The organism is Streptomyces sp. NPDC014764 (assembly GCF_043082785.1).
Lineage (GTDB): Bacteria > Actinomycetota > Actinomycetes > Streptomycetales > Streptomycetaceae > Streptomyces > Streptomyces althioticus.
Window position 1 is genome coordinate 1 of record NZ_JBIBXY010000029.1, and the last position, 51,527, is coordinate 51,527.

Sequence of the window (51,527 nt, forward strand, 5' to 3'; positions counted from 1 at the left end):
ACCCGCTCCACCAGCCGCCGCAGATGCTCCGGCGTGGTACCGCAGCAGCCACCCACCAGCGACAGCCCGTACTCCCGCACGAACGTCTCCTGCGCGTCAGCGAGTCCTTCGGGGCCGAGAGGGAAGTGGGCGCCGTGCCTGGTGAGTTCGGGCAGGCCGGCGTTCGGCATGCACAGCAGCGGGATGCGCGCGTGGCGGGCGAGGTGGCGCAGATGCTCCGTCATCTCGGCCGGTCCGGTGGAGCAGTTCAGGCCGATCATGTCGATGCCCAGCGGCTCCAGCGCGGTCAGCGCCGCGCCGATCTCCGAGCCGAGCAGCATGGTGCCGGTGGTCTCGAAGGCCATGGAGGCCAGCAGGGGCACTTCGGTGCCGGTCGCCGCCATCGCCCTTCGGGCGCCCACGATCGACGCCTTGGTCTGCAGCAGGTCCTGCGTCGTCTCCACCAGCAGGGCGTCGGCTCCGCCGGCGAGCAGTCCCTCGGCGTTGGCCTGGTAACCGTCGCGGATGACGCCGTAGCCGATGTGGCCCAGGGTGGGCAGTTTGGTGCCGGGGCCGATGGAGCCCAGCACCCAGCGGGTGCGACCGTCGCGGGAGGCGTGCTCGTCGGCCGCTTCGCGGGCGATACGGGCGCCCGCCTCGGACAGCTCGTGCACCCGGCCGGTAATCTCGTACTCGCTCGCGGCGGTGTGATTGGCGCCGAACGTGTTCGTCTCGACGCAGTCCACGCCCGCGGCGAAGTACTCCTCGTGCACCGAGCGCACGATGTCGGGACGGGTGACGTTCAGGATCTCGTTGCAGCCCTCCAGCTGCTGGAAGTCCTCGAGGGTCGGGTCCTGGGCCTGGAGCATCGTGCCCATCGCTCCGTCGGCGACCACCACACGGGTGGCCAGGGCCTCCCTCAGTGCGGCGATCCGGTCGGCGGCGGTCATCGGACACCCTCCAGGTACGGGGCGAGCTCACGGGCCGCCTCGGCGCCGTAGGCGCGGGCGAGGTGGTCCAGCAGGATCCGCCGGCCGGGTTCGTAGGTCTGCGGGCCGACCGCCGCCAGGGACAGCGCGGCGAGCGCGCAGCCCAGGCGGGCGGCCGTGATCAGCGGCAGGCCCCACTCGGCGGATGCGAGGAAGCCCGCGCGGAAGGCGTCGCCCACACCCGTGGGGTCGGTCACGGGGACGGCGGGGATCGCGGGCACGGTCACGTCCAGGCCGTCGGCGGCGCGGCGGATGCGTACGCCGTCCGCCCCGAGAGTGGTGACCCAGGCTCCGACCCGGCGCAGCACCTCGGCGTCGTCCCACCCGGTGCGCTCCTGGAGGAGCGCGGCCTCGTACTCGTTGCTGAACAGCCAGCGGGCGCCGTCGAGCAGTGCGCGGGTGTCCGCGCCGTCGAGGCGTGCCAGTTGCTGGGACGGGTCGGCGGCGAACGGGATGCCCCGCTCACGGCACTGGCGGGTGTGACGCACCATCGCCGCCGGGTCGTTGGCGCCGACGACGACCAGACCCAGTTCGTCCGGGCGGAGGGGCAGCCGGGTGAGGTCGATGCCGGCGGCCTCGGACATGGCGCCCGCGTGGAAGGCGGCGATCTGGTTGCCGTCGGCGTCCGTGGTGCACATGAAGCGAGCGGTGTGGCGCTCGGCGGACACGAGGACTCCGGCGGTGTCCACGCCGTGCTCCTTGAGCCACACCTCGTACTCGGCGAAGTCGCCGCCGACCGCGCCGACCAGCAGGGGACGCAGACCGAGACGGCCCAGGCCGTAGGCGATGTTGGCGGCCACCCCTCCCCTGCGTATGTCGAGCCGGTCCACGAGGAAGGACAGGGAGACGTGGGCCAGTTGGCCGGGGATCAGCTGATCCGCGAACCGGCCGGGGAAGACCGTCAGATGGTCGGTGGCGACGGATCCGGTCACCGCGATGCGCACGTGGGCACTCCCGTCGAGCTCGGCGGTCCGGCTCAGAGTCCGGCCGCGGCCTTGAGCTGGGCGGCGCGGTCGGTGCGCTCCCAGGTGAAGTCCGGCAGTTCGCGGCCGAAGTGGCCGTAGGCGGCGGTCTGGGCGTAGACCGGCCGCAGCAGGTCGAGATCCCGGACGATGGCGGCCGGGCGCAGGTCGAAGACCTCGTCGATGGCCTGCTCGATGCGCTCCTGGGCGACCTTGGCGGTGCCGAAGGTCTCCACGAACAGGCCCACCGGTTCGGCCTTGCCGATCGCGTAGGCGACCTGCACCTCGCAGCGGGAGGCAAGACCCGCGGCGACGACGTTCTTGGCGACCCAGCGCATCGCGTACGCGGCGGAACGGTCCACCTTGGAGGGGTCCTTGCCGGAGAAGGCGCCGCCGCCGTGGCGGGCCATGCCGCCGTAGGTGTCGATGATGATCTTCCGGCCGGTGAGGCCGGCGTCGCCCATGGGGCCGCCGATCTCGAACCGTCCGGTGGGGTTGACCAGCAGCCGGTAGTCGTCCGTCTCCAGCTTGATGCCGTCGTCGGCGAGGCGGACGAGGACCTCCTCGACGACGTGCTCGCGGATGTCGGGCGTCAGGAGACCCTCGAGGTCGATGTCGCTCGCGTGCTGCGTGGAGACGACGACCGTGTCCAGACGGACGGGACGGCTGCCCAGGTACTCGACGGTGACCTGGGTCTTCCCGTCGGGCCGCAGGTACGGCACGGTGCCGTCCTTGCGTACCTCGGTGAGGCGCCGCGACAGGCGGTGCGCCAGGTCGATCGGCAGCGGCATCAGCGTCGGCGTCTCGTCGGTCGCGTAGCCGAACATGATGCCCTGGTCGCCGGCGCCCTGCCGGTCCAGTTCGTCGTCGTCGCCCTCGACCCGCGCCTCGTACGCCGTGTCGACGCCCTGGGCGATGTCCGGGGACTGCGCGCCGATGGACACCGACACGCCGCAGGAGGCGCCGTCGAAGCCCTTGGCGGAGGAGTCGTAGCCGATCTCCAGGATCGTCTCGCGCACCAGCGTCGCGATGTCCGCGTACGCCGTGGTGGTGACCTCCCCGGCCACGTGCACCTGGCCGGTGGTGATCAGGGTCTCGACGGCGACGCGGGAGGCGGGGTCCTCGCGCAGCAGCGCGTCGAGAATGTTGTCGCTGATCCGGTCGGCGATCTTGTCGGGGTGGCCCTCGGTGACGGACTCCGAGGTGAACAGGCGACGGGACATGACTCTCCAGGGGCTGGGGCCCGGGGCCGGGGCTCGGGGCCGGGCGGTCAGGCTGCGGCGGTGCGGGCGTGGCGGCTCGCCGGGCGGGCCAGGCCGAGCCGGGCGCGCAGGGTGGCGCCCTCGGCGGCGGCGCGGCCGGAGACGCCCAGGTCACGGAGCAGCGCCGGCGAGGCGTCGTCGGGGGCGGTGATGTCCACGACGAGGCCGTCGGCCCCGCTGTCGGCGAGCAGGGCGTGCGGGTCGGCGCCGGGCGGCAGCGTGCACAGCGCCTTGACGCCGGGGGTTCGGCGCCGCAGGTCTCGTACGGTGCCGGCGTCGTGGCCGGCGCCCAGCAGGACCAGGTCGGCGTGGCCGGCCAGCGCGGGGTCGGTGACGGCCACGACCGGGTGGCCCTGGGGCGGGCGGGCGACGTTCAGCGGGCCCGCCACGTCGAAGTGGCGGCCCTTGTGGTCGAGGCGGTGGATGCCGTCCGGCCGCCAGTACAGGCCGTCGGCACGGTCGTGCACGAAGGCGTCGTCGTCGAAGCTGTCCCACAGGCCGCGGGCGACCTCGATCAGTTCGGCGGTGCGGCCGTCCGCGTCGGCGGGTCCAGCCAGCCAGCCGGTGCGCCCGCGGGCGAGGTGGTCCAGGGAGGCGGTGATGCGGGCCACGTGGTACGGGGCCTGGTCGGCGGGGAGCGGGGCGACGATCAGGCCGATCCGGTCGGTGGCAGCGGCGACCGCGGCGGCCAGGGTGCTCGCCTCGAAACGGGCCCGGGTGCCGTCGGCGGCGGCCCCGTCGTCGAGGACGACGGCGTCGAACCCGGCGGTCTCCGCGGCCCGTACGAGTCGCAGCACGTCCCCGAGCGTGGGCGGAGCGGTGCGGCTGTGGGCGGCCGTCCGGCCGATCAGGAGCGGGGCGGTCATGCGGCGGCACCTGCCTCGGTGGTCGTCGTGGACGGTTCGGTGCCGAGGTTCTCGCGCAGCGTGCCGCCCTCGTAGGAGGTGCGGTACAGGCCCCGGCGCTGCAGCTCGGGGATCACGTGGTCGACGAAGTCGTCGGCGGAGCCCGGCAGATAGGGGAAGTCGATGTTGAAGCCGTCCGCGCCGCGCCCGGTGAACCAGCTCTCCATGTGGTCGGCGATCTGCTCCGGCGTGCCGGCGACGATGTCGCCCATCAGGCGCAGGGCCAGCTGCCGGATGCTCAGGTTCTCGCGCCGGGCCAGGCCGACGAGGCGTTCGGTCGTCGACTGGGACTGGTTGGTGTACGGGATGTCGGGGACGGGCCCGTCGATCGGGTACGCGCTCAGGTCGACGTCGCCGAGGAAGTCCTGCAGGGTGCGCAGGGCCACGTGGTCGTGGGTGAGGTCCTGCAGTTCCGCCAGACGCTGCCGGGCCTCGGTCTCGGTGGCCGCGACGATGGGCGCCAGGGTCGGCCAGACCAGGATCTTCTCCGGGTCCCGGCCGTGCCCGGCGGCGCGCTTCTTGAGGTCGGCGTAGAAGTCCTGTGCGTCGGACAGCGTGTTGTGCCGCGTGAAGATCACCTCGGCGTGGCGGGCCGCGAACTCGCGTCCCACAGGGGAGGAACCGGCCTGGATGATCACCGGACGGCCCTGCGGCGGGCGTTCCAGCCCCAGCGGGCGGGAGACGTCGAAGTGCTCACCGCGGTGGCCGGTGAAGCGCTCCCCGCAGTCCCACAGCCGCTGGACGACGTCGATGAACTCCTCGGCGCGGGCGTAGCGCAGGCCGTGCTCCAGGTGCTCCGGGAAGCCGAAGTTGACGGACTCCCAGGGTGCGGCCGAGGTGACGACGTTCCAGCCGGCCCGGCCGCCGCTGAGGTGGTCCAGGGAGGCGAACCGGCGGGCGACGTGGGCGGGTTCGTTGTAGGTGGTGGTGGCCGTGGCGCACAGTCCGATGTGCTCGGTGGCGGCGGCGTACGCGGCGAGCAGGGTCAGCGGCTCGAAGTGCTCGGTGCGTGAGGTGCGGCACAGGGAGTCCAGGCGGGTGCCCCACACGGCGACGATGTCGGCGATGAACACCGCGTCGAACAGCCCGCGTTCCAGGGTCCGGGCGTTGCGGCGGTGGAAGGCGAGGTCGAGCTGGGCGTCCGCCTGGGTGGCCGGATGACGCCAGGCCGCCACATGGCCGCCCGGCCCGTCGATGATGCCGGCCAGGGTGATGCGGCGCCGGCGCGGGGTGGTCATGGTGGGTGTCTCCTCGGGTCAGTTCGTGAGCGCGGACGCCAGGATCCGGGCGAGACCGCGGACGTTGTCGCCGGTCAGCATGGTCACGTGGTTGCCGGGGACGACGCGGATGACGAGGTCGTCGACGTGGTCCTCCCAGCCGAGGCCGGGGCGGTGGTGGAAGCGGTCGCTCTCGTCGTAGGAGGCGCCCTTGCCGAAGCCGGTGTCGCCGGCCCGGAGCACCACGACCGGACCCGCGCAGGGGCGGGGACGGTAGCGCTGGACGGCCTCGACGCTGATGCGCATCAGCTCCACCGGGTCGCCGCCGCCGTCGTCGCGCATCCAGTCGGCGATCTGCGCGAGTTCGGCGAGGTAGCCGGCGGCGCCCTCGGGTTCGGCGGCGGGGACGCCGGACCGGGAGGTCTCCCCCGCCTCCGGGTCCCCGGAGGCTCCGGGGGTTTCCGGGCCGGCGGGACCCGCTGCCCGTCCCTCGGCGACCTCCCTGAGCTGCCGGGCGAAGGATCCCTCGGCGTCGGCGTCGGTGAGGTCGCCGTCGGGGGCGCCCGCGTCGACCATCACCACCAGCGGCGGTCTGCCGCCGGCGGCGCCGATCAGGCGGGCCATCTCGTAGGCGAGGACGCCGCCGCCCGAGAAGCCGCCCAGCACGATGGGCTCCTCCCGCTCCAGGGCGGGGCGCAGCGCCTCCACGTACCGTTCGGCGAGCTGTTCCACGGACAGGTACTCCGGTTCGGGGTCCTCGGTCCGGGGGTCGCGGATGCCGACGAGGGCGTGCGGGCCGGTGTACTCGCGGGCGAGCTGCGCGTAGCAGGCGACCTGGCCGCCGGGCGGGTGGACGAGGTGGAGCGTGCCGGCGCCGGGGTGGCCGGCCGGCCGCAGCGGGACGAGGACGGAGGCGGCCCCGTCCGTGCCGTCCTCAGGGGCCGGCCGGGCCAGCAGCGCGGCCAGCTGGGCGGCGCGGGGGTGGGCGAGCAGGTCGTCCAGGCGCAGGGTCCGTCCGGTGCGCCGGGCCAGCTCGCGCAGCAGGCGCACGGCGAGCAGGGAGTGCCCGCCCGCGTCGAAGAAGTGGGTGCCGGGGGCGACGTCGGCGGTGCCGAACACCGTCTGCCAGGCCTCCTTGACCAGGTCGGCCTCGGGGCCGTCGGGCCAGGCCGGGGCGTCGCCGCCGGCGCCGTCGGGCCGGGGCGCGTCGGCCATCCGCACCGGCGGGTCGTCGTCGAGTGCGGCCAGCACCTCGGTCACGGTCGCCGCGCCGCCGGCCAGGCCGGGCAGTTCGCGCAGCAGCCGGGCGCACTGGCCGACCAGCCGTGCCGCCTCCTCGTCGGCGAGCCGGGCGCGGTCGTGGACCGCGGCCAGGACCAGACTGCCGTCGACGTCCCGGTAGGCGAGCAGCGTGACCGGGAACGCGGTCTGCGAGCCGGCCGCGTCGGGCAGTTCGACCTCGATGCCCTGCGCGGCCAGGGCGGCGCGCAGGTCGTCGGAGCCTCGGGGGTAGTTCTCGAAGACGATGAGGCTCTCGACGAGCTTCTCGTCGGGGCGGCGTCCGCTCCACTGGTGGATCTGCCCGGTGGACACCCACTCGTAGGCGGCCATGTCGAGGGCGTGGTCGCGCAGTTCGGTCAGCAGCCGGGTCACGGCCGCGTCCGGGTCGACCCGGACGGTCATGGGCAGCGAGTTCATCAGCAGCCCGGGCAGCCGCTCCACCGAGTCCAGGGGGATGCCGCGGCCCGAGACGGTGACGCCGAAGCCGACCGGGGCGGACCCGGAGGTGACGCCCGCCCGGTACAGCAGCAGCGCCCACACCGCCTGGAGCGCGGTGGACTCGGTGACCGCGGAGGACGCCGCCCAGGACCGCAGCCGGTCGGCCTGTGCGGCGGCGATCCGCACCTCCGCGCGGCCGGACCCCGCCAGACCGGTCGGCGGGCCGGGAACGGCGGGGCGCACCAGCGGGGTGGCGTCGGGGACGGCGGAGGACCAGAACTCCCGGGCCGGCGCGGTGTCCTGCCCGGCCAGCCAGCGCGCGTAGTCACGGATGTCGGGGCGCCGTTCGCCGCCCGGCAGCAGACCGCCGGCGAGGTAGGCGCGGTAGAACTCCTGGAGCAGCACGGACACGCTCCAGCCATCCAGCAGCACGTGGTGGAAGGTGAGGAGGATCCGCGCGCGCTCCGCGCCGCCGTCCCCGGGGTCCGGCTCGTCGAGCACGTTGACCCGCAGCAGGCCGGGGCCGCGCAGGTCGAAGCCGCGCAGCCGGTCCCGTTCCCGCAGTTCCTCGAAGTCCACCGAGCCGGCCGGATGCCGCTCCACCTCGGCGCGGACGTGCTCGTGCAGCACCAGGCAGGGCTCGGCCTCCCAGTCGAAGGCCGCGCGCAGCACGGTCTCCCGGTCGAAGACCGACTGCCAGGCGGCCGTAAACCGGTCGGTGTCCAGGGGCCCGTGCCACCGCCAGAACAGCTGCTCCACGTACCGGCCGGTGCCGCGGTGGGCGAGCGCGTCGAGGAGCAGGCCGTGCTGTTGCGGGGTGACCGGCACGGTGACCGGCCGCCCGTCCTCGGCTCCGGGCCGCGCCGGGGCGGGGAGGGCGGCGGGGCGGGGCCGGGAGCCGGTGCCCGGCGCCCCGATCTCGGCGGGGACGACGGTCGCCGGGTCGGCGCCGGCGAGCGTGGCCAGCACCCAGGCCATCTGGGCCACGAGCGCGTCCACCCCGGCTTCGTCCACGCCGTCGGCCGGGCTCGGCACCCAGGTCAGGCCCATGCGCAGCCGGCCGCCGTGGACGATCCCGTACACCTCCACGCCGTACACCCGCTCGCAGCGGGCGGAGTGTTCGCGCGGGATCGGGCGCGGGGACATGGTGAAGCCGCCCGACGGGCTCAGCTGGTCGGCCTGCCCGTAGTAGTTGAAGCAGACGAGGGCCGGCGGCAGCTCACGCAGCAGGGTGCGCAGGGAGGCGTCCGGGGAGAACTCGCGGCAGGCGCCGAAGCCGGCCCCGCCGTCGGGCACCGCCGTCAGGTCGCCGCCCACCGCGGCCAGGTAGCGGTCGGGCGGCAGTGCACGGTCGGCGCCGAGCACCAGCGGGTGGATGGAGGTGAACCAGCCGACGGTGCGGAACAGGTCGTCGCGGCCGTGCCGGCCGTGGGTCTCCACGTCGAAGGTCACCGTGCGGGTGCCCCGCCAGCGGGCCAGGGCCTGCGCGAAGGCGCCGGTCATGACCTGGTGCACCTCCAGCCCCAGGCGGGCGGGCAGGGGGCCGATCAGACGGGCGGTCGCCTCGGGGTCGAGGGAGAACTCGACGCGGCGGATGTGCTCCTCGTCCGGTGCGGGCGCGGTGAGCAGCAGGGTGTGCGCCGCTTCCCGGGCGGCGGCGACACCGCGCCAGTGGTCCGCCTCGCCCTGACGGGTCGCGACGGCGGGCAGCGAGGCCACCCAGTCCTCGTACCGGCAGGCCTCGGGGGGCAGCGCGGGCAGGACGCCGCCGGCCAGGGCGGTCAGGGCGTGCTCCAGGTCCTCGAGCAGGATGCGCCAGGAGACGCCGTCGACGACCAGGTGGTGCACGGCGATCAGCAGGTGGCCGGGCGCGGACGGCGCACGCCGGTCGCGCACCAGCACGGCGCGCACATGGACGCCTTCGAGCGGGTCGAGGCTGCGTTCGGCGTCCTCCAGGGCGCGGTCGAAGTCGGCCTCCTCGGCGATGTCCCGCTCCCACAGGACCTCCTGCGGCGGGTACGCCGCGAAGGGTTCGGCGGCGGTCATCAGGCGCGCGGAGGGGTCGGAGGCGTCGCCGTCGGGGTCGGGATCGAAGCGCGCGGACAGCGCCGGGTGCGCGGCGACCACGGCCTGCAGGGCCAGGCGCAGGGTCGTGGGGTCGACGGAGCGGCTCAGCTCCAGCAGCACCGACTGGTTCCACTGGTGACGGTCGGTCCTGATGTGCCGGAAGAACCAGGCCTGGACCGGGGCGAGCGGGGCGGCCCGTCCGGCGGGCGGGGGCGGCGCCGGGCGGCCGGGAGCGGCGTCGTCGTCCTGCCCTGTCCGTTCCGTGCCGCCGCCGAGGCGGGCGGCGAGGCCGGCGAGGACGGGGTGGCGGTAGATGTCGCGCAGGGCGAGGGAGAAGCCCTCGCGGCGCAGCCGCGACACCATCTGCATGGCGAGGATGGAGTCGCCGCCCGCCTCGAAGAACTGGGCGTCGTCGGCTGCCTCGCCCAGGAGGTCGGCCCACACGGTGCGCACGGCCCGCAGGGCGTCGGCTGAGGGCGTGGCGGGGGCGGCGGGCTCGTTCGTGGAGGCGGGGGCGGCGGGCTCGTTCGCGGAGGCGGGGGCGGCGGGCTCCTTCGCGGGGGCGGAGTCGTCGCGGTCGTGCGCGGACGTGTCCGCCGGGACGGTCGCGTCGTGCTGTTCGCCGGAGGTGAGCGCCGCCAGGGCGCGGCGGTCGGTCTTGCCGTTGGGCAGCACGGGGATGTGCGGCACCGGGTGGAAGTGCGCCGGGATCATGTGGGAGGGCAGCCGGGACGCCAGAGCGGCGCGCAGGGCGGCGGCCGGGGCGCCGGTCACCACGTGGGCGACGATCTGGAGGCTGCCGCGCGCGTGCCGGACCGCCTGGACGGCGGCGTCGCGCACGTCGGGCAGCGCCACGAGGGCGGCCCTGACCTCGCCGAGTTCGACGCGGTTGCCGTTGACCTTCACCTGGTCGTCGAGGCGGCCCAGGTGGGTGAGCGTGCCGCCGGGCAGCAGCCGCACGAGGTCGCCGGTGCGGTAGACGGTGTCCGTGCGGTCGCCGAGCCGGAGCGTGCGGTAGCGCTCCGCGGTGCGCCCGGGGTCCCCGACGTATCCGTCGGAGACCGTGCCGCCGCCGATCCACAGCTCGCCGGGGGCGCCCGGGGGCAGCGGCCGCAGCTCGTCGTCGAGGACGTAGCAGCGGATGTTGTCGAAGGGCACGCCGATCGGCACCTCGGCCCGCCGGGTCCAGAAGGCCTGGTCGCCGCGGCTCCAGGAGAACACCGTCGAGTACGACGTCTCGGTCGGTCCGTAGGCGTTGTGCAGCCGTGCCGGGTGCGCGGCCTCGAAGGCGGCGCGCAGCTCGTTGGGCAGCGACTCCCCGGTCGACACCACGGTGCGCAGGGTGCGGTTGGCGCCGAACGCCTCGGCCTCCAGCAGCAGCCGCAGCTGGGACGGCACGGCGTGCAGCAGGGTCACCCCGTGCCGCTCCAGGGTCTCGGCGAGCAGGTCGGGATCGCGCTCGGCGTCCGGCGGGGCGACGACGAGGCGGGCGCCGGCCACCAGGGCGACGAGCATCTCGTGGGCGCTGACGTCGAAGGTGAAGGGCGCCTTGAGCAGCACGGCGTCCTCGGGTCCGAGGCCGAAGTGCCGGATCGCGGCCAGGACGTCGGTGACCAGGGCGCGGTGGCTGAGCTGGACGCCCTTGGGCAGGCCGGTGGAACCGGAGGTGTACAGCACGTGCAGCGCGTCGGCGCCGGACGGTCCGGGCAGTGCGGCGCGGCCGCCGGGCACCGCGAGGCCGGCGAGGAGGACCCGGCGGGGGCCGGGCGGGCAGGCGTCGGCCGTGGCGGGGTCGACCAGGGCGAGCCGCATGCCGCTGCTGTCGGCGATGTGGCGGCGGCGCGCCTCGGGATGGGCGGCGTCCAGCGGGACGTAGGCGGCCCCGGTGCGCAGCACCGCGAGCATCGCGGCGACCGCGTCGGCGCTGCGCGGCAGCAGGACGCCCACCCGGTCGCCGGGCCGTACGCCCGCCTGTTCCAGGCCGGCGGCGAACGCGTCGATGCGGGCGTCCAGTTCGCGGTAGCTCCAGCGCAGGCCGTCGGCCTCGACCGCGGTGGCGTCACCGCGGTCGGCGGCGCGCTCGCGCAGCAGGGTGTCGATGTCGGTGTCGGGCAGCGGGTGGTCGGTCGCGTTGAGGAAGTCCAGCGTGGCGCGGGCGCGCGGGCCGATGCCGTCCAGCAGGCCGACGGGCCGCTCGGGTTCGGCGACGAGCTGGGCGGCGAGCGTGGCGACGTGCTCGGTGAACGCCTCGGCCGTCGCCGCCTCCAGGCGGGTCGCGTCGTACTTGAGCCGGCCGTGCAGCCGCCCCTCCCCCTCGTACAGCTCCAGGGTGAGCAGACCGAGGCCGGGGGTGTGCACGTCCTGGCGCCAGTGGGCGCGCAGGCCGTCGCGCAGGGCGACGCCGTCGGTGGCGGCGGCGCCGGCCTCGGCCCAGCTGTGCAGCACGAAGGTGCAGTTGAACACCGACGGTCCGGCGCCGTCCGGCGCGAGTCCCGCGATCCTCGGGAACGGCAGCCCGGAGTGGTCGACGGCACGGGCGAGTTCCCGCTGCACGGCGGTGACGTAGCCGGCCGACGTCAGCTCGGGGGCGGGCTCCGGGGCGCGGACCAGCAGGGTGCGGACGAAGTAGCCGACGGTGCGGTCGAAGCGCGGGTCGGTGCGGGCGCCGAGCGGCACGCCTACGGTGGGGGCGTCCTGACGGCCGTAGGTGGTCAGGGCCTTGAGGTAGGCGGCGAGCAGGACGGCGGCGGCGCCCGCCCGGTGGGCGCGGGAGAAGGCGCGGATCCGGTCCCAGGCGCCGGTGCCCAGTTCCAGGGGGACGGCCGCCTCGCGCGGGGCGTCGTCGCCGTCGCCGCCGGGGACGTCGAGCGGGAAGTCGACGGTGAGGTCCGCTCCGTCGAGCCGCTCCCGCCAGTACGCCTCGGCGGTCCCGGTGGCGGCGGCGGCCTCGGCGGCGCGGCCGGCGACATAGGCGTCGAAGCCCGCCTCGGGGGCGGGGCCCGGCACCTCGCCCCGGTCGTAGGCGGCGAGCAGGTCGGCGAGGAGGATGCCGGTGGACTCGCCGTCGACGACGAGGTGGTGCACGACGAGCAGGAGGGTGTGGTGGCCGGGGCCGTGCGCGACCAGCACGGCGCGCAGGACGCCGTCGTGCTCCAGGTCCAGCTCCCGGCGGGCCTCGGCGGTGACGGCCCCGGCGGGCCAGACTCCGTCCGGGCCGGTGCCCGCGGTGCGCCGCTCCAGCCGGGGGACGCGTCCGGGGTCGAGGTCGAGGGCGGGCAGGCCGTCGCCGTACGCGTCGTCGACGACCCGCGCGGACAGCAGGGGGTGGCGGGCGACGAGCCGGGCGAGGGCGGCCTCCAGGGCGGTCGCGTCGAGCGGGCCGGTGAGGTCGACGGCGAGCGGCACGTTGTAGGGCGAGGCTCCGGGGTCGGCGCGGTGCTGCAGCAGCAGTCCCAGCTGATCCTCGGTCAGCGGCAGCAGCCGTGCCCGGTCCGTCCCGCGTCCGGCGGTGGCGGAGGGCTGCTCGCCCGGCGGGTGGAGCTTGGTCATCGGGGGTCTCCTGGGTCGGATCCGAGGCCTCTGCCCGGGTGTGCGCATCCGGTGGCGAGCGTGCCGGGATGCTCTGGCGCGGTGCTGACGGGGAGCTGACGTGCGGTTTCCTGTGTCGCGGCTACGGGGTGCGGGCGGCGACGAAGGCCCGGAGACGGTCGAGTCCCTCCGCGATGTCGGCCTCCGTCAGGACGCTGAAGGAGAGCCGGATCTGGTTCAGGCCGCCGGAGCCGGCGTAGAAGTGGTACATGGGCGTCCACAGCACGCCGAACCGCTCGGCCGACTCCTCCAGGGCGGCCTCGTCCGCGGTGAACGGCACGGTGACCACCGCGAACAGCCCTCCCTCGGGCGCGTTCCAGGCGACCGGGCCGCCGCGCGGGAAGCGAGCCGCCAGCCCGTCGAGCACGGCGCGCAGATTGCGGCGGTAGACCGCGGCCTCGCGGACGCAGGCGCGCTCCATGCTGCACCCGTTCTCCAGCAGGAGTCCGCCGATCGCGGCCTGCGCGACGCTGGAGGTGTTGAGGGTGAGCATGCTCTTGAGCTTGGCGAGCTGGTCGGTGAGCGTGCCGCCCTCGGCCACCGGCTGGCCGGCGACGACGTAGCCGATCCGCGCGCCCGGGTAGGCGGTCTTGGCGAAGGAGCCGATGTAGACCACGCGGCCGGAGCGGTCCAGGGACTTCAGAGTGGGCGGCCGGCCCGAGCCGTCGTGGAACATCGAGTACGGGTTGTCCTCGACGACCAGCAGGTCGTGCGTGTCGGCGACGCGCAGCAGCTCCCGGCGGGCCGCCTCGGGCATCCGGGCCCCGCCGGGGTTGGAGAAGTCGGGCACGACGTACAGGGCGCGGGGGCGCAGCCCGGCGGCGCGTGCCTCCTCCGCGGCGCGGCCCACGGCGGCGGGGTCGAGCCCCGCGGGGCCCTCGGGGACCGGCAGCACCCGGGTCTCGGTGAGGCGGGCGGCGCCGGTGAAGCCGACGTAGGTGGGTGCGGCGGCCAGGACGACGTCGCGTTCGTCGCGTCGCAAGGCGCGCAGTACCAGGACCATGGCCTCCTGGCAGCCGGTGGTGACGAGGACGTCGGCCTCGTCGGCGGTGATGCCCTCGTCGAGCAGGAGGTGGCGGACGATCAGGTCGCCCACGATCCCCTTGGTCGCCCCGTACTGGAACAGGGTGCGCCGCACCTGACGCCGGTCCATGCCCCGTTCGGTCTCGAGGTGGCGGGTGAACAGGCGCAGGTGGCGGTGGAGGGCCTCGCTGTCGAAGTACTCCTCGTAGGGCCTGCCCGCGGCGAAGGACACGGCGTCCGGATAGTTGCCGGTGATCTCGTTGAGCAGGGTCATCGAGGTGAGCGCGGGGTCGGTGAGGCTGGCGTGCAGGCCGGCCGCGGACAGTGTGGGCGCGGCCCGGCCCGGCGTGTCCAGCAGGCCCGCGGCCGGGGTCATGCCGCCGTGCCCTTCATGGCGTCGATCAGGCTCGCCGGCCGCATGTCCGTCCAGTGCTCGGTGATGTGGGCGAGCGCCGCGTCCCGGCCGGTGGCCGGCAGTGCCACGGTCCACCCGGCCGGCACCTCGGCGAAGGACGGCCACAGCGAGTGCTGGCCCTCGTCGTTGACCAGGACGAGGTAGGTGCCTTCGGGGTCCTCGAAGGGGTTGGTCATGTCGGTCTCCCGGAGTTCGGCGACGGGGCGGAACGGTCCCGGACCACTGTGGCCACCGGTGCTGCCGGAGAGCTGACGCGGCGCTGACGGCCGTCCGCGGCGAGGTCGGCGACGAGGTCCAGCAGCACCGGCGCCGGGTCGTCCAGGAGATGGAAGTGACCGCCGGGGAAGGTCTGTTCGCGTACCGGCCCGTCGGTGACGGCGGCCCAGGCGGACGCCTCCCCGGCGGTGAGTTCCGGGTCGGAGACGGCGCGGTGCACGGTCACCGGCACGGTCAGGCGGGGTCCTCGCCGCTGCCGGTAGGTCTCCCCGAGGGCGTAGTCCGCACGGGCCGTGCGCAGGGCCAGGTCGAGGAGGTCGGGATGGGCCAGGACCTCGTCGGGCAGGCCGCCGAGGCGTCGCAGTTCGGCGAGCAGGCCCGCGTCGTCGGCGCGGTGGACAAAGCCGGGGCGGACGCGGTGCGGCGGCGGCATTCCGGAGACGACGAGACGGACGGGAGCGCGTCCTGCCGCCTGGAGTCTGAGCGCCACCTCGTGGGCGACGAGTGCGCCGAGGCTGTGGCCGTAGAGGGCGAACGGGCCGCCGGTGAGGGGCGCCGCCTTTGCGGCTGCGGCGTCGGCCAGCGCGTGCAGGTCGGTGCAGAGGGGTTCGGCGATGCGGTCGGCGTGCCCGGGGTACTGCGCGGCGTGCACCTCGATGCTGCCGGGCAGCAGGGCGGGCCAGTCGCGGTAGGCGCTCGCGGAGCCGCCGCCGTAGGGGAAGCACAGCAGCCGGACGGCGGCCCGGGGGCGGGGGGCGAAACAGCGGTACCAGGGGCCGTTCATGCCGCGGCCGTCCGGCGGGCCGGCCACTCCAGCCGGCCGACCGCGTCCAGGATCCGCGCGACGCCGGGCAGGTAGTGGCCCTCGACGAGCGGGGGCGGGTAGGGCACGTCGTACCCGGTGACCCGCAGGACCGGCGCCTCCAGGTGGTAGAAGCAGCGCTCGGTGACCGTCGCGGCGACCTCGGCGCCGGGGCCGGCGAAACCGTGCGCCTCGTGCACGACGACGGCGCGGCCGGTGCGGCGGACGCTGGCGCAGACCGTCTCCTCGTCGAAGGGGGCCAGCGTGCGCAGGTCGACGACCTCCAGGCTGAGACCGTCGGCGGCGGCGGCCTCGGCCGCCTGGAGCGCGACGGGCACCGCCGGGCCGTGCGCGATCAGTGTGGCGTCGGTGCCGCTCCGGCGTACCGCGGCCCAGCCCAGGGGGCCGGTGTCCACCGGCAGCCCGATGGGCTCCTTGTGCCAGTAGAGGCGTTTGGGTTCGAGGAAGATCACCGGGTCGTCCGACTCGATGCTGCGGCGGAGCATCGAGTAGGCGTCGGCGACGGTGGCCGGGGCGACGACGGTCAGGCCGGGAGTGGCCATGTAGTACACCTCGGAGGAGTCGCTGTGGTGCTCCACTCCCCCGATGCCGCCGCCGTAGGGGATGCGCACGGTCAGCGGCAGGGGCAGGGCGCCGCGTGTGCGGGCCCGGAACTTCGCGACGTGGCTGACGAGTTGCTCGAACGCCGGGTAGGCGAACGCGTCGAACTGCATCTCGATCACGGGGCGCCGGCCGTACATCGCCATGCCGATCGCGGTGCCGACGATGGCGGACTCGGCGAGCGGGGTGTCGAAGCAGCGCTCGTCGCCGAACTCCCGGGACAGACCGTCGGTGACGCGGAACACCCCGCCGAGGACGGCGACGTCCTCGCCGAAGACGACGACGTCGTCGTCGGCGCGCATGGCGTCGCGCAGCGCCGAGTTCAGTGCCCCGGCCAGGGTGACGGCCGCACCTCGGGGTGCGGCGGACGCGGTGCCCGCGGTCATGACCGGCCCTCCTGCTCCCCGTCCGCGGCACCGGCGAGCTCGCCGGCCAGGGCGGCGGCCTGGGCGCGCAGCCGGTGCGGCGGGTGACGGTAGACGTGCCGGAACATCTCCGCGGGATCGCACGTCGGCGGGGTTTCGAAGTCGCGGCGCAGTGTGCGGCTGAGGCCGTCGGCCTCGTCCGCCACGGCGGCGACCGCCGCCTCGTCGAGCGTGCCGTCGGCGAGCAGCAGGCGCTCCAGGCGGGCGACCGGGTCCTTCCGGGCCCAGGAGGCGATCTCCTCCCGCCGGCGGTAGCGGCTGTCGTCGTCCGCGTTGGTGTGGGCCTCCATGCGGTAGGTGACGGCCTCCACCAGAGTGGGGCCGCCGCCGGCGCGGGCCCGTTCGGCGGCCTCGGCGACGGCCCGGTGCACGGCGGGGGCGTCGTTGCCGTCGACGCGCACCCCGGCCGCGCCGTATCCGTCCGCCTTGTCGGCGAGCGTGCGGGCCGCGGTCTGTTTCGCCAGCGGCACACTGATGGCGTACTGGTTGTTCTGCACGAGGAACACGACGGGCGCCCGGCGCACCGCGGCGTAGTTGACCGCCTCGTGGAAGTCCCCTTCGCTGGTGGCCCCGTCGCCGACGAACGCGAGGGCGACCAGGTCGTCGCCGGCGGTGCGGGCGGCGTCGGCGAGGCCGGCGGCGTGCAGGCACTGGGTGGCCAGCGGGGTGCACTGCGGGGCGGTGCGGTGGGCGCGCGGGTCGTAGCCGCAGTGCCGGTCGCCGCGGAACAGGGTGAGCACCTCGACGGGGGCGATGCCGCGGGTGAGCAGGGCGACGCTCTCGCGGTAGGTGGGGAAGACCCAGTCGGTGGGGCGCAGGGCGAGGACGGGCGCCACCTGGCAGGCCTCCTGGCCCCGGGAGGACGGGTAGACGGCGAGCCGGCCCTGCCGGGTGAAGGTGGTGGCGGTGGTGTCGAAGGCACGCCCGAGGACCATGGCCCGGTACAGGGCGAGCGCCGTCTCGCGCGGGAGGCCGGCGGGTGCCGGGGCGGTCACGGGGGTGTCGAGCACCGCGGTCATGCTGCCTTCTCCCTCCGCCGGTCGATCCAGGTGCGCTCCAGGGTGTCGATCAGCGCCCGGCTGTGCAGCAGCCGCGCCTGCTCGTAGGCGTAGCGGGCCAGGTAGCGCCGGAAGAGGTCGGCGGGTTCCTCGGCGAGGGCGAGCATGCGCCGGTTGGCTCCGACGGCCGGGTGGTCGAGGTGCTGGGCGGCGCGTTCCACGGCCGTGTCCATCGCGTCGGCGGGTGCGGTCTCGTCGACGACCAGGGACGCCTCGGGGTCGGTGGCGCGCAGCTTGCGGCCCCACAGGATCAGGCGGCGGGAGAACCGGGAGCCGGTCAGGTGCAGCAGGCGCAGATTGGCCAGGCCCGGCACCAGGCCCTCCTCCATGGCGGGCAGGCTGAACCAGGCGTCCTCGGCGGCGACGACCCGGTCCATGACGGGCAGGATCTGCATGCCGCCGCCGATGGCGAAGGTGTCCACGGCGCCCACCCAGGGCTTGTCGGCGTCCGGCCACCAGCCGTCTCCGTGGGTGTCGTCCAGGCACAGGCCGCGCACGAACTTGGCGAGGTAGCCCGCCTCGCGGCGCAGCATGAAACCCAGCAGGGAGATGTCGCCGTGGTAGAGGTGCGTGAGGTTGATGCCGGCGCTGAACACGCGGCGGCCGGCGTAGGCGGGGTGGGTCTGGGGCGCGCCGCGCAGCACGCCGACGTGGCTGGCGGGGTCCAGCAGCACCAGGTCGGTGCCGGTCTCCAGGGCCTCGACCGCGCAGTCGTCCTCGGCGTTGAGGAACTCGTCGTTGCACAGTTCGAGCGTGGCGACGCCGTCCCGCCGGGTGACGGTGGCCACGCCCAGGTCGGCGCGGCCGGTGACCCGGAAGTCGGTGAGCGCGGTCAGCGCGCGGCCGGTGGGGCGGAGCATGGCGCGCAGCAGGTGGTCGCCGGTGCGCGGGACGCTCAGCACGGCCTGGAGGAACAGGCCGACGGCGACCTCCCAGCCCTCCTTGTTGCGCTGGAGCCGGCGGGACTCCTCGGCGAGCTGCTCGCGGGTCGGCACCAGGCCGGGGAAGGCGCGGGAAGCCCGCTCGGTCAGCTCGTCGACGCGCAGGGAGCGGGTGAGGCCGTCGGTGAGTTCGCTGTAGACGCGCTCGGCGTGGGCGGCCAGGAACCGGCGGCGCAGGTCGTGGAGTTCCTCGTGGGCGGAGGCGGCGTGCCGCTGGGCGGCGACGCTGCGTTCGGCACGGGGCTCGAGGCCGGCGATGCGGCCGACGCCCGCCTCGAGGTGGGCGGTGACCGCCGCCCGGTCGGTGGTGAAGTCGCCGGTGACGGGGGGCGGTTCGGCCACGGTCCGGGGTGCGGCGGCGGGTGCGGCCGACGCCGCTCCGCCGGCCGGTGCTCGGCCGGCGAGGGTGGGTGTGCGCACGGTGGGTCTCCGATCGGTCAGGTACGGGTGCTGCGCGCGTCGCGGTCCGCGAGGGTGCGGGCGATGACGCCGAGGACGTCCGGCCGGGCCAGGCCGGCGTGGTCGGTGTCCAGGGGGTGCTCCTCGATGCGGCCCGTGACGTGGGGGCTCCACGAGGCGGGGGTGAGGTCCGGGTGGGTGCGGTCGCGGACGGCGGCGAAGAACACCAGGTCTCCGTCGAAGCGGTGCGGGGTGAAGTCCTCGATGAGCCGGGTGTTGTTGAGGAAGACCCGCGTCATCCGGCCGATCGCGGCGTCGTCGAGGTGGGCGAGCGCGCTGCCGCTCGCGCGCAGGGCGCCGAGGACGGCGGTGCGCTCCAACGGTCCGTCGCCGAGGGCGGCGCGGTCGGCGCCGGCCGCGTTGAGGAGGATGGCGAGGACCTGTTCCTCGCCGACCTCGTGCCGGGTGCCGTCGTAGGCGTCGGGGTAGCCGTCGAGCACGGTGAGCAGGCTCACCTCGGCTCCCTCGGCCTGCAGCCGGGTGGCCACGGCGTGTGCGACGAGTCCGCCGAAGGACCAGCCGAGCAGCTGGTAGGGGCCCCGGGGCGCGGTCTTGCGGATCTGTTCGGCGTAGTCGCGGGCCATGGCGTGGATGTCGGCGGGCAGCGGTTCGTCGTGGCTGAGGCCGCGGGCCTGCAGAGCGTACAGCGGCTGGTCGCGGTCGGTGTGTCTGAGCAGCGCCGAGTAGATCCAGCCGAAACCGCCGGCCGGGTGGACGCAGAACAGCGGGGGCCGCCGCCCGCCCCCGGTGCGCAGCGGCAGCACCACGCCGAAGGGGTCGGGGCCGTCGTCGCCCGCGGTTCCGTCGACGCGGGCGAGGAGCGCGGCGACGGTGGGCGCCTCGAAGAGGGTGCGGACGCCGACGTCGGCCCCCAGGACCGTCTTGATCCGGCCGGCGAGGCGGGTGGCGAGCATGGAGTGCCCGCCGAGTTCGAAGAAGTTGTCGTCGATGCCGACGCGGTCGGCGCCGAGCACCTCGGCGAACAGGTCGCACAGCAGTTCCTCGCGCGGGTTGCGGGGCAGCCGCCCGCCGCCGGCGCCCCACTCCGGCTCGGGCAGGGCGTCCCGGTCGAGCTTGCCGTTGGGGGTGACCGGCAGGGAGTCCAGCGTGACGAACGCGGCGGGCACCATGTAGTCGGGCAGCGAACGCTCCAGTTCGGCGCGGAGCCGCGCCGGTTCCAGGGCGCCGGGCCCGGCGTCGGGCGCGGGCACCAGGTGGGCGACGAGGACCGTGTCGCCGGCCCGTCCGGGGCGGGCGGTGACGACGGCCCGGGTGACGTCGGGATGGGCGGCGAGCGCTGTCTCGATCTCGCCGGGTTCGACGCGGAAGCCGCGGATCTTGACCTGCTGGTCGGCGCGGCCGAGGAATTCCAGGACGCCGCCCGCGGTGCGGCGCGCGATGTCGCCGGTGCGGTACATGCGGCCGCCGGTGTCGCCGAAGAGCCCGGCGAACGGGTCGGCGGTGAACCGTTCGGCGGTGCGCGCGGGCTGGGCCCAGTAGCCGCGGGCCAGGCCTGCGCCCGCGATGTACAGCTCGCCCGGCACGCCGGGCGGGACGGGCCGCAGCCGGTCGTCGAGGACGTAGGCGCGGGTCTCGTCCAGCGGGCGTCCTATGGGCACGGACGCCGGGACCCGGTCCGGGTCGGTGAACCGGTGCCAGGTGCAGCCGAGGGTGATCTCGGTGGGTCCGTACAGCACCTTGACGACGGTGCCCGGGCAGGCGGCGAGGACGCGGCGCACGGCGGTGGGCGGGACGACGTCGCCGCCCGTCCACACGTCGCGCACGCCCGCGAAGACACCGGGGTCCTCGTCCGCGACGACGCCGAACAGACCCGCAGTCAGCAGCAGGGAGGTGACGCCCTGCTCGGCGAGGACGCGGCGCAGCACGGCGGCGTCCAGTTCGCCGGGCGGGGCGACGACGATGCGGCCGCCGGCCAGCAACGGGCTCCACAGCTCGTAGGTGGAGATGTCGAAGGCGTACGGCGAGTGCATCAGCACCCGGGAGGCTGCGCCGGTCTCCCAGCAGCGGTCGACGGCCAGCGCGACGGCGTCGCGGTGGGTGACGCCTATGCCCTTGGGGACACCCGTGGATCCGGAGGTGTACATGATGTAGGCGAGCGCGTCCGGCGCGACGGTGACCTCCGGGGCGGTGGCGTCGCCCGTGACGATGTCCTCGTCGGCGGCGAGGGCCGCCACGCCCAGCCGGGACGCGGTGGCGGCGTGCCGGGCGTCGGTGAGCAGCAGTTGCGATCCGGTGTCGGCGAGGACGTGCCGCATCCGCTCCTCGGGATAGCCCGTGTGCAGCGGTACGTAGACGCCGCCCGCCTTGAGGATCGCGAGGGTGGCGGCCACCAGGTGCGCGGAGCGTTCCTGGAGCACGGCGACGGGGGTCTCGGGGGTGACGCCCCGGGCGGCGAGCCGGCGGGCGAGCCGGTTGGCGCGGGCGTCCAGTTCGGCGTAGGTCCAGGTGACGCCGTCGGGTTCGGTGACGGCGACGGCGTCGGGGGTGCGGGCGGTCTGCTCGGCGAAGCGCTGCGGCAGCGACGCGTCGGCGGCCGTGCGTCCGGGCGCCCAGGAGGTGTCGTTCCACCCGGTCAGGACGAGGTGGCGTTCGCCGCTCGCGAGGATCGGCACATCGGCGACCGGCAGGTCGGGGTCCGCGGCGACCGCCCGCAGGAAGGCGACGAGGCGGTCGGTGAGCGCCTCGGCGGTGGTGCGCTCGAACAGGCCGGTGTCGTACTCGAGGACGGCGTCGATTCCTCCGGCCGCGCCGTCGGGGCCGTACCGCTCGGCCAGGTTGAAGGTGAGGTCGAACTTCGCGGCTCCGAGCGCGACGACCTCGGGCCGGACGGTGAGGCCGGGCAGGGCGAGGTCGGCCTCGGGTGTGTTCTGCAGGGCGAGCAGCACCTGGAACAGCGGGTGCCGGGACAGGGACCGGCCGGGTCCGAGCTCTTCCACCAGTCTGTCGAAGGGCACGTCCTGGTGGGCGTAGGCGGCCAGGTCCGCCTCCCGGACCCGGTCCAGCAGGTCGCGGAAGGTGGGGTCGCCGGAGGTGTCGGTGCGCAGCACCAGCGTGTTGACGAAGAACCCGACCAGGTCGTCCAGCGCCTCGTCGGTGCGGCCGGCGACGGGACTGCCGACGGGGATGTCCGTGCCGGCCCCGTGCCGGGTCAGCAGCGCGGCGAGGGCGGCGTGCAGCACCATGAACAGGCTTGCGCCGCCGGAGCGGGCGAGGTCGAGCAGGGCCTTGTGCAGACCGGCGTCGAGGGTGCGGAACACCGCCTCGCCGCGGTGACCGGGCGTGGCCGGACGTGGCCGGTCGGCGGGCAGCTGGATCTCCTCGGGGAGCTGCGCCAGCGCCTCGCGCCAGTACGCGAACTGCCGGGCGGAGGCGCCGGACGGGTCGTCGGTGTCGCCGAGCAGGTCGCGCTGCCACAGCGTGTAGTCGGCATAGCTGACGGGCAGCGGCGTGAAGGCGGGGGCGCGGCCCTCGCGGCGGGCGGCGTACGCGGTCGCCAGGTCCCTCGTCAGCGGGGCCAGGGACCAGCCGTCACCCGCGATGTGGTGCAGCAGCAGCAACAGCACGTGCTCACGCTCGCCCAGCTCGAACAGCACGGCCCGCAACGGCAGATCACGGGTGAGGTCGAACCGGTGCCGGGCCGCCCGGGCCAGGGCGTCCGCAAGCTCGTCCTCGGTGGTGCGGCAGACCTCGAGCGTGGGCCGCGCCGCCTCGGGCCCGAGCACCAGCTGGTGGGGACTGCCGTCCTCCCCCTCGGGGAAGACGGTGCGCAGCGTCTCGTGCCGCTCCGTCAGGTCGGCCAGTGCGGCGGCGAGCGCCTCGGCGTCCAGGTGGCCGGTCAGGCGCAGTCCCACCGGCATGTTGTAGCCGGGGTCGCCGCCGGTGAGGCGGCCGAGGAACCACAGCCGGCGCTGGGCGTACGACAGCGGGAGCGGGGCGGGCTGTTCGGCGGCGGGCGCCAGGGCGGGACGGCGTCCGCCGTCGGCCGCGGCGGCGAGGGACGCCAGGCCGGCGGGGGTGGGGCGTTCGAACAGGTCACGCAGTGAGATCTCCGCGCCGAGGACGTTGCGGACGCGGCTGATCAGCCGGGTGGCGAGCAGTGAGTGCCCGCCCAGTGCGAAGAAGTCGTCGTCGGCGTGGACCGGACCGTCCACCGCGAGGATCTCCGCGAACAGCCCGCACAGGATCTCCTCGCCGGGAGTGCGCGGGCCTCGGCCGGCGCCGGCCGAGGGGGCGGGGTCGGGCAGCGCGGCCCGGTCCAGCTTGCCGTTGGGGGTGAGCGGCAGCGCGTCGAGCACCACGTACGCGGACGGCACCATGAAGTCCGGCAGGACCCGGCCCAGGGCGGCGCGTACGGCCTCCGTGTCCAGGCCGTCGCCGCCGACGAGGTAGGCGACCAGCCGGTCCTCTCGGGCGAGGACGGCGGCGTGGGCGACGCCGGGCAGGGCGGCGAGCGCGGCCTCCACCTCCCCCGGCTCGACACGGAAGCCGCGGATCTTCACCTGATGGTCCGCACGCCCGGCGAACTCCAGCTCGCCGTCCGCCCGCCACCTGCCCAGGTCACCCGTGCGGTACATACGGGACCCCGGCGGACCGTAGGGATCCGCCACGAACCGCTCCGCCGTCAGCTCCGGACGGTTCAGATACCCGCGCGCCACCCCCGCGCCCGCCAGATACAGCTCACCCGTCACACCCGGCGGCACCGGACGCAGCGCACCGTCCAGCACGTAGACACGGTCGTGGTCCACGGGCCGCCCGATGGGGGCGGCGGCGGGCCACTCGGCCGGGTCGGCGGGCAGGGTGTGGGTGGTGACGGCGTGGGTCTCGGCGGGGCCGTAGACGTTGTGCAGCCGCCGGCCGGGGACGGCGTATGCGAAGTCGCGCACCCGGGGGCCGGGTACGAGGGCCTCGCCGCCCTGGAGGACGTCGGTCAGGTGGGGCAGGGTGCGGCCCTGCTCGGCGGCGGCCTCGGCGAGCGCCTCGACGACGAGGTTCGGCGCGAACAGCTCGTTCACGCGCTGCTCGTCCAGCCAGGCGGCCAGCAGTTCGGCGCTGTGCCGGGTCGGCTCGTCGGGCGCCACGAGGGTCTTGCCCATGACGAGCGGGGAGAGGATCTCCTGCACGGAGAAGTCGAAGCCGATCGCCGTGAACTGCGCGGTGCGCACCCCCGGGCCGCCGGGGAAGCGGCGGGCGTGCCAGGTGAGGAGGTTGACCAGTCCGGCGCCGGGCATGGTCACGGCCTTGGGCCGGCCGGTGGAACCCGAGGTGTGGATCACGTACGCCGGATGCCCGGGCAGCAACGGCGAAAGCCGCTCACCGTCCGTCAGATCGCTTGCCGCGAACCCTGACAGATCCCCCTCCAGCTCCTCCGGCGTCAGCACCACGACAGGCGACGCGTCCTCGAGCATCAACGCGATCCGCTCCACCGGATACGACACATCCACCGGCAGATACGCCGCACCCGCCTTCAGCACCGCCAGCACCGCCACGTACAGCCCCGCACACCGCGGCAGCCGCAACGCCACGACCCGCTCAGGACCCGCACCCCGCTCCACCAGCCACCGCGCCAACCGGTTCGCACGCGCATTCAGCTCCGCGTACGTCAACGACTCACCCCCCACCACCAGCGCCACCGCATCCGGCGTCCGCGCCACCTGCGCCTCGAACAGCGCGGGGACCCGGGTGCCGGGCGCGGGACCCGGCGCGTCGGTGGTGTTCCAGTCGGTGAGGACACGGCGGCGCTCGTCGGGGCCGAGGAGTTCCAGACGGCCGATCGAGGTGTCGGGGTCACCGGCGACGGCCCGCAGCAGGCGCAGCAGCCGTTCGGCGAGCGCCTGCGCGGTGCTCCGCTCGAACAGGTCGGTGCTGAACTCGAGTGCGGCGCGGATACCGCCGGGTCCGCCGTCGCCGGAGCGCAGCTCGACCATGCTCAGGTGCAGGTCGAACTTGGCGATGCCGACGCCCACCGGGAGTGCCTGGGCGGTCAGGCCGGGCAGGTCGAGGCGGGCCTCGCCGCTGTTCTGGAACGCCAGCATCACCTGGAACAGCGGGTGGCGGGACAGCGAGCGCTCCGGGCGCAGCCGTTCGACGAGCTTCTCGAAGGGCACGTCCTGGTGGGCGTAGGCGGCCAGGTCCGCCTCCCGGACCCGGTCCAGCAGGTCGCGGAAGGTGGGGTCGCCGGAGGTGTCGGTGCGCAGCACCAGCGTGTTGACGAAGAACCCGACCAGGTCGTCCAGCGCCTCGTCGGTGCGGCCGGCGACGGGACTGCCGACGGGGATGTCGGTGCCGGCCCCGTGCCGGGTCAGCAGCGCGGCGAAGGCCGCCTGGACGACCATGAAAAGGCTGGCCCGCGCGCTGCCGGCCAGGGCGTTCAGCCGGCGGTGCAGATCCGCGTCGACGGTGAAGGGCACTGTGTCGCCCCGGTGCGAGGCGACGGCGGGACGGGGGTGGTCGGTGGGCAGGGTGAGTTCCTCTGGAATGCCGTCCAGCGTCCTGGTCCAGTGCTCGATCTGGCGCGCGACGCGGCTGTCGGGGTCCTGCTCGTCGCCGAGCAGCTCGCGCTGCCACAGCGTGTAGTCGGCGTACTGGACCGGCAGCGGCGCGAAGTCGGGGGCCCGGCCTTCGCGGCGGGCGGCGTAGGCGTCGCCGAGATCGCGGGCGAGCGGCGGCCAGGACCATCCGTCGCCGGCGATGTGGTGCATGAGCAGCAGCAGCACGTGCTCCTGCTCGCCCAGCTCGAACAGCACCGCGCGCAGGGGGAGTTCGCCTGCCAGGTCGAAGCCGCGGCGGGCGGCCCGGGTCAGGTCCTCCCCGAGCCGTCCGGGCGTGGTGCGCACGGTCTCGAAGGCGGGCGCCACGGGGTCCAGGACCTGCTGGCGCGGGACGCCGCCGCGCTCCGGGTAGACGGTGCGCAGTGCCTCGTGACGCGCGACGACGTCGGCGAGCGCGGCCCGCAGTGCGGCGGTGTCGAGGCTGCCGGTCAGCCGCAGGCTCATCGGGATGTTGTAGGTGGCGCCGGGGCCTTCCATCCGGTGCAGGAACCACAGCCGGTACTGGGCGAACGACAGCGGCACCTCCGCGGGGCGCGGTCGTGCGGTGAGCGCGGGCCGGGCCTCGTCCGCGCCGTCGACGCGTTCGGCGAGCTCGGCGACGGTGGGCGCCTGGAACAGGTCGCGTACGGCGAGTTCCGCGCCCAGGACCGTGCGGATGCGGCTCAGCAGCCGGGTGGCGAGCAGCGAGTGTCCGCCCAGGTCGAAGAAGCTGCGGTCGACGCCGACCCCGGGAAGTCCGAGAACCTCCGCGAACAGGGCGGCGAGGATCTCCTCCCGCCGGGTGCGCGGTGCCTGGCCGGCCGCGGCGGACCCCAGGTCGGGCGCGGGCAGCGCGTCACGGTCGAGCTTGCCGTTGGCGGTCAGCGGCAGGGCGTCCAGGACGACGTACGCGGCGGGCGCCATGTGGGCGGGCAGCCGCTCGGCCACCAGTGCGCGCAGCTCGTCGACGACCTGCGCGTCGCGCTCGGCGCGTGAGGGGTCGTTGGCCAGGGCGCGGGCGGCGGAGGGGCGCGGCCGGTGGGCGGCGCCGGGACCGGCGTACGCCTCGAAGGTGTCGTCCGGTGCGCCCCAGGCACAGCGGGCGCCCCACCGGTGCACGTCGTGCGGGTCGACGGCGTCGTCGGGGGCGGGCGCGTCGAGGAGGGCGGCGGCCCCGGCGGCGTCGCCGCGTCCGAGCGCGGCGAGCGCGCGGTGCTCGCGGACCAGCCGGGCGTTGGGTATGCCGGTGACCCGGACGGCGCCGTCCCCGCCCAGGGCGTGGCGCAGTTCGTCGGTGGTGCGGACGTCGGCGCCCCAGCGCAGCCGCTTCTCGGCCGGTGCCGGGCCGTCCGCGCCCCGGCGCAGCAGCACGTCGTAGCGGTGCCGGCTCATCTCGTTGTGGTGGGCTCCCCCGCGCAGGGTGACGTCGGCGACGGCCAGGTGCGGGTCGTCGGCGACGAGGGCGGTGAAGTAGTCGGGGTCGAGCAGCAGTTCCTTCTCGGTGGCGATCGACTGGTCGACGCAGCGGCGTATCGCGGCGGGGTCCGCGTAGGCGCCGGCGCGGCGCAGCTCGACGGCGGTGCGGAAGGCGCGCAGGGTGCGCAGGTTGCGGATGTCGCCCAGGAAGATCGTGCCGCCCGGGGCGAGGAGCGCGGCCGCGCGGCGCACCACCGCGGCCAGGTAGCCGGCGTCGGGGAAGTACTGGACGACGGAGTTCAGCACGACGGTGTCGAAGTGTCCGGCGGGCAGGCCGTCGGTGTCGTGCGCGGGACGGGTGAGCAGGGTGCACCTGTCGGCCAGTTCGGGGCGGGCGTCGAGATGCCGGCGGAGCTGGTCGACAACCGGCGCTGACAGGTCGGTCCCCCAGTACTCGGTGACGTGCGGGGCGACCTGGGAGAGGATCAGGCCGGTACCGCAGCCGATCTCCAGAACCCGTCGCGGGCGGAGGGCGAGGATCCGTTCCACGGACGCGGCCCGCCACTCGGTCATCTCCTCGAGGGGGATCGCCTCGGCGGTGTAGCTGCTGTTCCAGCCGGAGAAGTCGGCGCCGAAGGCGTGCCCGGGCTCGGCGTCGTACAGGGAGTCGTAGGTCTCGCGCCATCGCTCGACCTGCCCGTCGCCGCGGGCCCCGTCCGAGGCCGTCGGACCGCCGGTGGCGCTCTGGCGGACCACGTAGGCGACGAGGTGCTTGTCACCGGGCCCGGCCTCACGGGCGACGACGGCGCCGGCCGCGACGTCCGGGTGGCCGGCGAGCACGGTCTCGATCTCGCCGGGCTCGATCCGGAAGCCGCGGATCTTGACCTGCTGGTCCGCGCGGCCCGCGAACTCGAGCTCTCCGTCTGCCCGCCACCGGCCCAGGTCACCGGTGCGGTACATCCGGGCGCCGCGCTCGCCGAACAGCGGCGCGAAGGGGTCGGCGACGAACCGTTCGGCGGTCAGCCCGGGACGGCCGAGGTAGCCGCGGGCCACGCCGGGCCCGGCGATGTGGATCTCACCGGTGACGCCGGGCGGCACGGGCCGCAGCCGCTCGTCGAGGACGTAGACGCGGGCCGCGCCGACCGGGCGGCCGATGGGCGGGGAAACCGCGCCGGTGACGGGGGCGCTCATGGTGGCGCACACGGTGCTCTCGGTCAGACCGTAGGCGTTCACCAGGCGCCGGCCGGGGCCGAACCGGGCGGCCTGGTCGGGTGCGGTCGCGTCACCGGCGACGATGAGGTCGGTGCCGGGCGGCAGGGCGCCGTCGGGCAGGGCGGGGAGGGCGCCGGGCGGCAGCGCGAGCAGCGTGACGCCCTGCCTGCGGACCAGGTCGGCCAGGCCGGGGCCGGGCAGAAGCTCGTCGGCGGTGGCGAGGACCAGTGCGGCGCCGGTGAGCAGGGCGGCCGTCAGCTCCCACAGGGCGGCGTCGAAGCTGATCGAGGCGAACTGGAGCACCCTGCTGTGCGGGCCGAGGCCGAACCGTGCGGCCTGCGGTGCAACCGTGGTGGTGACGGAGGCGTGCGCGACCACGACTCCCTTGGGGGTGCCGGTGGAGCCGGAGGTGTAGATGACGTAGGCGGGGTGCTCCGGCAGCAGCGGGGCGGCCCGGTCGGCGTCGCCGAGGTCGGCGGCGGAGTACCCGGCCGCGGCCTCGAGGTCGGCGGCGAGACCGTCGGGGGTGAGGACCAGGGACGGCCGGGCGTCGGCCCGCATGAACGCGATCCGCTCGTCCGGGTAACCGGGGTCGACGGGCAGGTAGGCGGCGCCGGCCTTCCAGACCGCGAGCACGGCCGTGACGAGGTCCGCGGTGCGCGGCAGCTGGAGCGCCACGACGTGCTCGGGGCCCGCACCCCGCTCGGCCAGCCGGCGCGCCAGCCGGTTGGCCCGCCCGTTCAGTTCCGCGTACGTCAGCGACTGCGCGCCCATGACCACCGCGACGGCGTCGGGGGTGCGCGCGGCCTGCTCCTCGAACAGGGCGGGCAGCGTGGCCGGGCGGACCGGCCCCGCCGCGGGGGCGTTGACGTCGACCAGCAGCCGGTGGCGTTCGGCCGGGCCGAGCAGGTCGACCGATCCGATGGTCCGCCCGGGGTCCTCGGTGACGGCGCGCAGGAAGCGTTCCAGGCGTTCGCCCAGGGCTTCCACGGTGCCGCGCTCGAACAGCTCGGTGCTGTACTCCCAGTCGCCGCGGATCCCGGCCCGCTCGCCGTCGGGGGTGTGCTCCTCGACGACGGCGAGACCGAGGTCGAACTTGGCGAAGCCCACCCGCACCGGCTCCACTGCGACGTCCAGACCGGGCAGGGCCGTGTCGGCGGCGGGCATCGACTGGAGGGCGAGGACCACCTGGAAGAGCGGGTTGCGGGCGAGCGTGCGCTCGGGGTTGAGCTCCTCGACGAGCTTTTCGAACGGCAGGTCCTGGTGGGTGTAGGCGGCCAGGTCGAACTCGCGCACCCGGCGCACGAGGTCGCGGAAGGCGGGATCGCCGGAGGTGTCGGTGCGCAGCACCAGCGTGTTGACGAAGAACCCGACCAGTTGGTCGAGCGCGTCGTCGGTGCGGCCGGCGACGGGGCTGCCGACGGGGATGTCGGTGCCCGCCCCGTGCCGGGTGAGCACGGCGGCGAAGGCCGCCTGGAGCACCATGAACAGGCTGCTGTCGCAGGCGGTGGCGAGCGCGGCGAGCCGGTCGTGCAGGTCGGCGTCGAGCCGGAACGGCACCGTGGCGCCACGGTGCGTGGCGACGGCCGGCCGGGCGTGGTCGGTGGGCAGGTCGAGCTGGGCGGGGGCCCCGGACAGGGCCTCGCGCCAATGGGCGAGCTGGGCGCCGTGCGGGCTCGCCGGGTCGTCGGTGTCGCCGAGCAGGTCGCGCTGCCACAGCGTGTAGTCGGCATAGCTGACGGGCAGCGGCGTGAAGGCGGGGGCGCGGCCCTCGCGGCGGGCGGCGTACGCGGTCGCCAGGTCCCTCGTCAGCGGGGCCAGGGACCAGCCGTCACCCGCGATGTGGTGCAGCAGCAGCAACAGCACGTGCTCACGCTCGCCCAGCTCGAACAGCACGGCCCGCAACGGCAGATCACGGGTGAGGTCGTAGGGCCGCCCGGCGGCCTCGGCCAGCCGGTCGGCGAGGTGCTCCTCGTCGGTGACGGCGGTCTCGAGGCCGGGTACCGCCTCGCCGGGCGGCAGGATCTCCTGGTACGGCTCGCCGGCGTCGGCGGGGTAGACGGTGCGCAGTGTCTCGTGCCGGGCGGTCAGGTCGGCGAGGGCGGCGCGCAGTGCTGCGCGGTCGACGTCACCGCGCAGCCGGAGGGCGAGCGGGATGTTGTAGGTGTTGTTGGGGCCGTCGAGACGGCCGAGGAACCACAGCCGGCGTTGGGCGTGGGACAGCGGCAGCCGGGACGGGCGCCGCTCCGGGGCGACGGGCTGCAGCGCGGGACGGGCGCCCGCGGCGCCGTCGAGGCGTTCGGCGAGCCGGGCGGCCGTGGGCGCGTCGAACAGTTCGCGCAGGGGCAGTTCGGCGCCGAGGACGCTGCGGATCCGGCTGATGAGCCGGGTGGCGAGCAGTGAGTGCCCGCCCAGTGCGAAGAAGTCGTCGTCGATGTGGACGGGGCCGGTGAGTCCGAGCACCTCGGCGAACAGGCCGCACAGGATCTCCTCCCGCGGGGAGCGCGGGAATCGGCGGGCGGCCGCGGTGGTCCGGGGCGCGGGCAGCGCGGCCCGGTCCAGCTTGCCGTTGGGGGTGAGCGGCAGCGCGTCGAGGACGACGATCGCGGCGGGCACCATGTGGTCGGGCAGGGTCCGGGCCAGCGCGGTGCGCAGCGCGGCGGGGTCCGGCGCGTGGTGGGACGGGACGACGTAGCCCACGAGCCGCTTGTCGCCGGGGCGGTCCTCGCGGGCGAGGACGGCGGCGTGGGCGACGCCGGGCAGGGCGGCGAGCGCGGCCTCCACCTCCCCCGGCTCGACACGGAAGCCGCGGATCTTCACCTGATGGTCCGCACGCCCGGCGAACTCCAGCTCGCCGTCCGCCCGCCACCTGCCCAGGTCACCCGTGCGGTACATACGGGACCCCGGCGGACCGTAGGGATCCGCCACGAACCGCTCCGCCGTCAGCTCCGGACGGTTCAGATACCCGCGCGCCACCCCCGCGCCCGCCAGATACAGCTCACCCGTCACACCCGGCGGCACCGGACGCAGCGCACCGTCCAGCACATGGACGCGGGTGCCGGCGACGGGACGGCCGACCGGTGCCGGGTCGCTCCAGCCGGCGGGGTCGGCGGGCAGGGCGGTGCCGGTCGTCACATGGGTCTCGGCGGGACCGTAGTGGTTGTGCAGCCGCCGGCCGGGGACGGCGGCGGTGAAGGTGCGTACGGCGGCGCCGAGTCCGAGAGCCTCGCCCGCCTGCACGACGTGCCGCAGCGCGGGCAGGGTGCGGCCCTGCTCGGCGGCGGCCTCGGCGACGGCCTCCACGACGAGGTTCGGCGCGTAGAGCTCGGTGACGCCCTGTTCGTCGAGCCAGGCGGTCAGCAGTTCGGCGCTGCGACGCACGTCCTCGGCGGGCACGGCGAGGGTCTTGCCGTGCAGCAGCGCGGAGAGGATCTCCTGGCTCGCGACGTCGAAGCCGATGGTGGTGAACTGGGCGACCACCGTGCCGGTGCCGCCGGGTATCTCCCCCTGATGCCAGGTGAGGAGGTTGACCAGGGCGGATCCCGGCATGGTCACGGCCTTGGGCCGGCCGGTGGAACCCGAGGTGTGGATCACGTACGCCGGATGCCCGGGCAGCAACGGCGAAAGCCGCTCACCGTCCGTCAGATCGCTTGCCGCGAACCCTGACAGATCCCCCTCCAACTCCTCCGGCGTCAGCACCACGACAGGCGACGCGTCCTCGAGCATCAACGCGATCCGCTCCACCGGATACGACACATCCACCGGCAGATACGCCGCACCCGCCTTCAGCACCGCCAGCACCGCCACGTACAGCCCCGCACACCGCGGCAGCCGCAACGCCACGACCCGCTCAGGACCCGCACCCCGCTCCACCAGCCACCGCGCCAACCGGTTCGCACGCGCATTCAGCTCCGCGTACGTCAACGACTCACCCCCCACCACCAGCGCCACCGCATCCGGCGTCCGCGCCACCTGCGCCTCGAACAGCGCGGGGAGGGTCGAACCGGCGGGGGCGGCGGAGGAGGGTCCGCGGGAGAGGCTGAGGGCGTGGTCGTGTTCGTCGGCCGTCAGCAGCGCGGCGCGGCCGACGGGCAGGCCGGCTCCGTGTTCGGCGACCTGGGCGAGCAGGGCGTCGAGGCGGCGCAGCAGCCGTTCGGCGCCGGCGGTGTCCAGCACGTCGGTGCGGTGGTCGAGGCGGAAGCGGAGCCGCTCGCCGGGTATGGCGAGCAGGCTCAGCGGATAGTGGGTGGCGTCGCCGACCTCGAAGGAGGCCAGGCGCACATCGCGGGCCTCGGCGCGGAGCACCTCGGGGTCCAGCGGGTAGTTCTCGAACACGACGACCGTGTCGAAGAGTTCACCGGCGCCGGCGGCCGCCTGTATCTCGGTCAGGGACAGGTGCCGGTGCTCGATGAGCGCGGCCTGCTCCTGCTGCACGCGGGCCAGCAGGTCGCCGAGGGTCTCCCAGGGGCGGATGCGGACCCGTACCGGCAGGGTGTTGACGAACATGCCGATGGTGGTCTCGATGCCGGGTATCTCGGGCGGGCGGTGGGAGACGGTGGCGCCGAACACCACGTCGTCGAGACCCAGTTCGCTGCCGAGCAGCAGTGCCCAGACGCCCTGCACCAGGGTGTTGGGGGTCAGGCCGAGGGAACGGGCGAGGCCGGTCAGCCTGCTGGTGGTGGTTTCGTCGATCTGGTGCCAGATCTGTCCGGGCAGCGCGGCTCCGCCGTCGGTGCCCCGGCCCCGTCCGGCGGCGACCAGGCTCGGCTCCTGCAGTCCGGCCAGCGCGGTGCGCCAGGCGGTGCGTGCCGCGTCCGTGTCCTGCCCGGCGAGCCAGGCCAGATAGGCCCGGTAGGGGGTGACGGGCGCCAGGGCCGAGTCGTCGCCGTGGTGCTCGTACAGGGTGAACAGCTCGCGCACCAGCAGCGGCATGGACCAGCCGTCGAAGAGCAGGTGGTGGGTGGTCAGCACCAGCTTGTGGTGGTCCGGGCCGAGGGCGAGCAGACCGCAGCGCAGCAGCGGCGGGGCGCCCGGGTCGAAGCGCTCGGCGCGGTCGGCGGCGACGAAGTCGTCCGCCCTTTGCCGCTGTTCGTCGTCGGCGAGCCCGGTGAGGTCGAGGCGTCGCCAGGGCAGCGGTACGTCACGCGGGACGAACTGCACGGGCCGGTCCACGTTCTGCTGCCAGAACCCGGCGCGCAGGTTGGGGTGGCGGCGCAGCAGGGCGCCGGCCGCCGACTTCAGCGACTCCTCGTCCAGCGGGCCGCGCAGTTCGAAGACCATCTGGACGGTGTAGACGTCCGGGCCGCCGGCCTGCGCCGCGTAGGCGACCTGGAAGAGCAGCCCTTCCTGGAGCGGGGTGAGGGGCAGGACGTCGGCGAGTCCGGACTGCGTCATCGGGCTACCTTCCAGGCGGCTTCGAGCTGGTCGATCTGGTCCTGGCTGAGCTGGACCAGGGACAGGTCGGACGGGGTGATCCCGCCCGCCTCGGGTCGTTCGGCGTGGGCGGCCAGAGCGGTGAGCGCCCGGAACCAACTGCCGGCGAGGTCGCGTACGGCGTCCTCGTCCACAAGCCGCCCCGCCCAGGTCCACACGGCCGTCAGCCGGGGTCCGTCGTTCCCGTCGCGGGTGAGGGCGTTGAGTTCGAGGGCGTGGGCGAGCGGCAGCCGCTCGCCCGAGCCGTCCCCGATCAGGTCCGCGTCCGGGGCGGCGGTCCACAGGCCGCCGTCGGGGGCGGGGAACCGGCCCAGGTAGTTGAAGCCCAGGTCGGGGGTGCCGTGCGGGGCGAGGGCGGTCAGGCTGCGGGCGGCGCGGGCGTCGAGGTACCGCAGCACACCGTGGCCGACGCCGCCGTCGGGGATCTCCCTGAGCTGTTCCTTGACCCGTTTGACGGCTGTACCGGCGGCGGGTCCGCCGGCCAGGGCGTCCCGGCGGTCGAGCGGGCCGGGCCGGAGCAGGACGGGGTGGACGGAGGTGAACCAGCCGACGGTGCGGGAAAGCTCGGCGGGGCTGTCGCCCGGTTCACGGCCGTGGCCCTCGACGTCCACCAGGACGGCGTCGTCGTCCCCCAGCCCGCGGCGCCTGCGCCAGTCGGCGACCGCGAGCGCGAACGCGGTCAGCAGGACGTCGTCGACCCGGCCGTGGAACGCGGCGGGCACGCTGGTGAGCAGGGCGGCGCTGGTACCGGGGTCCAGGTCCAGGCTGACGCTGCGGGCGGTGGCCGCGGTGTCGCGTGCGGGGTCGAGCCGTTCCGCTGTGACCGGCGGGGCGCCGTGGGCCAGCATCCGGGTCCACAGGGCGAGTTCACCGCTGCGCCGTTCCGTGCGCGCCTGCTCGGCCAGGTGCAGCGCCCAGGCCCGGAACGAGGTGCCCACCGGCGGCAACGGCGCGTGCGGGTCCTCCCAGGCGGCCTTCAGGTCCGGCAGCAGGATGCGCCAGGAGACGCCGTCCACGACGAGGTGGTGCAGGGTGAGCAGCAGCAGTCCGGGGCGGCTGTCCCCGGCGTCGAGCCAGACGGCCTGGCCGGTGCGGCCTGTGAACGGGTCGAGCCGGTCCCGGGCGGCGGCGGCCTCCCGGGCGGCCAGCGCGGGCAGCTCCGTGGCATGCGTCCCGGAGGCGTCCACCCGGTGCACCCAGTCGGCCGCGCGGACGGCGCCGGGCGGATCGACGCGCATCGTCCAGTCCGTCTCGCCGCCGTGCGTGGCGTCGCCGTCCGCCGTCCGGGGCTCTCGGGCGAAGACCGCCCGCAGCACGTCGTGACGATCGACGAGTGCCTGCAGGGCGGCCGTGAGACGGTCCTCGCCGAGGCGGGGCGGGACGGGCACGGCCATGGTCTGGCTGAACGCCTCCACCGGGCCGCCGCGTTCGCGCAGCCAGTGCATGACGGGGGTGAGCGGCACCGGGCCGGCCGGCTCGGCGGTCAGGCCGCCCGGTGCGGCGGACGCCTGCTCGGCGGCGCCCTCGGCGACCTGGGCGAGCGCGGCGACCGACTTGTGCTCGAAGACCTGTGCCGCGTTCAGCACCAGTCCGGCCCGGCGGGCCCGGCCGACCAGCTGGATGACCATGATGCTGTCGCCGCCCCGGTCGAAGAAGCTGTCGTCGACCGACACCCGGTCCACTCCGAGCACCTCGGCGAACAGCACCGCGAGCAGCTCCTCGCGGGGGGTGCGCGCAGCCCGGTGCGCGTCCGTGCCGGCGCCGAAGTCCGGCGCCGGCAGGGCCCGGCGGTCGAGCTTGCCGTTCGGGGTGAGCGGCAGCGCGGGCAGCGCGACGACGGCCGCGGGCACCATGTAGTCGGGCAGCGCGGCCGCGACGTGGGCGCGCAGCGCGGCGGGGCCGGGGTCCGCGCCGGGCGCGGCGACGACGTAGGCGACGATCCTCTTGGCGCCGGGGCGGTCCTCGCGGACCAGGACGGTGCACTGGGCGACCTGCGGGTGGGAGCCGAGGACGGACTCGATCTCGCCCAGTTCGATGCGGAAGCCGCGGACCTTGACCTGGTGGTCGACGCGGCCGAGGAACTCCAGCACGCCGTCGCCGCGCCTGCGCACCAGGTCGCCGGTGCGGTACATGCGGGCGCCGGGGGGGCCGAAGGGGTCGGCGACGAACCGCTCGGCGGTGGCGTCGGGGCGCCTGAGGTAGCCGCGGGCCAGCCCGGCGCCGCCGATGTACAGCTCGCCGGCCACGCCGGGCGGGACGGGCCGCAGCCGGTCGTCCAGCACGTGGCAGGTGGTGTTGTCCAGCGGGGTGCCGATGGGGACGGTGGTCTCCTGCTCCCACGGCGCGCGCATGAAGTGGTGGGTGGCGAAGGTGGTGGTCTCGGTCGGGCCGTAGCCGTCGACGACCAGGGTGCCGGGCGAGGCGGCCAGGACCCGGGCGACCGCCGCGGGCGAGACGACGTCGCCGCCCGTCCACACCTCCCGTACGCCGGCGAAGCACTCCGGGGACTCCTCGGCGAGCAGGTTGAACAGGCCGGAGGTGAGCCACATGCCGGTGACCCTGCCGTCGACGACCGCGCGGGCCAGGGCCTGGGTGTCGAGGTCCCCGGGCGGGGCGACGACGACGGCCCCGCCGGACACCAGCGGCACCCACAGCTCGTACTGGGAGGTGTCGAAGGAGTACGGGGAGTGCAGCAGGACGCGTTCCTGGTTGCCGGTGCGCCAGCACCGGTCGGCGGCCAGCGCGGAGACGTCGCCGTGGGTGATGGCCACGCCCTTGGGCCGGCCGGTGGAGCCGGAGGTGTACATCACGTACGCCAGCTGGTGGTGGTGGGCGGGCACGGCGGGCAGCGGCCGGCACTCCGCGTCTTCGCCGTCGTCCACGACGACGACCTCGGCGTCCGGCGCCCAGGAGGCGCAGGCGTGCTCGGCGTCGGTGGCACGGTCGGTGAGGACGACGCGGGCGCCGACGTCCTCGGTGATCAGGGCCATCCGGGAGGCCGGGTAGCGGGTGTTGAGCGGCACGTAGTAGCCGCCGGACCGCAGGACCGCCAGCAGGGAGACGACCAGATCGGTGGAGCGTTCCTGGAGGACGACGACGGCGCTCTCGGGTCCGACGCCGGCGTCGGCGAGCCGGCGGGCGAGCCGTCCGGAGCGTGCGTCGAGTTCGGCGTAGGTGAGTCCGGGGCCGTCGGCGCCGGTCACGGCGACCGCGTCGGGGGTGCGCCGGGCCTGGGCCGCGAACTGCTCGGCGAGCCCGCTGCCGGGCACCGGCCGTGCGGTGTCGTTCCAGGCGGCCAGCCGGGCGCGCTCGGTGTCGTCCAGCAGGTCGTGGGCGCCGATCGGCAGGGCGGGGGCGGCGACGGCCGCCCGGAGCAGGGTCAGCAGGCGCCCCACCAGGGACTCGGCGGTGGCCCGGTCGTACAGCGCGACGTCGTACTCCAGGTCGCCGTCGATGCCGGCGTGTCCGTCCCGGCCGTCGCGGTGCTCGACCAGGTTGAACGTCAGGTCGAACTTGGCCACGCCGAGTTCGACGGGCTCCCGGCGCACGTCGAGGCCCTTGAGCACGGGGCGGGCCTCGAAGTTTTGGTAGGACAGCACGACCTGGAACAGCGGGTGGCGGGCGGCCGACCGCTCCGGCTGGAGCCGTTCGACGACCCGGTCGAAGGGAACGTCCTGGTGGGCGTACGCCTCCAGAGCGGCGGCCCGCACCCGGGCGAGCAGATCGGTGAAGGCGGGATCGCCGGAGGTGTCGGCACGCACCACGACCGGATTGACGAAGAAGCCGACGACGTCGTCCAGGGCGCTGTCGGGGCGGGAGGCGGTGGGGCAGCCGATGGGGATGTCGGCGCCCGCGCCGAGCCGGGTGAGCAGGGCGGCCAGCGCGGCCTGCAGCACCATGTGGCAGGTGGCGCCGTTCTCCCGGGCGAACGCGTCCACGGCGGCGTGCAGTTCGGGGCCGATACGCAACGGCACGGATCCGCCGCGGTGTTCGGCGACCGGTGGCCGGGGCCGGTCGGCGGGCAGCTCCAGCTGGTCGGGAAGGCCCGCCAGGGCGCGTTCCCAGTGGGCGAGCTGGCGTCCGGCCGGACTCGCCGGGTCGTCCTCGTCACCGAGGAGGTCACGCTGCCACCGTGCGAAGTCGGTGTAGCGGACGGGCAGCGGCGGGAAGCTGGGCTCCTCGCCCGTGACCCGGGCGGCGTACGCGGTGGACAGGTCCGTGAGCAGCGGACGCATCGACCAGCCGTCGCAGGCGACGTGGTGCAGCACCAGGAGCAGGACGTTGTCCCCGTCCGGCAGGGTGAAGAGGTGTGCCACGACCGGCAGTTGCCAGTCGAGGTCGAACGGGGTGCGGGCGGCCCGGGTGAGTGCGGCGGGCAGGTCGCCGGGCCGGACGCGGGCCTCCACCAGCCAGGGCCGGGCCTGCTCGGGCGGCATCACCCGGGGGGAGACGCCGTGCTCGCCGCGCGGGTACACCGTGCGCAGGCTGTCGTGCCGGACCACGACGTCGTACAGGGCGTCGCGCAGCGCCATGCGGTTCACCGGGCCGGACAGACGCAACGCGAGCGGCATGTTGTAGGTGGGCGCGGCGTCCTCCACCTCGCGCAGCACCCACATGCGGTGCTGGGCGTACGACATGGGGGCGGGGTCGTCGTCGGAGCGGGCCACGAGCGGAGGCCTGCCGGGCGGGCCGGCGGCGCGGACCTTGGCGGCCAGGCCGGCCGGGGTGGGCGCCTCGAACAGGTCCTGGACGGTGATCTCGGCGCCCAGCGCGTCGCGGACGGCGGCGATGAGCCGTCCGGCGAGCAGGGAGTGCCCGCCGAGGGCGAAGAAGTCGGCGTCGCCGCCGACCTCGTCGACGCCGAGCACGGAGGCGAAGGCGTCGCGCACGGCCGCCTCGGCCGGGCCGGCGGGCGGGGTGCGGTCCGCGGCGGAGGCGCCGGGGGCGTCCGGGGCGGGCAGCGCGGCGCGGTCGAGCTTTCCGTTGGCGGTCAGCGGCAGCACGTCGAGCACGGTGACCGACGCGGGCACGCAGTGGGCGGGCAGGGTGCGGGCGAGCAGCGCGCGCCAGTCGGCCGGGTCGGGTGCGGCGCCGGCCGCGGGCACGGCGTACGCGGCGAGCCGCCGGTCGCCCGGCCGGTCCTCCCGGACGGTGACGGCGGCCTGGGCGACATCCGGGTGGGAGGCCAGCACGCTCTCGATCTCGCCGAGTTCGATGCGGAAACCCCGGATCTTCACCTGGTGGTCGCCGCGCCCGAGGTAGGCGAAGGAGCCGTCGTCGAGCAGCCGCACCAGGTCGCCGGTGCGGTACATACGGGAGCCCGGCGGGCCGTAGGGGTCGGCGACGAACCGGTCGGCCGTCAGGTCGGGGCGGCCGAGGTAGCCGCGGGCGAGGCCGTCGCCGGCGACGTACAGCTCGCCGGTGAAGCCGGGCGGCACCGGGCGCAGCGCGGGGTCCAGGACGCGGGCGGCGAGGTGCGGCAGGGGGCCTCCGACCGGGGAGCGCGTGTCCGAGGCGGTGTCGCCGGGGCCGAGAGCGGCATGCGTGACGTGCACCGTGGTCTCGGTGATGCCGTACATGTTCACCAGCGAGACGCTCTCGCCGCGCCGCGCGTACCAGTCGGCGAGCCGGGAGGGGTCCAGCGCCTCACCGCCGAACACCACGTGTCCGAGCGCGAGCGCGGGGGTGTCGGCGTCCCGGTCCGCGGCGTCCAGCTGGAAGAACGCGCTCGGTGTCTGGCTGAGCACGGTCACCTGTTCGCGGGCGAGCAGGGCCAGGAGGTCGGCGGGCGAGCGGCTGACGGTGTAGGGCACGACGACGAGCCGGCCGCCGTGCAGGAGCGCGCCGAAGATCTCCCAGACGGAGAAGTCGAAGGCGTAGCTGTGGAACAGGGTCCACACGTCGTCGGGGCCGAAGCCGAACAGGGGCCGGGTGGCCGTGAACAGCCGCACCACGTTGGCGTGCGGGACGACCACGCCCTTGGGACGGCCGGTGGAGCCGGACGTGTAGATGACGTAGGCCGGGCTCGCCGGGTCCACGGCCACGCCCGGGTCGGTGGCCGGGCCGCCGCCGTCGTCGGCCGCGCGCATCGCGTCCTCGTCGACGACGGCCACCGGCCGGGCGTCCTCGATCATCCAGGCGAGGCGGTCCTCGGGGTAGTCGGGGTCGAGCGGCAGGTAGGCGGCGCCGGTCTTCAGCACCGCGAGGAGGGCCACGACCAGGTCGGCGGAGCGCGGCAGGGCAAGGGCGACGATCTGTTCGGGCCCGGCGCCGAGGGCGAGGAGCCGGTGCGCCAGACGGTTGGCGCGGGTCTCGAGTCCGGCGTACGTGAGCCGCTGGGCGCCGTAGGTGACGGCCACGGCGTCGGGGGTGGCGGCGGCCCGCCGGGCGATCAGGCCGTGCAGGGTTCCGGCCGGGGCGCCGGCGTCGGCCGGACGGGCGGCCGGCGGTTCGTCGGCGGCGTGCACCCGGGCCAGCGGGGCGGCGGGGCCGGCGGCGGCGAGGCGGTCCAGGAAGCGGGTGAAGCGGCGCAGGTGGCCCTCGGTGTCCGCCTCGTCGTAGAGGGCCCGGTTGGCCTCGAGGCGCAGGCGCAGCCCGGTCCCCTCCTCGTACACCGAGAACTTCAGGTCGTCGACGGGGCCGGTGGACACCGGGTGCACGGTGGCGTGCAGCGGGCCGAAGTCGGCGGTGTGGTCGTGGCCCGCCACGTTCACCACGGGGCCGGAGGCGTCCTCCCCGACGCGCCCGAGTGCGCGGCGGACCTCCTCGTAGGGGAAGCGCTGGTGGCGGAGCAGGGGTGTCAGCGCGTCGCGTCCGGCGGTCACCAGGCCGGTGAGCGTGTCGGCGGGGCGCGGTGCGAGGTGCAGCGGCAGGACGCCGGCGACGCATCCGACGGCGCGGCGGGCGACGGCGGTGCGGCGGGCCGTCACCGGGAGCCGCAGCGTGACCTCCGGCTGTCCGGTCAGCCACTGCGCGTACGCCGCGACGGCGGCGGGGAAGGCGGCCTGCCAGCCGGTGTCCGCGGTGGCGGCCAGCCGGGTGAGTCCTTCGCGCACGGCGGCGGGCAGCAGGACGGTACGGCGTACGGGGGCCGGCCCCGCCGGGGCGCTGCGGCCGGCGAGGGCGACCGGGGCGGGGGGCGGAGCGGCCAGCCAGTGGGCGCGGTCGGCCGCGTGGGCCTCGGACGCGCGCCAGACGCGTTCGGCGTCGGTCAGCGCGCGGATGCCGGGGAGGTCCTCGAGGGGTTCTCCCCGGTAGGCGCGGGCGACCTGCCCGGCCACGAGGCGGAAGGCGTAGCCGTCCAGCAGCAGGTGGTGGGCGTGCTGGAACCAGCGGTGGCGGTCCGGGGCGAGGGTGATCAGGGCCTGGGTGTACAGGGGCCTGCCGGAGGTGACGTCGAGCGGGGTGGCGAGAACGCCGTCCGCCCAGGCGTCGGCCGCCGCGCCGGGATCCTCGGCGGCGCTGACGTCCACGTGGTGCAGGACGAACCCGCCCGCCGGGCCCACGTACTGGTGGACCGTGCCGTCGGGGTCCGTGCCGAAGCGAAGACGCAGGGCGTCGGTCGCCTCGACGACGCTCCGCAGGGCCTCCTCGAAGCGGTCCCGGTCGAGGTCGCCGGCGAGTTCCACGTACTCGCCGGTGTTGAACACGGGGCTCAGCGGGTCCCTCGCCTGTGCGAACCAGATGCCGAGCTGTGCCGCTGTCAGCGGCAGACGCATGTCGTCGGGAACGGGAACGGGCACACTTCCCCCAAGGTCCGGGCCATCCGCGACACAGGCGGCGCGATACCGGGCCAGCCTCTCCGCCGCGGTTGACAGCCCGCTGACCGACGCCTGATGCGCGCGCGGCGCCGTCAGCGCAGGCCGGACTCGAAGGCGTAGATGGCCACGTGCACCCGGTTGCGCAGGCGCAGCTTCTGCAGCAGGTTCTGCACGTGCGTCTTGACGGTGTGCTCGGACAGCGTCAGCGCACGGGCTATCTCGCTGTTGGACAGACCGCGCGAGACGAGGTCGAGTATCTGGCACTCACGGTCGGTGAGCCGGTCCGGCGGCACGGTGGAGACGGAGGAAGGGCCCGGGGTGCGGACGCGGGCCGGCCGGTCGGCCGGGGTCAGCGGGCCGCGGGCCACCGAGTAGCCGGCGGCGGCCAGTGAGACGGCGGCGGCGAGCTGTGCGGCGCTGGTCGTCACGGGAAGGTGGCCGCGCAGGGCGGGGTCCGGCCGGGAGAGCGGCCCGGAGCCCCCGACGGTGAGCACGGCGCCGTCCGGGCCGGCCGCCCGCAACAGCGCGTCGGTCTCCTCCTCGTCGCGCAGTCCGTGCGCGAGCAGCACATCGGGCTCGTGCGCGCGGACGGCGGCGCGGGCCCGCGGACCGGGCTCGTCCTCGCCGACGACGGTGATGTCGCCGTGCCCGTCGAGCAGGGACCTGATCCCGGCCCGTGCGAGGGCGTCGGGACCGACGAGGAACAACCGCACCCCGCACGTGGCGGCCGCCGCGCCTCGCAGCGGCCGCAGCACGGAGGTCCGCGCGAACCCGGTGGTCGGTTCCGTCATCAGACGCCCCCTCAGTACTCGTGGACGGCTCCGAAGGTAGCCGGGCCGTCCCCGCCCGTTGCGCCGCGTCCAGCGGGCCTCGAGGCGGGGGCGAGCGGAACCGGAGCGGCTGCGTGGGCGCGCCCGGGGGGCGGCTGTTCCGGGCGTGAGGCCATCAGGGACAGGAAGCCCGGGTCCAGCATGGTGCGCGCCGACGTGTCGTGGGCGGGGTCGAGTCCGGCGTCGTGGCGGGCCACGCTCAGCAGGTAGCGCCCCTGGACCGGGTGGGTGGCGAAGGACCACTCGCCGCGGGAGGCGGGCGAGCCGTCGGGCGACTGGAGCCGCCCGGTGCGCAGGGAGAAGCCGAACTCGGTGAAGCCCAGCCTCATTCCCTGGCCGAGCGCCTTGGTGTACGCCTCCTTCAGCGTCCACAGACGAAGCGTTTCCGCGGTCTGCCGTCCCTCGGGGAGGGGTGCCAGCTCGGCGGCCTCCGTCGGGGTGCACATCTGCGCCCTGAGCAGGTCGAACCGCATGCGCCGGTCGGCGGGTTCGGCGTCGATGCCGATCCGGCCGAGGCGGCTGAGGCCCACGGCGAGCAGGTCCCCGGTGTGGGTGAGGCTGACGTCGACCTGGTCGAAGCCGCGCAGGTACGGCCGTCCGCCCAGGCGGTAGGCGAGGTCCAGAGCTTCGGGCTGGACGCGTAGCGCCGCCGCCGCCGTGTACTTGATCAGCAGCCGGGAGGCGAGGAAGCGGTAGCGGACGGTGGGGTCGGGGGTGCGCCGGTAGCGTGTCCAGTCCCGGCCCAGCAGCCGGCGCAGCCGGGGCTGGGCCAGTGCCGCCGGCAGCCACTCGCCCCAGGTGGTGTGGACGACGGCGTGCCCCAGACCCGTCAGATCGTCGTGCACGCGCCGCCACGGTCCGGTGGCGCGCGGCACATGCACCGGGACGGCGACGCCCGGCCCGTCCGTGAGCTGCTGGTCCACGGTCCCTCTCCCTTCGTCCGTCCCCCGTTCCCTTCGTCCGTCCCCCGGCCTCCGGGCCTGCCGTGTCATCCGGCGAGACGTGTGTCGTACAGGTCGAGGCTTCGGCTTTCGCGGAAGCGGGCGAGCAGTTCGCCCAGCACCGTCGCGGTGACGCCGTCGGGCAGTTCGGGGACGGGGACGCCCAGCCGGCGGCCTATCCGGCTCAGGGCGAGCACCGCCCAGGCCGGGTCGTCCAGGAAGGATCCGGTGCCGTGCTGGCCCAGCCACACGCCGAGGCAGGCCGCCGCCGCGAGGACGAGGCCGTGGCGCTCGGCGAGCGTGCAGGCGCGCGGGTCGACGAGTGCCGAACGGGCCGCCTCCGGCAGCGCCGCGCACTGCGCCCGCAGTGCGCGGACCTCGGTGACGAAGGACTCCGCGAGGTCGGCCAGCGCCGCCCAGGCGGGCCCGGCCCGGCGCAGGGCGCCGATCCGCTCGGCGCTTCCCACCAGGGACGCGACGAGCACGTCCTCACCTCCCAGGACGCTGAGCCGGCGGTAGTCGAGGGCCGGGAGGGGCGCCTCGGGGAGGAAGAGGCGCTCCGGGGGCTCGTCGGTGCGCAGCCACGACCTCCGGGCGAGCGCCGGCAGCTGGGGGACGAGCACGGCCAGGCAGGCCGCCGTGCCCGCGTGTCCGAGACCGGCCACGGGCAGATCCCGGACGAGTTTCTGGAAGCTCCCGTACAGCGGCCCCCGGTCGTGGCCGAGGGCCCCGAGCACCGTGGAGAGCTCTTCCAGGTTCTCGCGCAGCAGGTCCGGCACGGTCAGTTTGGCCGCGGCGGCGATCAGATGGGCGTCGTCGGGCAGCAGGCTCAGCGCTCTGAGTCCGGTGACCGCCATGCTGTCGCAGGCCAGCAGGTCCGCGAACACCCCGGCCAGCGCCGCGTGCCAGCGGCGCGCCGGAAGTCCGCCGTCCCGGCCCTCGGTCGCCGCGCGGACCGCGAGGCGCAGCACGCTGTCGACGCCGGCCACCACGGTGCCCGGGATGAGGCAGCGGTTGACCTGGTAGGTGCGCAGGGCGAGCGACACACCGTCACCGGTCTCCCCGACCAGCGTCCGTGCGGGCACAGGGCAGCCGTCGAAGGCGAGGCCGGAGAAGCTGCTGCCGCGCATGCCGGTGGTGACGGCGCGCGGCAGCCGTCGCAGCCCGCCGGCGGGGAGTTCGCCCGCGTCGAGCAGCAGGACGGAGTGGCTGCGCGGCCCGGCGGCGGTCGCGGTGCGGGCGTACATGACGAAGGTGTCGGCCCGGTCGGCGTTGATCACCACGTCCTTGCGGCCGTCCACCACGAAGCCGCCGCCCGGGGCGGAGCGGGCGCTGAACTCGTCACGCAGGATGGCGTTGGCGTGCGCGAGCTCGTGGTGCAGGATCGTCACCCGGCCGGCGCCGCCGCCCAGCAGACGCCCGGCGACCTCGGCCCGCTGTCCGTCGTCGCCGGCGGCCCACACGGCCGAGGCGCCGAACAACGCGGTGATCCCGAAGCCGAACCCGAGCGCCACGTCCCGCCGGAACAGGGGGCGCAGCACGCGCGCCAGCTCGTCCGGGCGGGTCAGCCTGCCGCCCAGTTCGCGCGGCACGAACTCGGCGGCCAGCCCCGCCCGGGCGAGCAGGGCCTCGGTGGCGGCCGGGGTCTCGCGGCGGTCGTCGGCGGCCAGCAGCGCGGCGCGGCCGTGCGGGTTGCGGACGTCGTCCGGGTCGCCGAGCAGCCGCTCGTAGTGGGCGGCCCGCTCGGCGCCGCCCGGCGGCGCCGGCCCCGCTGCGGCCGGCGCCCCGCGGGCGGACGCGGGAAGCGTGCCGGTGGTCACAGGACCGTGACCGCGTTCTCCGCGTGGCTCTTGGCGAGGTTCATGGTGGCCGTGCTGTTGCGGCCCAGCGCCTCCCGGACGTAGCGGCGCGCGGCGGCCACCGTGGCGCCCTCGCCGAGCACCCGAGCGATGTTCTCCTCGCGCAGGACGACGCTGTGCCGGGAGACCACGGTCGCGCCGGTCTCGTCCTGCTCGACGGTCCACTCGCCGGTGTGCGCCGACATCAGCAGCGGCGTCGCCGTCTGCTTGTAGACGATGCGCCCGGCGTCGGGGAAGCACACCCGCACGGATTCCGTGGTGTGCGAGGAGCCGTCGGCGGTCAGCGTGTCCATGGACATGATCTGCACGCCCGGTTCGTCCTCGACGACGTCCAGGCGGGAGACGTGCGGGACCAGTTCGGGCCAGTCGGCGACGCGGTGGAGGAAGTCGTAGACCAGCTCGGCCGGGCCGTTGACGCGGACGGAGTCCTCGAAGGTGAGGACCAGCTCGTCGAGTTTCGCCCAGCGCTCGGCGAGCGTCTTGATGTTGGCCAGCTCGGCGTCGCTGTTGGTGTCGGTGGCGCGCTCGACCCAGGCGACGGCCCCGGGGTCGTCGTCGGCGACGGTGAAGTCGTGCAGCAGGGTCAGCTTCGACCGGTCGGCGCCGAGGGGTTCGACGATCCAGGTGCCTCCCATGGACTGCACGGGCCGGGCGGGCAGCTCCTGACGGAACTCCACACGGCGTGCCACGGGGTCGAGGGTCCGGCGGGAGGTCCAGGACTTGACCTCGCCGTTGGCGGTGGCCCACATGCGCAGCCGCTCGTGCTCGCCGTCGAACTCCAGCTGCTCGACGTGCACGTTGGGCGGGAAGTACAGCGGCCACTGGACGGCATCGGAGATCAGGCCGTAGACCACGCCCGCGGGCGCGGCAACGGTCACGTCGTGCGTCGTGCGGTGCACTCGCTCAGCGGACATCTCTCTGCATCCTCATTTCCGATGTCGGTGTTTTCCGGAGGGTCGTGGCGGCGGGAACGCCGACGGATGCTCCGACGGTGTCGTGCTCCGCTCGACGTGCGGACGAGTTCCGCTCGAGGAGCGCCGCAGAACGGGCCGGGGACACGTGCAGGGAGCGCAGCGCCTCCCCGAGGGAAGCGGGCGAGAGCAGGTCTCCCCGGGCGGCGAGGTAGCCGTCGGGGCGGATCAGCGCCCAGCCTCCGGCGCCCAGTCCGAGCGCGGCCGGCAGCGCGCCGTCGGGGTCGGCGAGCGGGGCGGGGCCCGGGCCGGGGCCGACGGTGCGCACGGACAGCCAGTCACCGTGCCTGGCGGCGGTCTCCAGGGCCGTGCGCACGCAGCCGGCGCCGGGACCGTGGCCGCCGGGCACGAACAGCAGCGTGCAGCGCACGTCGCGCAGTTCGGCGGCGAGGGCGGGAGCCGCCACGGCCGCCATGGCGGCGCGTTCGCCCGGGGCGGGCACGCCCGGGCGGCGCGGCACCATGACGGGGGCGTCGACGGGCGCGGCGATCGGCACCGGCTCCGGGCCGCCGCCCACGGTCAGCGAACTGCGGGCGTAGTGCAGTCTGAGCCCGGAGATGCCGCCGAGCACCTTGCGCTGGAGGGCGCGGCGCAGCGGCGGCACGTTGCGGACGACACCGAACACGGCCGGCAGCGCGACGGAGGCCAGCGCGTTCTTCAGCTGCACCAGGAACGTCGCGGTGCGGGTGGAGCCGAGCAAGGCCCGGCCGACGGGCACGCGCTCCTCGCCGTAGGTGTCGAGCAGGGCGGGGGCGGCGTGCCCGTGGTGCACCAGCGCGAGCTTCCAGGCCAGGTTGTACGCCTCCTGGACGCCGGTGTTCATCCCCTGCCCGGAGGCGGGGCTGTGCACATGGGCGGCGTCACCCGCGACGAACACCCGTCCTTCGCGCATCCGCGGCACCATGCGCTGCTGGAAGGTGAACACCGAGGTCCACTCGGGTTCGCCGACCCGCACCGGGCGTCCGAGGCCGGCCGACAGCAGGGCGGACAGCCGCTCGGCGGCGCCGTCCTCGCCGTGCGGGCCGGGCGCGGTGTCCAGCAGCCGCCAGTGGCCCTCGCGGGCGTAGGGCACCATCATCAGGGCCTGGCCGCCGGTGTGGACCCAGTGGATGCTGTCCTGCGGCAGGTCGGCGTCCACCTGCGCGTCGGCGAGCATCCACGTGTCGCGGCTGTCGCCCGTCAGAGGCAGGCCGAGTCGTTTGCGGACGGTGCTGTGGCCGCCGTCGCAGCCGATCAGCCAGGGGACGGCGCACTCCTCCTCGCGGCCGTCGGCGTGCCGGAGAACGGCCCGTACACCGGTGGGGTCCTGCTCGAACCCGGTGAGGGCCACGCCCTGTTCGACGTGCACGCCGAGCCGGGCGACGGCCGCGCGCAGCACGGCCTCGGTGCGGGTCTGCTCGACGATCAGGGTGTACGGGTGACGGGTGGGCATGGTGGCGTAGTCCGCCTCGAGGCGGACCAGCCGCCTGCCGCCGGCGTGCATCGTGAAGGCCCGGTTGCGGCGGCCCTCGCGCAGCAGCGGGCCCAGCGTGCCCATCTGGTCCAGGGTCTCCAGGGTGCGGGGGTGGACGGCGACGGCGCGGCTGGTGCGGGCGGGCGCGGGCGCGGCGTCGACCAGGCGTACCCGCATGCCCCGGCGGGCCAGTTCGTGGGCGGCGGTCAGGCCGACCGGGCCGGCGCCCACGACCAGCACGTCAGCCGTTTCAGCGGGCACCGAGCGCCTCCGGGGCCCGGACGTCCTCGTCCTCGTACAGCCCGGGCTCGGCGGTGACGAGCGGCTTGAGCTCGGCGACCAGGCGCTGGAACTCCTCGCCGGTGACGGCGGCCCGGTGCGCCGCGGCGCTCTCCCACTCGGCGATCTCCAGGTGGACGGCGGGGTCGCCGGCGTGGCGCAGCGTGCGGTGCGCGACGTAGCCGGGCTGGGCCGCCATGTACGCGGTGAGGCGGGCGCGCACGGCGGCGAACTCGTCCGGGTCGCCGTGCACGGTCAGCTTGTTGACGAAGGTCACCACGGTTGTCTCCTCGGTGTGTGTCGGGACCGGTCAGGCGGTGTTCTCGGCGGCGGCGTCGCGGTGCAGCCGCCGGCGGACCTCGCGCCGGGCGGGCTTGCCGGTGGGGGTGCGGGGCACGGCGTCGACGGCCTCCAGGCGCCGGATCCGCTCGAAGGGCGCGAGGCGTTCGTTGGCACGCTCGGCGACGGAGTCCAGGACGTCGAGCACGGCGTGCGGGGGTGCGTCGGGCGCGGTGGCCGACGGGTGCAGCACGATGCCGGCCCAGACGACGCTGCCGTGGACGGCGTCGGGCCAGTCGGCGACGACGCACTCGGCGACCCGGGGGTCCTCGGCGAGAACCCGTTCGACGGCGGCGGGCGAGACCAGTTCGTTGTCGTGCTTGAAGACGTCGTCCAGGCGGTCCACGAGGTGGAGGACGCCGTCGTCGTCGAGCCGGCCCACGTCGCCGGTGGAGAACCAGTCCTCGGCGTCGATCCGTGACGGCTCCTCGTCGTGCAGGTAGCCGGCCATCACCTGAGGGCCGCGCACCTGCACCTCGCCGACGGCGCCGGCGGGGAGCGGCTCGCGGCTGTCCAGGCCGACGATCCGGCTCTCGGTGCCGGGCAGGGCCCGGCCGACGGCGCCCCGGCCGACCGGGTCGCCGGGCCGCTGGTTGTGGGCGAGCGGGGACAGTTCGGTCATGCCGTAGCCCTGGATCACGGGTACGCCGAGGGTCTCGCGCAGCCGGTGGGCGGCGCTCGGCGCGAGGGCGCTGCCGCCCGACATCACGACGGTGAGCGGCCCGCCGCGCAGGCGGGCGGCGGCGACGGTGAGCCGCGGGTCGGCGGCGAGGCGGTGCAGCCGGGCCGGCAGCCCGTAGTAGTGGGTGGCGCCGGCGCGGGCGGCCAGGTCCAGGGAGGCCACCGGGTCGGGGTTGTGGCACAGCACCTGGTGGGCCCCGGCGTACACCGCCGAGTTGAGGTGCATGGTGTGGAACAGGGGCAGGTGGTTGAGGGTGACGGCGGAGGGATTGAGCCGGTGCGCGTGCGCGGTCTGGGCGGCGTTGGCGACCAGGTTGCGGTGGGTGAGCCGGACGCCCTTGGGCCGGCCGGTGGTGCCGGTGGTGAACTGCAGGCAGACCACGGCGTCCGTGTCGGCGCCGCCGTCGCCGAGGCCGAAGGGCTCCTCGGGTCGGTCCCGCAGCGCGGCGGCGAGCGGCACGGCGTCGGCGGGGACCACGCCGTCGTCGGCGTCGGTGACGACGACGGTGTGCAGGCCGGGCAGCCGGTCGCTCAGTTTCGTGAGCCGTTCGGCGAGCGCGGTGGGCACGAAGGCCGCCTCCACGCGGGCGGCGGTGAACAGGTGGTGCAGCGCGGCCTCAGACAGCAGGGGGTTGACCAGCGCGATCGTGCAGCCGGCCCGGCTGGTGCCGTAATAGGCGGCCGGGAAGACGGCGTCCAGGGCGCCGGCCACCGCGACGGTGGCGCCGCGGCGCACGGTGTGCCGCAGGTGGTGTGCGATCCGGTCGGCGCCGGCGTCGAGCTCCGCGAAGGTGACGCCGCCGGCGGCAGTGGTGACGGCGAGGCCGTCGGGGTCGCGGGCCGCGGCGGCGCGCAGCAGCCCGTCCAGGGGCAGTTCCGGATACGTGAAGCCCGGCACGGCGTCCTCCTCCTCGGAACCGACCGTCCCCTCCGTCGGGATCGGCGGACGGTCCTCACGCTCCGCACGGCCGCTCGCAATCCCGTCGAGAGGCGCTCGAGCCCGGCCGCACGGCGTCTGGAGACCGGCTCCCTCCGGTGGACCGCCGTGACGGGAGGGCGCGGCTCCAGCGGCGCGCGGGTGCGGCTCGATCGGGGGGCGTCAGCGTGACCGCGGAAGGTAGAAACCGGGACGATGGGAGCCCCCCGACATGACGCAGACGACGATCGACCGGCCTGAGGTATCGGCCCTTCAGCAGGCCGTGCAGCAAGCCGCTGACCGGCTCGTCGAAGCCGGCGCCGCGGGCGTGCAGTTCCGGGTGACCCGGGACGGCGACTCCTTCGTGGTGACCTCCGGCGTCGCCGAGCTCGGCTCCGGCCGCCCGGTCCCCGCCGACGGCCGGTTCCGCATCTCCTGCATCACCAAGCCGTTCGTCGCCGTGGTCGTCCTCCAGCTCGTCGCCGAGGGGAAGATCGAGCTGGACCGCACGGTGGAGAGCTATCTGCCGGGCCTGATCCCCTACGGCGACAGGATCACCGTCCGGAACCTGCTCCAGCACACCAGCGGCCTGTACAACTACGCGGACTCGTTCCAGAAGCCGGGCGACCGCTTCCTGCGCGACCGCTACAAGCACTACGAGCCGGAGGACCTGATCGCCATCGCGGCCGCGAAGCCGCTGGAGTTCGAGCCGGGCACGAAGTTCGCCTACTGCAACACGAACTACTTCGTCATCGGCCTGCTCATCAAGAAGGTCACCGGCCGCACGCACCGCGAGGAGATCACCGAGCGGATCCTGCGGCCGCTGGGCCTGACCGAGACGGTACTGCCCGGCGACGACCCGAACATCCCCGGTCCGCACGCCCGCGGCTACATGCAGATCGGCGGCGAGCCCGTCGACGTGACGCTGATGAACCCCTCCGAGGCCGGCTGCGCGGGCGAGATCATCTCCACCACCAAGGACCTCGACACGTTCTTCGCCGCCCTGTTCGACGGCAAGCTGCTGAACGAGCCGGAGTTCACGGAGATGACGACCCCGCTGCCGCCGGAGATGATCGAGAACCTGCCGATGGGCATCGGCTACGGCCTGGGGATCATGAAGCTGGAGAACGACAGGAAGCTGGACCTGTGGGGTCACGGCGCCGGCATCCCCGGCTACGCCACGTTCGCGGCCACCACCCGTGATCTGAGCGCCCGCGTCCAGCTGTCGTTCACGATCGGCGACAAGGACTTCGGTCCGGAGGCCGAGCAGGCCGTCATCCGCGGCGTCAACACCGCGCTCTGCGCCTGAGGAAGAACTCATGGAGAACACGGTGGGGAATACGGCGCGCGATACCGCTCCGGAATCCGTGGAAAAGGCCGTGGTGGTGACCGGCGGCGGCACCGGGATCGGCGCCGCCACGGCCCGCGCGTTCGCCGCCGAAGGAGCGCACGTCCTGATTGTCGGGCGCAGCGAGGCGACGCTGAAGGAAACGGCCGAAGAACACCACCGGATCCGGATTCTGGTGGCCGACATCCACGATCCCGGCGCGCCCGATGTGATCGTGGAAAAGGCGCTCGCGGAATTCGGACGGATCGACGTCCTGGTCAACAACGCGGCGGTCACCGGGTTCGCCGCGCTCGACGCGCTGGACCGGGAAACGGTGCGCGCCCAGCTCGGCACGAACCTCCTCGCCCCGGTGTTCCTCACCCAGCGGGCGCTGGACGCGCTGGAGGCCGCCCGCGGCGTCGTCGTCAACGTGTCCTCGGCCGGTTCGCTGGGCCGCCGGGCCTGGCCGGAGAACTCGGTCTACGGCATGGCCAAGGTGGCGCTGGACTTCCTGACCCGTACCTGGGCCGTGGAGCTCGCGCCGCGCGGCATCCGGTCGGTCGGCATCGCCCCCGGCGTCGTCGACACCGGTGTCGGGGTGCGCGCGGGCATGCCGCCGGAGGCCTACGAGGCGTTCCTGGCGGAGACGGCGAAGAGGATTCCGGCCGGCAGGGTCGGCCGGCCGGAGGACATCGCCTGGTGGATCGTGCAGCTGACGCGGCCCGAGGCCGCGTACGCCAACGGCACGGTCCTGGCGGTGGACGGTGCGCTCTCCGTGACGTGAGGGAGCGGACGGCGCACGTGGAAGGCCCCCGGGCACCTTGGGTTCTAACGGTCCTCGCAACACCCGCGATCTGTGGGAGTTGCGAGGACCGTGGCCGTTGGACGCGATGATCTTGCGGGGATGCGGGAGC

23 protein-coding genes are annotated in these 51,527 nt (G+C 75.0%); 2 read left to right on the top strand and 21 right to left on the bottom strand.

Features of this window, described 5'->3' with window-relative positions:
- The 21 genes from ACF1AG_RS33625 to ACF1AG_RS33725 all read right to left on the bottom strand — a co-directional run.
- Positions 1–929: homocysteine S-methyltransferase family protein (locus ACF1AG_RS33625; RefSeq protein ID WP_391810951.1), on the bottom strand; the 929-nt coding region annotated here is incomplete at its 3' end.
- On the bottom strand, positions 926–1,912 hold the full coding sequence (locus ACF1AG_RS33630; RefSeq protein WP_391810952.1) for a carbohydrate kinase family protein: 987 nt from the start codon (positions 1,910–1,912) through the stop codon (positions 926–928). The genes ACF1AG_RS33630 and ACF1AG_RS33625, both read right to left, overlap by 4 nt.
- 32 nt (positions 1,913–1,944) lie before the next feature.
- A complete protein-coding gene (gene metK / locus ACF1AG_RS33635; protein WP_391810953.1) occupies positions 1,945–3,153 on the bottom strand; it encodes a methionine adenosyltransferase in 1,209 nt (402 codons plus the stop codon).
- 47 nt (positions 3,154–3,200) lie between these two features.
- On the bottom strand, positions 3,201–4,058 hold the full coding sequence (locus ACF1AG_RS33640) for an LLM class flavin-dependent oxidoreductase (RefSeq protein WP_391810954.1): 858 nt from the start codon (positions 4,056–4,058) through the stop codon (positions 3,201–3,203).
- On the bottom strand, positions 4,055–5,335 hold the full coding sequence (locus ACF1AG_RS33645; protein WP_359604488.1) for an LLM class flavin-dependent oxidoreductase: 1,281 nt from the start codon (positions 5,333–5,335) through the stop codon (positions 4,055–4,057). Before ACF1AG_RS33645 ends, ACF1AG_RS33640 begins: the two co-directional genes overlap by 4 nt.
- An 18-nt stretch (positions 5,336–5,353) precedes the next feature.
- Positions 5,354–12,649, bottom strand: coding sequence for an amino acid adenylation domain-containing protein (locus ACF1AG_RS33650; RefSeq protein ID WP_391810955.1), 7,296 nt, complete (start codon positions 12,647–12,649; stop codon positions 5,354–5,356).
- Positions 12,650–12,770: 121 nt separating this feature from the next.
- The gene (locus ACF1AG_RS33655; protein WP_387798994.1) at positions 12,771–14,087 is read right to left on the bottom strand and encodes a PLP-dependent aminotransferase family protein; all 1,317 of its coding nucleotides are present in this window, start codon (positions 14,085–14,087) and stop codon (positions 12,771–12,773) included.
- Positions 14,084–14,302: an MbtH family protein gene (locus tag ACF1AG_RS33660; RefSeq protein ID WP_359604482.1), complete on the bottom strand. Its 219-nt coding sequence runs from the start codon at positions 14,300–14,302 to the stop codon at positions 14,084–14,086. The genes ACF1AG_RS33655 and ACF1AG_RS33660 overlap by 4 nt, the downstream gene beginning before the upstream one ends.
- A complete protein-coding gene (locus tag ACF1AG_RS33665; RefSeq protein WP_359604480.1) occupies positions 14,299–15,126 on the bottom strand; it encodes an alpha/beta fold hydrolase in 828 nt (275 codons plus the stop codon). Before ACF1AG_RS33665 ends, ACF1AG_RS33660 begins: the two co-directional genes overlap by 4 nt.
- On the bottom strand, positions 15,123–16,151 hold the full coding sequence (locus tag ACF1AG_RS33670; protein WP_391810956.1) for an alpha-ketoacid dehydrogenase subunit beta: 1,029 nt from the start codon (positions 16,149–16,151) through the stop codon (positions 15,123–15,125). Before ACF1AG_RS33670 ends, ACF1AG_RS33665 begins: the two co-directional genes overlap by 4 nt.
- Positions 16,148–17,209: a thiamine pyrophosphate-dependent enzyme gene (locus ACF1AG_RS33675; protein WP_359604476.1), complete on the bottom strand. Its 1,062-nt coding sequence runs from the start codon at positions 17,207–17,209 to the stop codon at positions 16,148–16,150. The genes ACF1AG_RS33670 and ACF1AG_RS33675 overlap by 4 nt, the downstream gene beginning before the upstream one ends.
- Positions 17,206–18,609 carry an enoyl-CoA hydratase/isomerase family protein gene (locus tag ACF1AG_RS33680; protein WP_391810957.1) on the bottom strand — a complete coding sequence of 468 codons (1,404 nt, stop codon included), beginning with the start codon at positions 18,607–18,609 and terminating at the stop codon, positions 17,206–17,208. Before ACF1AG_RS33680 ends, ACF1AG_RS33675 begins: the two co-directional genes overlap by 4 nt.
- A 17-nt stretch (positions 18,610–18,626) precedes the next feature.
- Positions 18,627–33,218 carry an amino acid adenylation domain-containing protein gene (locus ACF1AG_RS33685; protein WP_391810958.1) on the bottom strand — a complete coding sequence of 4,864 codons (14,592 nt, stop codon included), beginning with the start codon at positions 33,216–33,218 and terminating at the stop codon, positions 18,627–18,629.
- Positions 33,215–40,975, bottom strand: a complete 7,761-nt coding sequence (locus tag ACF1AG_RS33690; RefSeq protein WP_391810959.1) for an amino acid adenylation domain-containing protein — start codon at positions 40,973–40,975, stop codon at positions 33,215–33,217. The genes ACF1AG_RS33685 and ACF1AG_RS33690 overlap by 4 nt, the downstream gene beginning before the upstream one ends.
- 134 nt (positions 40,976–41,109) lie before the next feature.
- Positions 41,110–41,808 carry a response regulator transcription factor gene (locus ACF1AG_RS33695; RefSeq protein WP_359605213.1) on the bottom strand — a complete coding sequence of 233 codons (699 nt, stop codon included), beginning with the start codon at positions 41,806–41,808 and terminating at the stop codon, positions 41,110–41,112.
- A gap of 11 nt (positions 41,809–41,819) precedes the next feature.
- Complete coding sequence (locus ACF1AG_RS33700; protein ID WP_359605212.1) at positions 41,820–42,770, bottom strand: 4'-phosphopantetheinyl transferase superfamily protein; 951 nt, start codon at positions 42,768–42,770, stop codon at positions 41,820–41,822.
- Between the two features lie 65 nt (positions 42,771–42,835).
- On the bottom strand, positions 42,836–44,608 hold the full coding sequence (locus tag ACF1AG_RS33705; RefSeq protein WP_391810960.1) for an acyl-CoA dehydrogenase: 1,773 nt from the start codon (positions 44,606–44,608) through the stop codon (positions 42,836–42,838).
- A complete protein-coding gene (locus tag ACF1AG_RS33710; RefSeq protein WP_359605209.1) occupies positions 44,605–45,561 on the bottom strand; it encodes an aromatase/cyclase in 957 nt (318 codons plus the stop codon). The genes ACF1AG_RS33705 and ACF1AG_RS33710 overlap by 4 nt, the downstream gene beginning before the upstream one ends.
- On the bottom strand, positions 45,551–47,332 hold the full coding sequence (locus tag ACF1AG_RS33715; RefSeq protein ID WP_387798982.1) for an FAD-dependent oxidoreductase: 1,782 nt from the start codon (positions 47,330–47,332) through the stop codon (positions 45,551–45,553). Before ACF1AG_RS33715 ends, ACF1AG_RS33710 begins: the two co-directional genes overlap by 11 nt.
- Positions 47,322–47,630 (bottom strand): antibiotic biosynthesis monooxygenase, encoded by a 309-nt coding sequence (locus tag ACF1AG_RS33720; RefSeq protein WP_359605206.1) that lies wholly within the window; start codon positions 47,628–47,630, stop codon positions 47,322–47,324. Before ACF1AG_RS33720 ends, ACF1AG_RS33715 begins: the two co-directional genes overlap by 11 nt.
- Before the next feature lie 30 nt (positions 47,631–47,660).
- Positions 47,661–49,268: a class I adenylate-forming enzyme family protein gene (locus tag ACF1AG_RS33725; protein ID WP_359605204.1), complete on the bottom strand. Its 1,608-nt coding sequence runs from the start codon at positions 49,266–49,268 to the stop codon at positions 47,661–47,663.
- Positions 49,269–49,518: 250 nt separating this feature from the next.
- On the opposite strand from ACF1AG_RS33725, the gene ACF1AG_RS33730 reads away from it, so the two are divergent.
- Both ACF1AG_RS33730 and ACF1AG_RS33735 read left to right on the top strand, forming a co-directional pair.
- Positions 49,519–50,595: a serine hydrolase domain-containing protein gene (locus ACF1AG_RS33730; protein ID WP_359605202.1), complete on the top strand. Its 1,077-nt coding sequence runs from the start codon at positions 49,519–49,521 to the stop codon at positions 50,593–50,595.
- A 10-nt stretch (positions 50,596–50,605) separates the two neighbouring features.
- Positions 50,606–51,397, top strand: coding sequence for an SDR family NAD(P)-dependent oxidoreductase (locus tag ACF1AG_RS33735; RefSeq protein ID WP_387798978.1), 792 nt, complete (start codon positions 50,606–50,608; stop codon positions 51,395–51,397).
- Positions 51,398–51,527: the final 130 nt, after the last annotated feature.

Bases quoted from the DNA above. Each gene is read 5' to 3' on its own strand.
- ACF1AG_RS33650 (WP_391810955.1), bottom strand. From the start codon at position 12,649: ATGACCAAGCTCCACCCGCCGGGCGAGCAGCCCTCCGCCACCGCCGGA.
- ACF1AG_RS33660 (WP_359604482.1), bottom strand. From the start codon at position 14,302: ATGACCAACCCCTTCGAGGACCCCGAAGGCACCTACCTCGTCCTGGTC.
- ACF1AG_RS33710 (WP_359605209.1), bottom strand. From the start codon at position 45,561: ATGTCCGCTGAGCGAGTGCACCGCACGACGCACGACGTGACCGTTGCC.
- ACF1AG_RS33675 (WP_359604476.1), bottom strand. From the start codon at position 17,209: ATGACCGCGGTGCTCGACACCCCCGTGACCGCCCCGGCACCCGCCGGC.
- ACF1AG_RS33685 (WP_391810958.1), bottom strand. From the start codon at position 33,218: ATGACGCAGTCCGGACTCGCCGACGTCCTGCCCCTCACCCCGCTCCAG.
- ACF1AG_RS33655 (WP_387798994.1), bottom strand. From the start codon at position 14,087: ATGACCCCGGCCGCGGGCCTGCTGGACACGCCGGGCCGGGCCGCGCCC.
- ACF1AG_RS33695 (WP_359605213.1), bottom strand. From the start codon at position 41,808: ATGACGGAACCGACCACCGGGTTCGCGCGGACCTCCGTGCTGCGGCCG.
- ACF1AG_RS33670 (WP_391810956.1), bottom strand. From the start codon at position 16,151: ATGACCGCGGGCACCGCGTCCGCCGCACCCCGAGGTGCGGCCGTCACC.
- ACF1AG_RS33735 (WP_387798978.1), top strand. From the start codon at position 50,606: ATGGAGAACACGGTGGGGAATACGGCGCGCGATACCGCTCCGGAATCC.
- ACF1AG_RS33730 (WP_359605202.1), top strand. From the start codon at position 49,519: ATGACGCAGACGACGATCGACCGGCCTGAGGTATCGGCCCTTCAGCAG.
- ACF1AG_RS33645 (WP_359604488.1), bottom strand. From the start codon at position 5,335: ATGACCACCCCGCGCCGGCGCCGCATCACCCTGGCCGGCATCATCGAC.
- ACF1AG_RS33640 (WP_391810954.1), bottom strand. From the start codon at position 4,058: ATGACCGCCCCGCTCCTGATCGGCCGGACGGCCGCCCACAGCCGCACC.
- ACF1AG_RS33665 (WP_359604480.1), bottom strand. From the start codon at position 15,126: ATGAACGGCCCCTGGTACCGCTGTTTCGCCCCCCGCCCCCGGGCCGCC.
- ACF1AG_RS33690 (WP_391810959.1), bottom strand. From the start codon at position 40,975: ATGCGTCTGCCGCTGACAGCGGCACAGCTCGGCATCTGGTTCGCACAG.
- metK (WP_391810953.1), bottom strand. From the start codon at position 3,153: ATGTCCCGTCGCCTGTTCACCTCGGAGTCCGTCACCGAGGGCCACCCC.